The organism is Tsukamurella asaccharolytica (assembly GCF_007858435.1).
GTDB lineage: Bacteria > Actinomycetota > Actinomycetes > Mycobacteriales > Mycobacteriaceae > Tsukamurella > Tsukamurella asaccharolytica.
On the sequence record NZ_VIGW01000018.1, the window covers coordinates 1 to 42,607 of the forward strand.

Sequence of the window (42,607 nt, forward strand, 5' to 3'; positions counted from 1 at the left end):
CAGGTCACCCACGTGTTACTCACCCGTTCGCCACTCGTGTACCCCGAAGGGCCTTACCGTTCGACTTGCATGTGTTAAGCACGCCGCCAGCGTTCGTCCTGAGCCAGGATCAAACTCTCCATAAAAAACACTAGAAACACAAGGTTTCAGCATAATCAGGAAATCCTGAACAAAAAACGAAACCACTGACAAAATCAATGATTCCAGAAATACATCTCGCAAAGAAATAAACGAGAAAAGCCACAACCCAAACAACCAAAAAACATTGATTGCCTATGCGTGCCAAAATTTGGCACTGACAATTTCATCGACACACTGTTGAGTTCTCAAAGAACACGCCAAACGCGGCCGTCCATACGATCGAGATTCTGTATGAACCGCACCTTCGCAGGCACTACATGCTACTCTAGCGAAGCCGGCCAGTCAAACTCGCGGCCTCACTCGCTCGGAGCAACCGTTCTAGCTTAGCAGATCGGATTTCCGTGTGCAACTCGCTCTCGCGGGTTGCGATACGGGGCACCTCGACCCGCTCAACCTCATGGAGAGATCCTCTCGAACGCGCAGAGCGCTCGAAAGTGATGATCTTCCCTGGGGCTGGCTGCTCGGAGCAACCGTTCTAGCCTAGCAACTCGGAAATCGGTTCGCAACTCGCTCTCGCGGGCGACGATCCGGCATCCGGGCCGCTCGCCACAGCGGGAAACCACACGATCCGCACGGGGCGTGATCGAGGAGAAGGTCTCTCGTCCATGGCGGTCAGCGCGATGATTCTTGCGAATCGTCCCGGTTTGCGAAGGTCCGGCGGCACGTCGAGATCCAGATTCATTGGACTGCTGTGGGCCTTGCCGGGCGGCACCTGGGCGCTGCTGACTCGATATAAGTTACACACGTCGAACTCAGAACACAAATCGGCAGGTAGTCCTGCAGAACCGGTCGCCGGCCGGCGGCGGCAACCGGGCGCGTTCGTCAGGACACTCGCTCGATCCGCCCGCCGAGTGCCGTCACGTTGCCCACGAAGTTCGGGTACCCGCGGTCGATGTGGAAGACGTCGTGCACCTCGGTCATGCCGTCAGCGCAGAGTCCCGCCAGCACCAGGCCCACGCCGGCGCGGATATCGGTCGACCAGACCGGAGCGCTCGAGAGCCGCTCCACTCCCCTGATCACTGCGTGGTGACCGTCGGTCCGCGCGTCGGCGCCGAGGCGCACCATCTCCTCGACGAAGCGGAAGCGCGCTTCGAAGACGTTCTCCGTGATCATCGACGTGCCGTCCGCGACGCACGCCATGCCGATCGCCATCGGCTGCAGGTCGGTGGGGAATCCCGGGAACGGCAGCGTCGCCACGTTCACCGCGTGCGGCCGCTCGGGGGAGGCGATGCGGAACCCGTCCGCACGCTCGGTCACCGTCGCCCCCGCGTCCTGGAGCTTCTGCAGCACGACCCCCAGGGTCTCCGGTGCCACGCCGTTGACCGTGATGTCGCCGCGCGTCATGACCGCGGCGAAGCCCCACGTGGCCGCGACGATGCGGTCTCCGATGACCCGGTGCTCCGTGGGGTGCAGCTTCTCCACCCCTCGCACCATCAGGGTGTCAGTGCCGATCCCCTCGATATCGGCACCCATCTGCACGAGCATCGCGCAGAGGTCGACGATCTCCGGCTCCCGCGCGACATTGCTGATCACGGTGAGGCCCGAGGCCAGGACCGCGGCCATGAGGATGTTCTCCGTGGCACCCACCGAGGGGAACTCGAGCGTGATCTCCGCACCTTGCAGCGAATCTGCCTGCGCGACAACGCAACCGTGCTCGATCGAGCTCGTCGCGCCGAGCGCGCGGAGCCCGGACTGGTGCATGTCGAGCGGCCGCGAACCGATCGCGTCGCCGCCGGGCAGCGCCACGACGGCGCGGTGCTCGCGCGCCATCAGCGGACCCAGAACGCACACCGATGCGCGGAACTGCTTGACCGCGTCGAAGTCCGCGCGATGATTGAGCACCGCCGGCGTGGTGATGCGCGCCGTGTCGCCCTCGAGCTCCACCTCCGCGCCGAGTCCCCGCAGCACATCCGCCATCAGCGGGACGTCCAGGATCTCAGGGCAGTTGGTCAGCACCGACGTGCCCTCGGCGAGCAACGTGGCCGCCATCAACTTGAGGACACTGTTCTTCGCGCCGCCCACAGTGACCTCGCCGGTCAGTCGGGCTCCGCCGTGCACCAGAAACTTCTCTCCCACGCCACTCAGCCTATGGCACGGGGCCCGGGCCTGTGACAGCCTGTGACCATGGCTGTCCACCTCACCCGCATCTACACCCGCACCGGCGACGACGGCACCACCGGGCTGGGCGACTTCTGCCGGGTCACGAAGTCGGACGCGAGGCTCCGGGCCTACGCGGACTGCGACGAGGCCAACGCGGCCCTCGGGCTGGCGATCACGGTCGGAGAACCCGGCCCCGACCTGCGGGCCGTCCTCCTGCGGATCCAGAACGAGCTCTTCGACGTGGGCGCCGACCTGTCGAACCCCGTCGTCGCGGATCCGGAGCACCCGCCCCTGCGCGTGACGCAGGACTACATCGAGCGACTCGAGGCGTGGTGCGACCAGTACAACGAGGACCTGCCGAAGCTCGATTCCTTCGTCCTGCCCGGCGGCACGCCCCTGGCGGCGTACCTGCACCTCGCGCGCACCGTCGTCCGGCGGGCCGAGCGGGCCGCGTGGGAGGCCGTGCGTGACCACGGGGAGTCGGTCTCGGCCCTCCCGGCGAGATATCTCAACCGGCTCTCCGACCTGCTGTTCATCCTGTCTCGGGTCGCGAACCCCGAGGGCGACGTGCTGTGGAAGCCCGGCGGCGATCGTTGATCGGGGCTACGGGCGCTCGCGACGCGGGCTGGGGCGCGACTCGAGCCAGGACTGGAAGGCCGTAAGGCCGTCCCGGGCGAACGCCAGCTCGGTGTCCCCGCCCGGGGTTGCGGCGTGCACGATCACCATGTCGGGGTCGATCACGTCGAGCTCGGTGCCCTGCGGCGCGCGGCGGCCGACGATCTCGGTCCCGTTGCGCGGCAGCGTCCAGCTGGGGCCGAGCCGCACGCTGGAGAGCCGGTAGTACCTGAGTTCGTGGTCGTCGTAGCGGAGCGTGCCGTGGCGCCAGCCCTGCTCCCCCTGCGCCGGCAGGTACCGCAGGATGATCGGCACCCCCGCGACGCGAAGGCTGTAGAGCCGCAGCACGATGACCGCGCCGACGACGAGCAGCAACAGGACCGCGACCACCGCGACGAAGACCACTCCGCCCATCACGCGCTCCTCACTGCTCCGTGCCCGGATAGCAGGAAAGCCGGTGGCCCGTCTTGGCCGGGCCACCGGCTTTCACGCTGCTCCTTCGATGTTACTTGCCCGCGAGGAACTCGATCGCGCGCAGTTGTCCCTGCGCGGTCGCCTGCTCGTCGGACCCGTCCGCCGCCGCCTCCAGGGCGCGCCGGACCTCGGCCTCCTCCAGCGTGGAGGCCCACTCAGCCCCGTCCGCCAGCACCGTGACCCGCTCGCCGGTCACCGAGAGGAAGCCGCCGCGGATCGCCGCGGCCAGTCGCTCGCCGCCCACCGTGTCGATGGCGACGGCGCCGCCGGTGGTGAGCTGGCCGAACAGCGGCTCGTGATGAGCCAGGACACCCAGCTCACCCTCCGTGGTCTGAGCGATGACGAACGTCGCCTCGCCCGACCACAGCCGCTCCTCGACGGAGACGACCTCTACCTGAAACGCCGTGTCAGCCACTGGAAACTACTTTCCGGCGATCTTCTTCGCGGCGGCCTCGACGTCGTCGAGACCACCACAGCTGTTGAACGCCTGCTCGGGCAGGTGATCGAACTCACCCTTGCACACGCGGTCGAAGGCCTCGATGGTGTCCGCCAGCGGGACGACCGAGCCCTTCTCGCCCGTGAACTTCTCGGCGACGATGAAGTTCTGGCCGAGGAACTTCTGGATACGGCGAGCGCGCTGCACCGTGACCTTGTCCTCCTCGGAGAGCTCGTCCATGCCGAGGATGGCGATGATGTCCTGCAGCTCCTTGTACTTCTGCAGGATGCGCTTGACCTCGTTGGCGACGCGGAAGTGGTTGTCGCCCACGATCGACGCCTCGAGGATGCGCGAGGTCGAGGTCAGCGGGTCCACGGCGGGGTAGATACCCAGCTGCGAGATCGGACGCGAGAGCTCGGTGGTCGCATCGAGGTGCGCGAAGGTGGTGGCCGGCGCCGGGTCGGTGTAGTCGTCGGCGGGCACGTAGATGGCCTGCAGCGACGTGATCGACCGGCCCTTGGTCGACGTGATGCGCTCCTGGAGCTCACCCATCTCGTCCGCCAGGGTGGGCTGGTAACCCACGGCAGAGGGCATACGTCCCAGCAGGGTCGAGACCTCGGAGCCCGCCTGCGTGAAGCGGAAGATGTTGTCGATGAACAGCAGCACGTCCTGGTGCTGCACATCGCGGAAGTACTCGGCCATGGTCAGGGCCGAGAGGGCGACGCGCATACGCGTCCCCGGCGGCTCGTCCATCTGGCCGAACACCAACGCGGTGTCCTGGAGCACGCCCATCTCCTCCATCTCGAGGTGGAGGTCGGTGCCCTCACGGGTACGCTCGCCGACACCCGCGAACACCGAGGTGCCCGAGAACTCGCGCGCGATACGGGTGATCATCTCCTGGATCAGAACGGTCTTGCCGACGCCGGCGCCACCGAACAGGCCGATCTTGCCGCCCTTGACGTACGGGGTGAGGAGGTCGATGACCTTGATGCCCGTCTCCAGGATCTCGGTCTTACCCTCGAGCTGGTCGAAGGCCGGGGGCTTGCGGTGGATGCCCCACTGCTCGCCGTCGCGGCCGAGGCCGGGGGTGTCCAGGCAGTCGCCGAGCGCGTTGAACACGTGGCCCTTGACAACGTCGCCGACGGGCACGCGGATCGGGAAGCCCGAGTCGGTGACGTCGGTGCCGCGGACCAGGCCGTCGGTGGGCTGCATCGAGATGGCGCGCACCAGGTTGTCACCGAGGTGCTGCGCGACCTCGAGGGTCAGCGTCTTGGCCACGGACGGGAGGGTGATCTCCGCGTGCAGGGCGTTGAACAGGTCGGGAATGGCGCCGCGCGGGAACTCGATGTCGACGACCGGGCCGATGACCCGCGTCACGCGACCGGTGGCCGCAGCGGTGCCCGCCGACGCGGGCTGGGTTGCTGTAGTCATGTGTCTGCTTTCCGGTTTCTAGTTCGCGAGGGCGCCGGCGCCACCGACGATTTCGCTGATTTCCTGGGTGATCTGCGCCTGGCGGAGCTGGTTGGCCTCGCGGGAGAGCGAGACGGCCAGATCGTTGGCGTTATCGGTGGCCGCCTTCATGGCCGTACGACGCGCTGCGTTCTCCGACGCCGCCGAGTCGAGCAGTGCCGCGAAGACGCGGGTCGCGATGTACTTCGGCAGCAGCGACGACAGCAGGCTGTCCGCGCTGGGCTCGAAGGTGAAGTTCCGAGCCGCGTCGCCGTCGTCGTCCGACGTGCCGTCGCTCACCTCGACCACGAGCGGGGCCATGCGGCGCACCTCGGGGGCCTGCGAGAGCATCGACACGAAGCGGGTGTAGACGATGTGCAGCTCGTCGACGCCGTGCGTCTCCACGCCGTCGATCGTCACGTACTCCTCGGAGCCGGTCTCGAAGAGCTTCACCAGCGTCTCGGTCGCCGCGGCGGCGTCCGAGTGGTGCGGCTGCTGCGAGAAGCCGGTCCACGCGCCCGCCACGTCCTGGCCGCGGAACCGGAAGTAATCCAGCCCCTTCTGGCCCATGACGTAGAGGACGGGCTCCTTGCCCTCGTCCTTGAGCAGCTGGATCAGCTCGCGCGTCTCCCGCAGCACGTTCGAGTTGTAGCCGCCGCACATGCCGCGGTCGGAGGAGACCACGAGGACCGCGGCGCGCTTCGGGTTCGCCCGCTCGGTGAGGAGCGGGTGATCGAGCGAGCCCGACTTGCTGGCCAGCTCCGAGAGCACCGAGGTCATCTCCTCGGAGTAGGGCTTGGCGGCCGCGACGCGGGCCTGCGCCTTGGTGATCCGCGAGGTCGCGATCAGTTCCTGCGCCTTGGTGATCTTCTTGGTCGAGTTGACCGAACGGATCCGCGAGCGCAGCTCTCGGATACTAGCCATTGCGCTTGACCTTGATCGTCTCCTGCTCGACGTCCTCGGGCGGGAGGGCGTCGGACTCCGCCTCGTTCACCACGCGCGAGCCGTCGGAGGCGAGGAAGCTCTCCTTGAAGCGGTTCGTCTCGGCGACGAGGATCTCCGCCTGGTCCTTCTCGAGGACCTTGCCGCCCGCGATGGACTCGTAGACGCCGGCCGCCGCGTGGTGCAGGTGGCTCAGCAGCTCACCGTCGAAACGGCGCACGTCCTCGACGGGGACCGAGTCGTAGTGGCCCTCGCCGCAGAGGTAGATCGACACGATCTCGTCCTCGACCGACGACGGGCTGTACTGGTCCTGCTTGAGCAGCTCGACCCAGCGGGCGCCGCGCGCCAGCTGTGCCTTCGAGGCGTCGTCGAGGTCCGAGGCGAAGGCCGAGAAGGCCTCCAGCTCGCGGAACTGCGCGAGCTCCAGACGCAGCGAGCCCGAGACCTTCTTCAGGCCCTTGGTCTGCGCGGCGCCACCGACGCGGGACACCGAGGTACCGACGTTGATCGCGGGGCGGACGCCCTTGTTGAACAGGTCGGACTCGAGGAAGACCTGGCCGTCGGTGATCGAGATGACGTTGGTCGGGATGAAGGCCGAGACGTCGTTGGCCTTGGTCTCGATGATCGGCAGCGCGGTCATCGAGCCGCCGCCGAGGGCATCGGACAGCTTGGCCGAGCGCTCCAGCAGGCGGGAGTGGAGGTAGAAGACATCGCCGGGGTACGCCTCGCGGCCCGGCGGGCGGCGCAGCAGCAGCGAGATCGCGCGGTAGGCCTCGGCCTGCTTCGACAGGTCGTCGAAGACGATGAGGACGTGCTTGCCCTGGTACATCCAGTGCTGGCCGATGGCCGAGCCGGTGTAGGGGGCGAGCCACTTGAAGCCGGCCGAGTCGGACGCGGGGGCCGCGACGATGGTCGTGTACTCCATGGCGCCGGCCTCGTCGAGCGCGGCCTTCACACCCGCGATCGTCGAGCCCTTCTGGCCGATGGCGACGTAGATGCAGCGGACCTGCTTGGTCGGATCGCCCGACTCCCAGTTCGCCTTCTGGTTGAGGATGGTGTCGACGCAGACCGCGGTCTTGCCGGTCTTGCGGTCGCCGATCACCAGCTGGCGCTGGCCGCGGCCGATGGCGGTCATGGCGTCGATGGCCTTGATGCCGGTGGCCAGCGACTCCTCGACGGGCTGGCGCTCGAGCACGGACGCGGCCTGCAGCTCGAGGACGCGCTGCTCCTCGGCCTCGATGTCGCCCAGGCCGTCGATCGGCTGGCCGAGCGGGTTGATCACGCGGCCCAGGAACTTGTCGCCCACGGGCACGGACAGCACGTCGCCGGTGCGGCGGACCTGCTGGCCCTCCTCGAGCTCCTCGTAGTTACCGAGGATGACGGCGCCGATCTCGTCCTCGTCGAGGTTCAGCGCCACGCCGAGCACCCCGCCGGGGAACTCGAGCAGCTCATTCGCCATCGCGCCGGGAAGCCCGGTCACGTGGGCGATGCCGTCGGCGGTATCGGAGACGGTGCCGATCTCCTCGCGGGAGGCGTCGGCCTCGAACGTCGAGACGTACTGCTCGATCGCGCCCTTGACGTCGTCGGTTGAGATCGTCAACTCAGCCATGAGTACTCGTTTCCCTCTTTTGTGTTCTGGGTGGAAGTTTGGGTGTTAGCGGGGCAGCTGTTCGGCGGCCTTGTCGAGGCGCGACGCGATGTCGGCCTCGATGACCTCGTTGCCCACCGTGATGCGCACGCCGCCCAGGAGCTCGGCGACGACCTCGGTCTGGACCGCGATCTTGCGCTGGTAGATGCGGGCCAGCAGATCCGCGGTGCGGGTCCGCTGGGCGTCGGTCAGGGCGACCGCCGACTCGACCACGGCGACGGACTCGCCGCGACGGGCCGCGGCGAGCTCCGCGATGGATGCGACGGCGGAGTCCACGCGGCCGACGCGCACGAGGCGCACCGTCTGGCGCAGCAGCGCCGCGGTGAACTCGTTCACCTTGCCGCCGAAGACCTTGTCCAGCAGCGCGATGCGGGTCGCGGCCGGCGCCCGGGTATCGGACAGCGCCGCGGTGAGCTTCGGCTCGCCCTCGAGGATGCGGCCGGCGCGGAACAGCTCGTCCTCGGTCTCGTCCAGCGCTCCGGCGCGCTCGGCGCCGAGCAGCACGGCCACGCGGGCCTGCCGCTCGACAGCGGTCACGAAGTCGGCGGGAGCCGACCACTTGGCCGCCGCGGCGTCCTGCAGGAAGGCGGTGGCCTCGGCGCTGATCTTGCCGCCGAAGAGGTTGTCGACGAGGGTGCGCTTGGCCTCGGGGGCCTCGCCCGCCTCGGCGAGGTGCTTGCGCAGCACCGGCTGCTCACCCAGCACGTTCACGACCTCGCCCAAGTCGTCGGCGACCCGGGCCAGCGCGGCCTGGTCGAGACCCGCGGTGCGCTGGTCGAAGCCGGCCGCCAGCTGGCGCACGGCGTCGCGGCTCGCGGCGCGCAAAGAACGGGTGCCGATGCGATCGGCCTCCGTGACGCGCGCCTCGTCGGCGCCCTGGGTCATGGACTCCAACTCGTCGAGCGCGCGGTCCACCGACGTGGACTGGTTGGCCGGGTCGCTGAGGTGGTCGCGGACGAGGCGCCCGGCCACGTCGACGGCCTCGGCGCCGAGCCCGGCGCGGTAGCCCCGGACCAGGTTGCTGCGGTTGAGCGCGACCTGTCCCTCGCCGTGCTCGCCGATCCGGGCGACCTCACGGGCGGTCTGGGCGCGCAGGTCTTCGCGGATCGCGTCCGCGTCGCCGCGGGCCTCGTCGCGGATCTGGCTGCCCTCGCGGGCGGCGTCGGAGCGTGCGCGCTCCCCCGCCTGGCCCGCCTGCGACAGCTTCTCCTGCGCGATGCGCGACTCTTCGAGCTGCGCCCGGACGGTGTCCTGGCGCTCCTTCATGAGTCGCTTCACCGGCGGAACGACGAACTTCCACAGGACGAAGAGGATGACCGCGAAGCCGATCAGGTTGCCGATAAAGACACCCATTTAGTTCTTCACCACCTTGTCGCTCGAGAGAGCATCCAACTTCGTCTTGAGGGCCGGGTCCTGCGTGACGTCGAAGCCGAGCACGCGGCTCGCCAACGACGCCGAGAGCGGAGCGAGATCGGCGCGCGCCGCCGCGGCCGCGGAATCGCCCGCGGTGCGCAGCTGGTCGGTCTTCTCCCGCGTGATCGCGTCCGCCTCGGCCGTAGCCCGCTGCTTCTGTTCCTCCATCGAGGCGCGGCCACTGGCGCGCGCCTCGTCGCGGATGCTGCCGGCCTCGCTGCGGGCGGAGTCGATCCCGGCGCGGTACTCGGACTCGGCGTCCTCGAAACCCTTGGCCGCGGCGCGACCGTCGCTGGCAGTCTGGTGGATCATCTTTTCGCGATCGTCCAGGACCTTCTGGACGGAAGGTGCCACGTAGAACCAGATCACCGCGAGCACGATCAAGAAGATGATCAGGCACGAGATGAAGGTTCCCGCGGTGGGGAGGAGGAAGTTTCCCTCAGCGAGCTGCATGACGTCAGTTCCCGTTTCTTACGAGCGAGTTAGGAGATCGGGGTCGCGAACACGAACAGGGCCATGAAGGCCAGGTTGATGAAGTACGCGGCCTCGACCAGACCAACGGTGATGAAGAACGGGGTCATCAGGCGGCCCTGGGCCTCCGGCTGCCGCGCGATGCCGGCGACGAGCTGGGAACCGGCGAGACCGTTACCGATACCGGCGCCGATGGCGCCGCCACCCATGATCAGGCCGCCGCCGATGAGGGCACCCTGCGCGATGTTCGGATCCATTTATCTTTTCCCTTTCGGTTTCTGGTAGTCGGCCTACCAGGGTCTTCTCGACCGGGGCCCGTGTGGGCCGCGATCAGGTCAGTGGTGTTCCTTCTCCATGGCAGTGGAGAAGTACAGGATGGTCAGGAGCGAGAAGATGAACGCCTGGATGAGGCCGACGAAGAGCTCGAAGGACTTCCACAGGGAGTTCGGGAACCAGAGGATGTAGGCCGGCAGCAGCGCGATGACGGCGATCATCACCGTGCCCGCGAAGACGTTGCCGAACAGTCGCAGCGCGAGCGACAGCGGCTTGGAGACGAGCTCCTCGATCACGTTGATCGGAGCGAGGCCGATCGCGTGGCCCCGCACGACCTTCGCCGGGTAGCCGAGGATGCCGTGGGTACGGAAGCCCGCCGCGTGGTAGCCGAGGTACACGACGAGCACGAGCGCGTAGACGAAGCTGACGTCGGCGGCCGGCGGCAGGAAGATCTCCGACGGCGTGCCGCTCGCACCGGTGTACTGCTGCGGCAGCACCGCGAGCCAGTTGGCGAACAGGATCAGCGTGAACAGCGTGATCCCGAGCGGCAGCAGGAAGGGGGCGATCCGCATTCCGATCGCGGACTCGATCTGTCCCCGGAGCTGGATGGTGATGGCCTCCCAGAACAGCTGAACCCCGCTCGGCACGCCGGTCGAGGTGACCTTCGCCTTGAGGATGAACGCCAGGATGAGGACGATCGAGGCCGCGATGGCCGTGGCCAGGATCGTGTCCCAGTGAAAGGTCAATCCGAACAGCTCGAACGGCTTGTAGTGGGCGACCTTGATCGCACCCTCGGCGTACAGGTTGGTGTTCATGGCTGCTGGCGAAGCCCTTTCAGAACGGGGATGACGGTGTTCAGGACAAGGACGATCTGACCGACGGCGAGGCCGAAGATCACGCCCAGCCCATCGGGCCGGAAGAAGTAGGCGATGACGATCGCGATGACGGAGACGACACCGAGGCGGACCATCGAGTTGACGGCGACCGGCGTCTTGCGGGGCTCGTTCTCCGCGGTGACCGTGGCCACCTTGAGGACCGCCAGCTTGGCGTTGAGGACGGACAGCAGGCCGCCGAGCAGGAACCACGCGGCGAACCACGGATGCCCGAGCGCCATGCCGACGCCGGCGGCGATCACGGACAGGCCGATCACGATCACGATCGGGTTCACGAAGGTCACCACCGAGCGGCCGACAGGACCATCGACGGTGGGGGCGGGCGTCGTCATGTCCCCTCCTTCGGGGTCAGGGTCGGTCCTACGAAGGTCTCGCGGCGACCGGGGGCGGCGTCTGCCGAATCCGTAGCGTGGCTCACATCACGGATTCTTTGTGATTGGCTGAGACTCTACCAAGAACGAGGGGCACTCCCCACATCGGGTCCGTGCGACGAATCAGCCGATCAACTACACACGATAGTACAACAGAACGCCCGTACCGCGTTACCGGGAGCCCGTCTTGCTCGCCGCCTCTGACCTCGCGGTTTCCGAGAAGCGCTCCCGCAGACGCGGCACGATCCGCGGCACGACAGTGAACACGAGGGCGCACAGCAGACCCGCTCCGAAGAGGGGCGCGATCAGCGCCGGCGGCAGCATCGTCGACGCCGCGGCGCTCAGGCCCAACACACCCACCCACAGGTAGATGACCACCACGACACGGCGCTGACTGTGCCCGATCTGCAACAGCCGGTGATGCAGATGCATCTTGTCGGCGGTGAAGGGATGCACCCCCGCGCGGGTACGACGGATCACCGCCAGCAACAGGTCGAGCATCGGCACGAACATCACCGCGACCGCGAGCAGGAGGGGCAACAGCAGCGCGAAGATGTCGGTCGTCCCGTACGCGTTCTGGGAGATCCGCCCGGACGCCGACGTCGACGCCGCGGCGAGGGTGAGGCCGAGCAGCATCGAGCCCGAGTCCCCCATGAAGATCCGGGCCGGCTGGAAGTTGTGGGGCAGGAAACCCACGCACGCGCCGAAGAGCGCCGCCGTGATGAGGGCCGGGGGGTACGACGGTGCGTCGCCGCCCGAGTCGAACATCAGGCCCACGGAGAAGATGAGGATGGCCAGCGCCGCGAGCGCGGCCACGCCGGCCAGCAGCCCGTCGAGCCCGTCGATGAAGTTCATGGCGTTGACCGTCGCGACGGCCACCACCACCGTCAGCAGTCCGGCCTGCAACTGGTCGAGCACCACCGTCGTATTGACGCCGGGGACGTAGACGACGTTCCAGGCGACGCCCATCACCACCAGGAGGGCCGCCGCGAAGATCTGGCCGACCAGCTTCGTGAGGGCGTCGACGCCCCAGCGGTCGTCGATGATGCCGACCACCACGATCACGGCGCCGGCGACCAGAACCGCGACGGCATCCTTCGAATAGGCGAAGCCGCGCGTGAGCGCGGGCAGCTGGGCGGCCAGAAAGATCCCGGCGACCATCCCGATGTAGATCCCGACCCCGCCGAGGCGCGGGGTGGGCACCACGTGGACATCGCGCGCGCGGGGCACTGCGACTGCACCGAATCGAGTCGCGAGCACACGCACCGCCGACGTGGCGAAGAATGTGACAACTGCAGCAGTCAGTCCCACTACCAGCAATTCCCGCATCGGGACGCCGGCACCGCCCGACCCGACGACCACCCCGCTCAGGGTCTCGATGTGCACGCGTGCGAATCTACTCGCACCCCCCGGCCGGGCTCGTCCGGCATGCCGCGCCTTTGCGATAGCCTGTCGCCACACCCCGCCTGACCTGAGCGGATGGACACCCACCATCCGAATGCCTAAATGTTACTGACGAGTCGCTCACCGGCGTCCGCGAAGCACGCCAATGGCCCACATCACTCGTCGGGTCGGTATAGTGTCCTCGGTCATACACCCGAGAACGCACCATGTGGGTCACAGTGTGGCCACCGTCGAGAGGAGACGTTCACGGTGACGCATTCCGTTGTACAGGGCGCGGCGCGTACCAAGCGGCCTTCGTACTGGTCGATCATCAGCAAGAACTTCTCCAGCACCGTCGTGGATTCCATTCGCACGATCGGCCGCAGCGTGCGCATGCTGGTCATGGCGCTGGTCGCCCTCGTGACCGACACGTTCCGCGGCCGGCTCCAGTGGAAGGAAACACTGAACCAGGTCTGGTACATGATCGGCGTCACCAGCTTCCCCGGAGTGCTGATCGCCATCCCCTTCGGCATCGTCATCTCGATCCAGGTGGGCAACATCATCGCCCAGCTCGGCGCCGATTCACTGCAGGGCGCCGCCGGCGGCCTCGCCGTCATCACGCAGGGCGCGCCGATCGCCACGGGCCTGCTCCTCGCCGGCGCCGGCGCCTCCGCGATCGCCGCCGACCTCGGCGCGCGCACGATCCGCGAGGAGACGGACGCGATGCGCGTCATGGGCATCAACCCGCTCAACCGCCTCGTGGTCCCCCGCCTGCTGGCCGCCTGGATCGTGGCACCGCTGCTCAACATCCTCGTGATCGCGATCGGCACGCTCGCGGGCTACCTGGTCGCCGTCGGCAGCCAGGGAGTGACCCCCGGCGCCTACTGGCTCTCCTTCGGGTCGTTCGCACACCCCGTCGACGTGTACATCTCGCTCATCAAGTCCATCATCTTCGGCACCGTGATCGCGATCATCGGCTGCCAGCGAGGACTGGAGGCCCGCGGCGGCTCGCGCGGCGTCGCCGACGCGGTGAACGCCACCGTCGTCCTCTCGTTCGTCGTCATCTTCGCCCTGAACCTGCTCATCACGCAGGTCACGACGATGTTCTTCCCGATGCAGGTGGGCTGATACATGGCAACCGTTTACCGCCCCCGGGGCACACGCTGGTTCTTCAAGCTGTTCGGGGGTTCCGGATCAGCCTGGAGCCTCTTCGACACCGTCGGCCACGTCGTCTCCTTCGTCGCCGAGGTGATCCGTACCGTTCCGCACGCGATCAAGCACTACCGGTCGCAGATCATGTACATCCTCACCGACATCACCTGGGGCCGAGGCGCTCTCGTCGTCGGCGGCGGTACCGCGCCGGTGCTCGCGGTGCTCGGCATCACGGTCGGCGGCATCGTCGCCGTCCAGGGCTTCGCGATCCTCAACATGCTCGGCATGGGCCCGCTCACCGCGGTGGTCGCCTCGTTCGCGAACACCCGTGAGTTCGCCCCGATGCTCGCGGGCGTCGGCTTCGCAGCCCAGGCCGGCTGTCGCATGACCGCCGAGATCGGCGCCATGCGCATCAACGAGGAGATCGACGCGCTCGAGTCCCTCGGCCTGCGTTCGGTGTCCTTCGTCGTGACGACCCGCGTTCTCGCGGGACTGATCGCGGTGGTCCCCGTCTACCTCATCACCCTGATCCTGTCGTGGCTCTCCTGCGCCTGGGTGGTGAAATCGGTGTACGGCATGCCATCCGGGACGTACGACCACTACTTCAGTCAATTCGTGAGCGGGTCGGACATCGTCTTCTCCGTGATCAAGGTGGCCGTGTTCCTGACCGCGGTCATCATCATCCACTGCTACCAGGGCTTCTTCGCCTCCGGCGGCCCGGAGGGCGTGGGCACGGCCTCCGGTCGCGCCATTCGCGCCAGTCTCGTGGCCGTCGTCGTCCTCAACCTCGTCATGACCGTCGCGCTGTGGGGCTTCACCTCCCCGGTCTACTTCAAGGGGTAACCAATGGGAGTCGTTTCCGTACCAGGAATGTCGATCGAGCGGCCGGTGCTGCGGCGCCGCGGGCTCATCGTGGTCGCCGTCATCCTCGCGATCGTCCTCGTCGGGTGGCTGATCAAGGCCCTGTGGCCGAAGGACGAGTTCTCGTTCACGCTCCGCTCGCCCGCCGTCGCGGCCGGCATCGTCGACGGTGCGCCGGTCCGGATTCAGGGCATCAAGGTCGGTGAGGTCACCCGCATCGCCGCCCTCGGCAACGGCCAGCAGGGCGTCACGGTGACGATGAAGTCGGCCGACGGCAAGTCGCTGACGAACAACCTGGAGGCCGCGTACTCCGCGGGCAACCTGTTCGGCGTCTCCGAGGTCATCCTGACCCCGCACGACGGTGGCGGCGCGCTACAGGACGGCGCCCAGATCGCTCCGACCAAGCCGATCACCGACAACACGGTCTCGAACATGATCATGACGATCGGTGACGTGAACAGCGACGCCCTGCGCCCGCACATGAGCCAGATCCTGCTGAACTTCGACGCCTCGTCGAAGGCCATGCTCCCCATCTTCACCGCCCTCGGCAGTGTCGCGCAGGCCGTCCAGGACACGCAGAAGCTCTCCACTGCGCAGACCTTCCCCCAGATCACGCGGGCGATCGTGAACGCCGACGGCGCCGCCTCTGCCCTCATTCCGGCCGTGCAGACGCTGTACAACTACCAGCCGGTGCACGACAAGGGATGGGTGAACCGCGGCAAGGCCACGCTGGACGCCCTGACCAACGAGCAGGACAGCCTCACCGCGGCGCTGCAGAAGATCCTCGATCAGAAGGCCCTCAACGGCCTGCAGACGGCGACCCCGATGCTGGTGTCCCTGATGCAGCCTCTGCTCAACGCCTTCCCCAACGGCAGCGCGACGGGCGTCGGCATCCAGATCGGCCAGCTGATCGACAACGTCCGCAAGGCGATGCCGAACACCCCGAACGGGCCCGTGCTGAACCTGCGGTTGTCGGTCGACTACCCTGCCATCGGCGCGATGCTGCCCCCGGCACCGACGTTCACCTACATCCCGCCGACGCCGGGTGCCACGCCGGCGGACGGGAAGCCGGCCACGCCGTCGCAGGGCGCACCCGCGTCCGCGAAGCCGAGCACCCCGACGTCCACGAAGCCTGGGAGCTGAGCCAACGATGAAGTCAATGAAGGCGACGTCGATCAAGATCGCGGTGTTCGCCGCGGTGATGATCCTGCTGCTCGTCCTGGTGCTCCAGGCGCTGACCCGGCCGCCGCAGGGCGACGTGGACACCTTCCATGCGGAGTTCAAGGACGTCTCCGGGCTCAAGGTCGGCGACGATGTGCGCATGCTCGGCGTGCAGGTGGGCAAGGTCAAGGACATCGCGGTCAAGCAGTCCTCGGACCACCGGGTCTCCAACGCGGCCGTGACCTTCACGGTGCAGCGGGACCGTACGTTCCGCACCGACGACACGCTGGCCATCCGCTACCAGAACCTCACCGGCTCGCGATTCCTCGAGGTGCGGCCCACGCCGAAGAGCACGGCGGCCGAGGTCAAGCCCGGCAGCACGATCGACGAGAAGTTCACGCAGTCCTCGTTCGACATCACGACGGTCTTCGTAGGCCTCAAGCCCGTGCTGTCGACGCTCAACGCCGACGACATCAACCACCTGTCGCAGTCGGTGCTCGCCGTGATCCAGGGCAACGGCGATGGCCTCGGCCCGCTGCTCGGCTCGCTCGACAAGCTGATGGCCGTGAGCAACGATCGCCAACGCGTCCTCACCCAGCTCATCACCAACCTGGGCTCGGTCTCCCAGTCCATCGGCGGCGCCTCCCCCGGCCTGACCAAGGTGCTCCAGCAGCTCGAGGTCTTCTCCCGCACCCTGGCGAGCAACGTCGACTCGATGCGTGAGTGGTCGGACAAGACCTCGGGCGTGGTCAGCCGCACGAACGCGCTCCTCGCGGCGCTGGGCCTGACGCCCAACGAGAACCCCCCGCTCGACGCGATCGTCAGCAACGCCATGCCCATCGCGGAGCAGCTGGTCAACGCCCTCGCGACCCTTCCCGGCATCGTCCAGCTCCTGAACGAGGGCACGAAGCCGCAGGCCGGTGCCGGGGTCTCGACGACCTGCAGCAAGGGCCAGGCCACGCTCCCCGGCATGATGAACCTCTTCGTCGCAGGTCAGAAGGTGACGGTATGCAACGCAAAATGAACCTCTTCAACCGTCCGCTGCCCACGGCCGCGCAGGACCGCCGCTACCAGCTGAACTGGGGCATCGTCGGGGCGCTCCTGGCGGTCATCGTGCTCGGGATCTGCGGCTACCTCTTCGTCTTCCAGCCCGGCACCAAGGAGTACTCGGCCGACTTCAAGGAGGCGCAGGCCGTGCGATCGGGCGTCGACGTCCGCGTCGCCGGCATCAGCGTGGGCTCCGTCTCCGGCGTCGAACTGCTCGACGATCGCGTGCGCGTGAAGTTCCGCGTCGATGACAACGTCTTCATCGGCGACGCCACCACGGCCTCGATGAAGATGCTCACCACGGTCGGCGGCTACTACATGGCACTGACCCCGATGGGCACCACGAGCCTGGGCGACAAGCCGATCCCGCCGGAGCGCGTCTCGATGCCGTACAGCCTCCTGGAGACCTTCCAGCAGGCGACGCCGAAGGTCGAGAAGATCAAGGCGACGCCGATCCGCGAGTCCATGTCGCAGCTGAACCAGGCGCTCGTGGACCAGCCGGAGTCGATCCGCAACACCGTCGGCACCTTCAACAGGATGTTCGACAACATCCTGCGCCAGCAGGACCAGGCGGGCGACTTCGTGAAGGTGATGAGCGAGTACTCCACCGCCGTCAACCAGAACGGCGAGCTGCTCCTCTCGCTGATGCGGAACATGAGCACGTTCTTCTCGGCGGCGGAGGTGAACCTGGCCGGATTCAAGAGCTACCTGAGCAACACGACGCAGATCGTGCAGCGCCTCGCTCCCCTGCTCAACGTCTACCTCAACAACGTGGACCCGCTCGCCAGCCGCTTCGACGCGCTGGTGGCCAAGGCCCGCGAGGTCGTGCAGCAGGCCGAGCCCGCGATCGCCAACGCCAAGGAGATGCTGGCCGGCCTGCAGAAGACGATCGCGCCCGACGGCACGATCCAGCTCAACGAGTCCGAGAAGACCTTCCTCGCGACCAACGTCTGCATTCCGAGCCCGGGGGTGACCTGCTGATGCGTAAGTTCCTCGCTTCCCGCGGCGCGATGTCCGCATTCGTGGTCCTCGTCGCCGTCGCACTGGTGCTGGGCAGTGTGGCCTTCCGGGGCCTCACGGAGCAGAAGACCTCGTACTGCGCCGAGCTCGACACCTCAGTGGGCCTGTTCACCGGCAGCAAGGTGGCGCAGTTCGGCTACCCGATCGGCGAGATCACCAAGATCACGCCGAACGGCAAGACCACCCGCGTCGACTTCGACCTGCCCTCCGACCGCAAGCTGCCGACCAACGTCGGTGTCGTCGCGATCGCGGACTCGCTGGTGGCGCAGCGTCGCCTCGAGCTCCTCGAGACCTACAAGGGCGGGCCGACGTGGCAGCCCGGCAAGTGCATCACCAACACCAAGACGCCGCTCTCGATCACCGAGTCTCTGCAGGCCGTCTCGCAGGTCGTCGACGACCTGACCGTCGGCGGCGGCGACGCCGAGTTCCGCAAGGCGATGGCGTCGATCCCGGCGCTGAATAAGGCCACGCAGGGCACGGGCCCGGAGATCTCCGCGCTCACCAACAAGCTCGGCGAGCTGATGCGCAACCCCGGCCCCGGCATGGGCGACGTGGCGGCGATCCTCGACGCCTTCGCCCCCGCCTCCGACGGCCTCGTCCAGAACTGGGACGAGATGCGCGCCTTCCTCACGCAGTACGCCTTCCGCATCAAGAACGTCGGCGAGCCGCTGATGGACACCGGTATCGGCGCCTTCCCCCAGCTCGTCCCGCTCGTGAAGACGCTGGCGACGATCTTCGACAAGTACGGCGCCTTCATCGCGCCCCTGCTGGAGGTCACCGTGCCCACCACGACGCTGCTGGCGGCCACGACCAAGCAGTTCGGTGACCTGCTCAACATCCTGCCGCCGCTGATCCGGGCCTTCCAGGTCAGCGTCGACCAGAGGACCCTCGCCACGAAGATCACGTACCGGCCGCCGTCGGCGCTGGTGCCGTCGAAGAACCCGGCCCAGACCTGCAACAACCTGAACCGGTTCGCGCCGGGCCAGTGCAAGGTCGCCGATGCGGGCCACGTCAATGTGGAGCTGATCTCCACGGTCCTGCGCGCGACGGGAGCGGCGTACTGATGCGTAATCCACTGAACAGGCGGGCCCTCGCGATGGGGGTGGCCACCGTCGCCACCGGCGCCGTGCTGGCCGGCTGCGGCTCGGTGCCCTTCAACCCGTCCGCGATCCCCGCCCCCGGGCAGGCCGGTGGCGGCGACGGCTACGTCGTGCACCTCGACTTCACGAACGTGCTCAACCTCCCCGACCGCGCGCGCGTCGTCTTCGACGGAGTGATCTCCGGACGCCTGCAGAAGGTGACCCTCGAGGACGGCAAGGCCGTCGTCGACGTCAAGATCAACGACGGCGTCAAGGTGCCCAACACCATCACCGCGACGCTGCAGCAGGACACGATCCTCGGCGACACCTACGTGGCCCTCAAGTCCACGCCGGGCAAGCCGGGCACTCCGCTCAAGGCGGGCGACACCGTGCCCACCACGCAGACCAAGCCGCCGACGCAGATCGAGGACATCCTCGCCGACCTGGCGAACTTCCTCGGCAGCGGCAGCCTGATGCAGCTGCAGGACACCTTCAGCCGGATCAACAGCAACCTGCCCGAGGACCCGCAGAAGCTCTCCGGGCTGGTCAAGACCGTCTCGCAGACGGTGGTCGACCTCGGCCAGCAGAGCGACAACGTGAGTCAGGCGATCACCTCGGTCGGCAGCCTCGTCACGACGGTCAACGACAACGACCGGATCCTGGTCGCGCTGCTCAGGCCGACCGACGACTGGTTCGGGGACACCCTCGAGCTGACCACCGGCGCGATCAAGTTGCTCAGCCGCCTCTCCGACGCCCTGGCGCCCCTCTCGTTCACCGCGCCTCTGCTCGACGCCTCGACCGCGACCGTCGCGGGCGTGATCAAGCCGCTGATGTTCCCCGGCTGGCCGAACATGAACGGCCGGCAGGCGAACCTGGCGAACCTCGAGGACCTGCTGAAGAACAAGATTCTGCCGTTCCTCGCCAGCGGGGCCAAGGTCAACGTCAAGGAGCTGGGCACCAACGGGAGCGTGCCCACTTCCGATGCCGCCCGCCAGGCGGTCAACAACCTTCGGATGGTGGGAGCAGTTCCGTGAAAAAGAGCACCTTCTTCAGCCTCCTCACCTTCGCGCTGGTCATGGTGCTGGGCACGGCGTACATCGCGTTCTCGGTGCTGCACTGGCGGCCGCTGGCGGACTACCGCTCGGTGACCATGAAGCTCGACAACGCGAACCAGCTGCTCCCCGACTCGTCGGTCCTGCTGCGCGGTGTCAAGGTCGGCAACGTGGAGACCATCGACCGCGAGAACGGCAAGGTCGTCGTCAAGCTCCGCTACGACGGGAAGTACAAGATCCCGTCCCAGACGGGCCTGCGCATCGAGCAACTCTCCGCGGTCGGCGAGCCGTACATCGAGTTCCAGCCGGACTCCCTCGAGGGTCCGTACCTGGCCGACGGCTCGACGATCGACACCGCGAAGATCAAGGAGCCGCTGTCGCTCCCCGAGACCTTCAAGCTGATCTCCGGACTCACCAGCAACATCAACTCGACGGACCTCGGCGGCATCACCGAGACCCTGGCGGACGCGACCAACAACACGCAGGGTTCGCTGCCGAACATCTCGCAGGCCGGCGACCTGCTGGCCCGCACCCTCACCGCGCGGATGCCGAACATCCGCCGGATGATGGAGAACACCCAGATCTACCAGGCCGATATGAACTGGCTCCCCGGCGCGATCTCCGAGTTCGGCCCGGCCACCAGGACCTTCGTGGTCAAGGACGTCGAGTTGCTCAAGGCCCTGGACGTCCTCATGAAGGGCATCAACGGGCCCGAGATGCTGACGAAGTCGGTCAACCCGTTCCTGATGAAGATCGCACCGAACACCAGCAAGCTGCTGTCGAACCTCGGTCCGATCACCGAGCCGCTGGTGCCCGTGGTGCAGGCGCTGACGGACGTGCTGCCGCAGATCGACATGGCCGCGCTACTCTCGCAGGCGTTGAACACGGTCGGCTCCGACGGTGCCGCGAACCTCACGGTGGTCATCCCGCCGAAGAAGTAGCGCCCCGCCGAACCGACGAACCCCGACACGATTGGCTACGCGACAAGTGACTGATTCCACCCCGGACGACAAGAACCTCGCTGACGAGGCCGCGGCGCCCGAGGAGACCGTGCAGGACACCACTGACGAGGCCGCTGAGGGAGCGGCCGCAGCTCCGACGACGAAGGTCTCGACCGCGAAGAAGGCGGACTTCGTCGGGTCCGCCGTGAAGAAGCGCCCCGCTCCCCCGGTCGACGAGGAGGAGTACGACGTCGAGGAGGCGGCCCCGGTCCGTCGGCCCAAGGCCTCCGCCCGCGCGGCGGCGGCCCGGCCCCAGGCAGCGCTGACGGCCGGTGCGACCGTCACCACCGTGGTCATCACCGTGGTGATCCTGGCGCTGCTCGCGGCGGCGATCGCCTTCGGCGTCCTGTGGGGCCTGCAGAAGTCGGAGAACAGCGACATCAAGGCGGCGGCCGCCGAGCGGGCGCAGGCGGAGAAGGCGGCCGCGGAGTACGCCGCGGGCGCCTCGACCTTCGACTACCGCGATCTCGGTCCGTGGCGCATCGCGATCGTCAAGGGCGTCTCGCCCGAGCTGAAGACGAGGATGGACGCCACCGCTGGCGCGATGAACCAGCTGCTGCAGCCGCTGCAGTGGGTGTCCAAGGGCACGGTGATGGACGCCGTGGTCAACTCGCAGTCCGGCCCGATCTACAAGGTCAGCGCCTACGTCAAGGTCGAGGCCACCAACGTGCAGGCCGCCAGCGGCCGCGAGGTGGTCACCGTCTACAACGTGACGCTGGACAGGGACAAGGACTGGCAGATCACCGACGTGGGCGGCTCGCTCGCCGGTCCTTCGGCTCAGGCCTCGCAGCCGCAGCCCGCCGCGCCGGCCGACGGCGCGCCGGCCGACGGCGCGCAGGCCCCCGCGCCTACCCCGGCGCCCGGTAACTGACGCCGTAGCACGACCGACGAGGCTCCCGGATCCACGCGGATCCGGGAGCCTCGTCGTTCCGGCGGGTGATGGGCTCTGGGTACGGAGCTCAGCCCAGCGACTCGGGGGTGACCCCGAGGACCTCGGCGATCCGGGCGGTGCTCACGGCCCCCTCGCGCAGCACGCGCGGCTGCGGCCCGGACAGGTCGACGATGCTCGACGCCACGGCGTGCTCGGACGGCCCGCCGTCGAGGTAGACGTCGACCGCGTCGCCCAGTTGATCGCGCGCCTCCAGCATCGTGGCGGCGGGCGGACGGCCGGAGACGTTCGCGCTGGAGACCGCCATCGGACCGACCTCGCGCAGCAGCTCGATCGCGACGGGGTGCAGCGGCATCCGCAGCATCACGGTGCCGCGGGTGTCCCCGAGGTCCCACGCCAGGCTGGGCGCCTGCTCGACGACGAGGGAGACCGCGCCGGGCCAGAAGGCGCGGGTCAGCTCGCGGGCGGCGTCGCTGACGCGGCTGACGAGCCCGTCGATGGTGTTCCAGGAGCCCACGAGCACGCCGACGGGCATGTCGGGGCCGCGGTTCTTCGCGGCGAGCAGGGACGCGACGGCGCGGCCGTCGAAGGCGTCGCAGCCGATGCCGTAGAGCGTGTCGGTCGGCATCACCACGAGGTGGCCGCCCTTGAGGGCGGACCGGGCGGCGCTGAGGCCCGCGGCGCGGGATTCCGGGTCGGTGCAGTCGAAGGCGCGGCTGGCGATGCTCACGCGTCCATCCTGCCAGTCACGTACCGCGGCCTCCCCGCGAGGTCCCGGTGCTGGGTGACGGCGCCGAAACCGGCGGCGCGCAGCAGCGCGACGGCGCCCCCGCCGTTGGCGTCGTCGTGCTCCACGCCGACCGTTCCCCCGCCGGCGAGCAGCCGTGCGGCGAGCGGCGCGAGGTCACGGATCAGGTCAAGGCCGTCGGCGCCCGAGAACAGGGCGGCGGCGGGGTCTGCGGCGGCCTCCCGGTCGAGTGCGGCGCCCTCGGGCACGTACGGCGGGTTGGTGACCACCAGGTCGACGGCGCCGAGCAGCCCGGTCAGGCGGGCCGGCAGGTCCGGGTCGCGGACGTCGCCGGCCAGCACCGTCGCGGTACCGGAGGCCGTCGCCGCGGCGGCGTTGCGCCGCAGGTAGCCGAGGGCGGCGTGGTCGCGTTCGACGAGCACGACGCGCGCCTCGGGCACCGTCGCCGCGAGGTACAGGCCCAGCGCCCCGGAACCGGCGCAGAGGTCGACGATCGCAGCACCCCGGCCCACCTGGCCGGCGGCCCAGTCGGCGAGCAGCTCGGTCTCGGGCCGCGGCACGAAGACGCCGGGCCCCACGGCCAGCGTGAGCGGCCCGAAGTGGGCGCGGCCCAGGATGTGCTGGAGCGGCTCCCGGGCGGCTCTGCGGGAGATGAGGGCCTCGTACGCGGCTTCGTGCTCCGGCGTCGCGTCGTCGGCGAGCGGGAGGCGGCCGCGGTCGATGCCGAGGGCCTCTGCGAGCAGGACCTCGGCGTCGAACCGCGCCGACGGTACGCCCGCCTCCGCCAGCCGGGCCGCCGCGGCGGCGGCCAGCATCGTGGGCCGGGTCACCGCCGGTTACTCGGCCTCGAGGCGCGCCTGGCGATCGGCCGCCTGGAGCGCATCGAGTACGGCGTCGAGGTCGCCGTCGAGCACCTGGTCGAGGTTGTGCGACTTGAAACCGATGCGGTGGTCCGCGATGCGGTTCTCCGGGAAGTTGTACGTGCGGATCCGCTCGGACCGGTCGACGGTGCGGATCTGCGCGGCCCGGGAGTCCGACGCGGCGGCCTCGGCCTCCTCCTCCTTGAGGGCCTGCAGCCGCGCGGCGAGCACCTGCATGGCGCGCGCCTTGTTCTGCAGCTGCGAGCGCTCGTTCTGGCAGGTCACGACGATGTTCGTCGGCAGGTGGGTGATCCGTACCGCGGAGTCGGTGGTGTTGACGCCCTGGCCGCCCTTGCCGGAGGAGCGGTAGACGTCGATGCGCAGGTCGGACTCGTCGATCTGCACCTCCTCGACCTCGTCGGGCTCGGGATAGACGAGCACGCCGGCGGCGGAGGTGTGGATGCGGCCCTGGCTCTCGGTGGCGGGGACGCGCTGCACGCGGTGCACGCCGCCCTCGAACTTCATCCGCGCCCACACCCCGTCGATCGCCCCGTCGGCACCGGGTCCGCGGGACTTGATCGCGAACGTGGCGTCCTTGAAGCCGCCCAGGTCGGAGTAGGTGGCACCGAGGGTCTCGACCTTCCAGCCGCGACGCTCGGCGTAGCGCAGGTACATGCGCGCCAGGTCGCCGGCGAAGAGGGCCGACTCCTCGCCGCCCTCGCCCGACTTGACCTCGAGCACCACGTCGTCGGAGTCGTGCGGGTCGCGCGGCGCGAGCAGGTCGGTGAGCTGCTGCTCGAGCGCCTCGATCTGCTCGGTCAGCGCGGTCACCTCGTCGGCGAAGGAGGCGTCGTCGGCCGCGAGCTCCTGCGCTGCGGCGCGGTCCTCGCGGGCGGCCTCCAGCTTGCGGTGCGCCGTCATGATCGGCGCCAGCTCGGCGAAGCGCTTGCCCACCTTGCGCGCCGCGCCCGCGTCGTTGTGCAGCGCCGGATCGGACATCTGCTGCTCGAGACCGGCGTACTCGGCGAGGATGTCGTCGATCGCGGAGGGGGACGAGGCGCTCATGGCGGCGGGCCTTTCTCGGACGGGGCGGCGAAACGGTGCGGGTGGTCACTACCCGCGAAACGCGCCGACGCCCGGCCTGCGGGGCAGGACGGGCGTCGGCGGGAGCGCTACTCGGAGGCCGAGGCCTTGCCCGGGCGCTTGCCGTAGCGCTTCTCGAAGCGGGCCACGCGGCCGCCCGTGTCCAGGATCTTCTGCTTGCCCGTGTAGAACGGGTGGCACTGCGAGCAGACCTCGACGTTGATCCGGCCGTCGGCCTTGGTGCTGTGCGTCTCGAACGTGTTACCGCAACCGCAGACAACGGTGGTGGCCACGTAATCGGGGTGGATCCCCTGCTTCATGATTGCCGTCCTTCTCGTTCGTGGTCGCCGGGTCGCCTCTGGCGTGCGCCAGAACCGTGAACCGGAACCCATACCGACGTTCCAGTATGCCAGAACGCACGGGTCTTCGAGAAATTCCCGGCCGCCGCGAACCCCGCGCGCGGAGGCGGATCACGATGTGGCCGACGTTTGGCGGATGACTGGCGCGCGGTAAGCCGATCCGGGTTAGCTACGTGCAGTCACCAGACCGGCGCCGGGAGCGACGCGAGCGGACCCAGGTCGTGAGGAATCCGGGAGTGAAGTCGTGAACGAGTCAGGCAATGGACCGGCGGTGGAGCCCGCCGGGACCGTGATCGGCGGGTACGTCGTGGAACGCCTGCTGGGCGCGGGCGGCATGGGCGCGGTCTACGCGGCCCGGCACCCGCGGCTGCCGCGCGTGGACGCCCTCAAGGTGCTGCCCACCGCCTTCTCGCACGACCCGACGTACCGGGCGCGGTTCGAGCGCGAGGCCGACATGGCCGCGCGACTCGACCACCCGAGCATCGTCCCGGTGTACGACCGCGGCAACGACGACGGCCGGCTGTGGATGTCGATGAAGCTGGTCCCGGGCCAGGACGCCGCGGGCCTGCTCGCGAGCAACCCCAACGGCCTGCCGGTGAACCGGGTGCTGGCCATCGTCGACGCGGTGGCCGCGGCGCTGGACTACGCGCACTCGCAGGGTCTGCTGCACCGCGACGTCAAGCCCGGCAACATCTTGATCGACGGCACCGGACCGGCGCCGCGCGTCATGCTCGGCGACTTCGGCATCGCGCGCCGGCAGCAGGAGCACAGCGACCTGACGTCCGTCGGCATGGCGGTCGGCACCCTCGACTACGCCTCGCCGGAGCAGCTCAGCGGCGATCCCGTCGACGGCCGCAGCGACCAGTACAGCCTCGCCGGCACGACAGTGCAGCTGCTCACGGGCGCGAAGCCCTTCGGCGCGAGCAGCGGCACCGCGGTGATCCGCGACCACCTGATGGCGCCGCCGCCGGCGCCGTCGCGGCAGCGCCCCGATCTGCCGACCGCGATCGACGGGGTGATCGCGCGGGCGATGGCGAAGTCGCCGCAGCAGCGGTACGCGACGTGCCACGACTTCGCGCAGGCCCTGCGCGCGGCCGCGGCGGGCGCTGCACACGGTCCGGCACCGTCGAACCCGACGACGCGCGTGGCGACGCCGCCGCCCGGCGCCGGCTACCGCCCGCCGACTCCCCCGCCGTTCCAGGGTGCGCCCTCGCAGCCCTTCGCGCGGCCGTCGGGTCCGATCCCGAATCCCCCGATCTCGAATGCCCTGACCTCGGATCCACAGGCCGCGGGGCCGCAGGGCGCGTGGCAGGGCGCGCCGCTGGGCGTGGCCGGGCGGGCCCCACAGCAGGGTGGCACGAAGAAGGGCGTGGTCATCGGCGCGATCGCCGCGGTCGCGGTGGTGGCGGTGGCCGCGATCTCGGTCCTGGTGCTCAGCATGGGGTCCGACGACGCCGTCACCGCCTCGTCGACCAGCACGAGCAGCGCGCCGGTCACGACGACCACGGCGCCGGTGAACAACACGTCGACGGTGCGGGAGGGCTACATCGACCCGTGCCTGCTGCCGCCGTCCGCGATCACGGCCCTCGGCATCACCCCGCTCGCCGACGATCCGGGGCAGCGCACCGGCGAGGCCGGCGCGAAGTACGCGTGCAAGGGTGCGGACTCCCAGGCGAGCAACGCCGACGTGAAGTTCGCGACGTTCGTGACGTCGACGAGGTGGGAGACCGGCGCACCGATCACCCTGCCGGGCTCCACCAACTCCAAGTGGCGCTCCTTCGATCTGCCCGCGGTCAACGCCACGTCGCCCGGCTTCTGCATCACCGCGTACAAGTCCCTGACCAACGGCTACCTGTACATCGGCCTGCAGAAGGTCGGCAACCGCGACTGCAACCGGGGCGCGGTGATCGCCGCGGCGATCACCCCGTACCTGCCGCAGTAGTGGCCCGAGGCACCGTCGGCATGGCCGAACGCGCAGCGGCGCCCCGCTCCGGGTGGAGTGGGGCGCCGCGCTCGTCACGGATCAGTCGTTGTCGCCGAAGCCGCTGTTCTTCTGCACCGTCATGAGGAACTCGATGTTGTTCTGCGTCTTCTTCAGCTGGCTGATCAGCAGGTCGATGGCCTGCTGGCTGTCCAGCGCGGCCAGCAGCCGGCGCAGCTTGTTCACGACGGCCGCCTCGTCGGGCGCCATGATGAGCTCGTCCTTGCGGGTGTTCGACGCAGCGACGTCGACGGCCGGGAAGACGCGCCGCTCCGAGATCTTGCGGTCGAGCTTGAGCTCGGCATTGCCGGTGCCCTTGAACTCCTCGAAGATCACGGTGTCGCCGGTGGAGCCGGTCTCGACCAGCGCCGTGGCGATGATCGTCAGCGAGCCGCCGTTCTCGATGTTGCGCGCCGCGCCCAGGAACCGCTTCGGCGGGTACAGGGCCGTCGAATCGATACCGCCCGAGAGAATGCGGCCCGACGCCGGGCTCGAGTTGTTGTAGGCGCGGCCCAGGCGGGTGATCGAGTCGAGCAGGACCACCACGTCCTTACCGCCCTCGACGAGCCGCTTGGCCCGCTCGATGGCCAGCTCGGCGACCGAGGTGTGATCGCCCGGCGGGCGATCGAAGGTGGAGCTGATCACCTCGCCGCGCACGCTGCGCTGCATGTCGGTGACCTCCTCCGGGCGCTCGTCCACCAGCACGACCATGAGGTAGCACTCGGGGTTGTTGGTGGCGATCGCGTTGGCGATGTCCTGCAGCACCGTGGTCTTGCCGGCCTTCGGCGGGGCGGAGATCAGCGCGCGCTGGCCCTTGCCGATGGGCATGATCAGGTCGATCACGCGGGTGGTGAGGATGTTCTGCGCGGTCTCGAGGCGCAGGCGCTGATTGGGGTACAGCGGCGTGAGCTTGTTGAACTCGGGCCGGTTCTTCGCCGACTCGACGTCCTGGCCGTTGACCGAGTCCAGGCGCACCAGCGGGTTGAACTTCTGCCGGTTGTTCTGGTTGCCGCGGCCACCGCCGCCACCGCCCTGGTTGCCGCCGTCGTTGTTCTCGCCGTCGCGGGGCATCTTCACGGCGCCGGTGATCGCGTCACCGCGGCGCAGGCCGTTGCGGCGGATCATGTTCATCGAGACGTAGACGTCGTTCGGTCCGGCGATGTAGCCCGACGTGCGGACGAAGGCGTAGTTGTCGAGCACGTCGAGGATGCCCGCGACGGGCTGCAGGACGTCGTCCTCGCTGACCTGCGGCTCACCGTCGTTCTGGCCCCGGTCGCGGCCGCGGCGACGCTCGCGGAAGCGGCGCCCGCGACGCCCGGTGCCGTCACCGTCGTCGTCCGGGCCGTTGTTCTGGTTCCGGTTGCCCTGGTTGTTGCCCTGGCCGCCCTGGTTGTTCTGATTGCGCTGGCGGTTCTCGCCCTGCTGGCGGTCGCCCTGCTGGCGGTTCTCGCCGTCCTGGTTCTGGTTGCGGCGCTGATTGCGCTCGCGGCGCTGCCCCTGCTGCTGGCCCTGGTCGCGCTCGGTCTTCGGCGCATCGCCCTGGGGCGCATCGTTGGTGGGTGCGTCCGCTGGAGCGGCCGCGTCGCCGGTGTCCGACGGTGCCTGGTCGGCCTTCGCCGCCCGCTCGCCCCGGGGGGCCCGAGCCGCGCGGCCCTCGGTTGTGCTGGGCGCCTCGCCCTCGTTCGTCGCCGCCTCGGCCTCGGCTTTGGGTGCCTCGCTCTGCGGAGCGTCCGCCTTCGGGGCGTCCGTCTTCGGGGCGTCCGCCTTCGGGGCGTCGGCCTTCGGGGCGTCCGCCTTGGGAGCGACGGCCTTCGAAGCGCCGGCCTTGGGGGCCTTCGGCGCGGCCTTGGCGGCGCCGCCGTGCTCGTTGATCGCCGCGATGAGATCGCCCTTGCGGAGGCCCGAGATGCCCTTGATCCCCAGCTCGCTCGCGATTCCCCGCAGCTCGGCCAGCACCATGCCGTTGAGGCCCGAGCGCCGGCGCTCGTCGGCCCGCGTGGTGCTGACCGTGGCGGTGGCCGTCTCCGGGCTGGTGGTCCCGTCCGTTTCGGTCACGGAGTTCCTTTCAATTCCCTACTCGCGCAGCGCGAGAGCAGGGCCTACCGTGTTCGCCGGGCTGTCCTGCGTTGGTACACAGGGGCTTTCGCGGGCGACACACGAATGACGAAGGTGCTTATGTGCGCTTCGGCTGCCGGGCCCCGCGTTTCCGGCGGGGGCACAGATGTCTCGGCCTGATGTGGAGACCGGCGCGCCACCACGTCCGATGCTGGTTGCGGAAGGGCGTGGAAATGGCTCAGTGCCGAAGTAGCGCCCGCGCATGCGTCGGACACTTGTGTCATGATAGCGCGGGCTCGCGCCCCCGGCAATCACCGCCCCCAACATTCGCGGCGCGGCTCTCCGAACCGCGCACACGGATCGCCCCTTGAGCGCACCGCGCCCGGCGGCTCAGCCGCGAACCACCCCGTCGGCGATCGGCAGTTCCCGCACGGTGAAGCCGGCCTCGATCGCGGCGTCCGCGAGCCGGGTGGGCAGCACCTGCGGGGTCAGCGCCAGCACCGTGGGCCCGGCACCGGAGATGGCGGCGGCCACGCCGGCCGCACGCAACCGCTCGACCAGCGCGGACGACTCCTTCATCGACGCCGCTCGGTACCGCTGATGCAGCCGGTCCTCGGTGGCGTCGAGCAGCAGGTCCGGGTGCACCGTCAGCGCGAGCACCATGAGCGCGGCGCGCGAGGCGTTGAACGCGGCGTCGGCGTGCGGCACCAATCGGGGCAGCATGCCGCGCGTGACCGAGGTCGAGGACTGCACGTCGGGCACGAAGGCGTAGGCCCGGATGTCGGGGTGCACGTCCACGCGGCGCGCCCCGTAGTGCAGCGGCGCCGACGGTGCCGCGCTCGCGGCCGCGTGATCGCGGTAGCCGGCCACGTCGGGGACGGGCACCGCGGGCACGGTCCAGGAGACGACCGCGCCGCCGAGCACGCTCGCCGAGGCGTTGTCGGGATGCCCCTCGAACTCGGAGGCCAACTGCACCATCTCGTCGGTGGTCAGCCCGCGCGGCGCGTCGGCGTCGGCAGCCAGCGCCGCGGCGGCAGCGATCCCGGCGACGGCAGCGGCGGCCGAGGAGCCGAGCCCGCGCGAATGCGGGATGCGGTTGACGCAGGTCAGGCGCAGCCCGGGAGCGGCGACCCCCAGGTGGGCGAGCGTGCGGCGCAGCGCGACGACCACGAGGTGCCGGTCGTCGGTGGGCACCTCGTCGGCGCCCTCCCCCGTGACGGAGATCGTCAGGTCACCGTCGACCTCGGGGTCGACGATCTCGACCGTGACGTCGTCGAAGAGCGCCAGCGCAAGGCCGAGGGTGTCGAAGCCGGGGCCGAGGTTGGCGCTCGACGCCGGGACGGTCACGGTGGCCGAGAGGCCGACGGGGAGGACGAGCGGGGCGTTCACGGCGGGAGACACGGCCGCGGCTACTCCGTCAGCCCCATGGCGGAGGCCACGGCGACGGGGTCGATACCGACGCGCGCAATCTCGGGGAGGCTGCTCAGCGCGGTATCGGGGTCCTTGAGCCCGTTACCGGTCACGGTGCACACCACGGTCGAGCCCTTCTCGATCCAGCCGTCCGCGGTGGCCGCGAGCAGGCCCGCCACGGACGCGGCCGACGCGGGCTCGACGAAGACGCCCTCGGTCTTGGCGACGAGGCGGTACGCCTCGAGCAGCTTCTCGTCGGTGGCGGCACGGAACTCGCCGTTCGACTCGTCCTTGGCGGCGACGGCCTGGTTCCAGGACGCGGGGCTGCCGATCCGGATGGCCGTGGCGATGGTCTCGGGGTCCTTGACCGGTGCCCCGTTCACCAGCGGCGCGGCGCCGGCGGCCTGCACGCCGAGCATGCGCGGGCGCGACGAGGCGATGCCGTCGGCGAAGTACTCGCTGTACCCGCGCCAGTAGGCGGTGATGTTGCCGGCGTTGCCGACGGGCAGCGCGTGCACGTCGGGCGCCTTCCCCAGCGCGTCGACGATCTCGAAAGCCGCGGTCTTCTGCCCCTCGATGCGCACCGGGTTCACGGAGTTGACCAGGGCGATGGTGTCGAACGTCGCGGTGGTCTTGCGGGCCAGCTCGAGGCAGTCGTCGAAGTTGCCGTCGACCTCGATGATCTTCGCGCCGTACATGACCGCCTGGGCGAGCTTGCCCATGGCGATCTTCCCGGCGGGGACCAGCACGGCGCACTCGATGCCGGCGATGGCCGCGTACGCGGCGGCGGAGGCGGAGGTGTTGCCGGTGGACGCGCACAGCACGCCCTTCTTGCCGGTGGCCTTGGCCTCGGTGACGGCCATCGTCATGCCGCGGTCCTTGAAGGAACCGGTGGGATTGAGGCCCTCGACCTTGAGGTGCACGTCGCAGCCGGTGAGCTCGGAGAGCGCCCGCGCGGGCAGCAGCGGAGTCGCGCCCTCGCGGAGGGTGACGGGCGCCCAGCCCGGCTCCCACGTCTCGCACACGGGCAGACGGTGACGATAGGCCTCGATCAGCCCGGGCCAGGGCGTGTGCACGGCGTCAGTCATTGGTTCCCTCCAGACGGAGCACGGAGGACACGGCGGTCACCACGTCCAGTTTCTTCAGCGCATCGACGGTGGCCGAGAGTGCCGCGTCGGGCGCCTTGTGGGTGAGGATCACGAGCCGGGCACCCTTGTCCGGGGTGTCGGCCTGCTGGCGGACGGTGCTGATGGAGACGCTCCGCTCCGAGAACTCCTTGGCGACCGCACTGAGCACGCCCGGCCGGTCGGCGACCTCCATCGCCACGTAGTAGCGGGTGAGCACCTCCCCGATCGGCGCGACGGGCAGCTTGGCGTACGCCGAATCGCGCGGGCCGCGGCCGGAGACCACCTTGTTGCGGGCCGCGGCAACGAGGTCGCCCAGCACGGCCGAGGCGGTGGGGGCGCCGCCCGCGCCCGCGCCGTAGAACATGAGCCGGCCGGCGTTCTCCGCCTCGACGAAGACGGCGTTATAGGCGCCGTCCACGCTGGCGAGCGGATGCTTGAGGGGCACCAGCGCCGGATAGACGCGCGCCGAAACCCGCTGTGCGCCCTTCTTGTCCGTGAGCTTCTCGCAGATCGCGAGCAGCTTGATGGTGCAGTCGAAGGCCTTGGCGGCCTCGATGTCGGCCGCGGTGACGCCCGTGATGCCCTCGCGGTGCACGTCGTCGGCCTTGACGCGGGTGTGGAAGGCGATCGAGGCGAGGATCGCGGCCTTCGAGGCGGCGTCGTAGCCCTCGACGTCGGCGGTCGGGTCGGCCTCGGCGTAGCCGAGGCGGCCCGCCTCGGCGAGCACGGTCTCGTAGGCCTCGCCCTTCTCCGCCATGTTGGAGAGGATGAAATTGGTGGTGCCGTTGACGATGCCCGCCACCAACTCCACGCTGTCGCCGGCGAGGGACTGCTGCAGGGGGCGGATCACGGGGATCGCGCCCGCCACGGCCGCCTCGAAGTACAGGTCGGCGCGGGCCTTGTTCGCGGCGTCGGCGAGCTGACCGGTGTACTCGGCGAGCAGCGCCTTGTTCGCGGTGACCACCGACTTGCCGGCCTTGAAGGCGCTGAGCATCAGCGAGCGGGTGGGCTCGATGCCGCCCATGACCTCGACCACGATGTCGACGTCGTCGCGACCGACGAGCGCCTCCGCGTCGTCGGTGAGCAGGCTCTTCTTCAGGCCGAGCGCCTTGAGGCCGCGCTCCTTCCCGGTGTCGCGCACGGCGATCCCGCGGATGACGAGGTTCGCGCCGACGCGGGCCGCGAGATCATCGGCGTTCTCCACGAGAATGCGCGCCACCTCGGTGCCCACGGTGCCCATGCCGAGGAGGGCGACGCCCAGTTCCTTCTGCTGTGCGGATTCGGTCATCAGAGCACCTCCAGGCTCACCAGGTCGTCCACGGTCTCGCGGCGCAGTATCAGCCGCGCCGCGCCGTCCTTGACCGCCACCACCGCGGGTCGCGGCTGCATGTTGTACCGGCTGGACATCGAATAGCAGTAGGCCCCCGTGGCAGCGACGGCCAGGAGGTCGCCCTCCGCCAGGCCGCCGGGCGTGTAGGTGTCACGGACCACGATGTCGCCGGTCTCGCAGTGCTTGCCGACGATCCGGGAGAGCACGGCTTCGCCCTGCGGGTCGCGGCCCGCGACCACGGCGGTGTACTCCGCCCCGTACAGAGCGGTGCGGATGTTGTCGCTCATGCCGCCGTCCACGGACACGTAGCGCCGGAAGCCCTGTGCGGCGGCACCGTCGGAGGCGGACGCGGCGTCGACGGCGACGTCCTTGATCGTGCCGACCTCGTACAGGGTGATGCCGGGCGGGCCGGCGATGGCGCGGCCGGGCTCGACAGCGAGGTGCGGTGCCGCCAATCCCAGTGCGGCGGATTCGGTCTCGACGATGGATCGCAGCTTCGCCGCGAGGTCCGCCACGGGCGGCGGGTCGTCGTTCGACGTGTAGGAGATGCCCAGGCCGCCACCGAGATCGATCGTGCTCAGCTGCGCGGTCTTCTCCGCGCCGAAGCGGGCGACCACGTCGCGCAGCAGCTCCAGCACGCGGCGGGCGGCGATCTCGAAACCGTCGACGTCGAAGATCTGCGAACCGATGTGGCTGTGCAGGCCCACCAGCCGCAGGTTGTCGGCGGCGAAGACCGCGGTGACGGCCCGCATCGCCGGCGAATCGGCGCCGTTCCCCGCGAGAGAGAAGCCGAACTTCTGGTCCTCGTGCGCGGTGGAGATGAACTCGTGGGTATGCGCCTCGACGCCGGGCGTGAGGCGGATCAACACGTCCTGCACCACGTTCCGCTCCCCCGCGACGCGGTCCACGCGGGCGATCTCGGAGAGCGAGTCCACCACGACGTGGCCGATGCCGGACTCGACGGCATAGTCCAGCTCGGCGACCGACTTGTTGTTGCCGTGCAGCGCGATCCGTTCCGCGGGGAAGCCGGCGCGCAGCGCGACGGCGAGCTCGCCGCCGCTGCACACGTCGAGGTTGAGTCCCTCGTCGCGCACCCAGCGGGCGATCTCCATGGAGAGGAAGGCCTTCGAGGCGTAGTGCACGGCCGCGTCCTCGCCGAAGGCCTCGCGCATGCCGCGGCACCGGGCGCGGAAGTCGGCCTCGTCGATCACGAACAGCGGCGTCCCGAATTCCGCCGCGAGCGCGGTCACGGGCACCCCGGCGACCGAGACGACACCATCGGCCTCCCGGCGGGCGTGCGCGGGCCAGACGGCCCGATCCAGTTCACTCACGATGGGTCGCCTCTCACATCCGGTCGGGTGCCGAGACACCCACGAGCGCGAGGCCGTTCGCGAGCACCTGGCGGGTGGCGGCGCACAGCGCCACGCGGGCGCGGTGCAGGTCGGTCGGTTCCTCGTCGCCCAGGGGCAGTACCCGGCACTCGCCGTAGAAGCGGTGGTACACGCCCGCCAGCTCCTCGAGGTAGCGCGCGATGCGGTGCGGCTCGCGGAGCGCCGCCGCGCCGGCGGCCACCGCGGGGAACTCGCCGAGCGTGCGCACCAGGTCGCCCTCGCGGGCGTGGTCGAGCAGGCCGAGGTGCTCCGTCGACGGCGCGATGCCGAGCTCGGCGGCCGAGCGAGCGATGGCCGAGAGCCGCGCGTGCGCGTACTGCACGTAGTAGACGGGGTTCTCGTTGCTGGCCTGCGCGAGGAGGTCCAGGTCCAGGTCGATGGAGGTGTCCACCGAGCTGCGCACCAGCGAGTAGCGTGCGGCGTCGACGCCGACGGCCTCGACCAGGTCATCGAGGGTGATCACGGTACCGGCGCGCTTGCTCATCCGGACGGGGGTGCCGTCCTTGACCAGGTTGACCAGCTGGCCGATGAGCACCTCGATCCGCGCCGGGTCGTAGCCGAGCGCGCCGGCGGCGGCCTTGAGCCGGCCGATGTAGCCGTGATGGTCGGCGCCGAGCATGTAGATCGCGAGCGTGAACCCGCGGTCGAACTTGTGCTTGATGTAGGCGATGTCGCCCGCGATGTAGGCGGCGTTGCCGTCGGACTTGATGACGACGCGGTCCTTGTCGTCGCCGTAGTCGGTGGCCCTGAGCCACCAGGCGCCGTCGTTCTCGTACAGGTTGCCGTTGTCCTTGAGCTGCTGGACACTGCTCTCGACGAGGCCCGAGCTGAACATCTCGTCCTCGTGCGTGAACACGGCGAAGTCGGTGCCGAACTCGTGCAGGGTGCGCTTGATGTGGGCGAACATGAGCTCGACGCCGTCGGCGCGGAAGGCCTCGATCCGCTCGTCCTCGGGGAGCTCCAGGATGCCCGGGCGGTCCTTGACGACGGTGGCCGCGATCTCGCCGATGTAGTCGCCGGCGTAGCCGTCCTCGGGCGTCGGCTCGTTCCGTGCCGCCGCGTCGAGCGAGCGGGCGAACCGGTCGATCTGCGCGCCGTGATCGTTGAAGTAGTACTCGCGGGTGACCTCGGCGCCCTGCGCTTCGAGCACCCGGCCCAGGCTGTCGCCGACCGCGGCCCACCGGGCTCCACCCAGGTGCACGGGGCCGGTGGGGTTGGCGGAGACGAACTCGAGGTTGATGAGCGCACCGTCGAGCGCCGTCCCGTGCCCGAACGCGCCCGCCTGTTCGAGGATGCTCGCGACGATCTGGTTCTGCGCGTCCGCGGCGAGGCGGATGTTGAGGAAACCGGGGCCCGCGACGGTGGCCTCATCGACGCCGTCGGCGCCGCCGAGCGCCTCGGCGAGCCAGGTGGCGAGGTCGCGCGGGTTGACGCCGGCCTTCTTGGCCACCTGCATCGCGACGTTCGTCGAGTAGTCGCCGTGCTCGGGGTTGCGGGGCCGCTCGACGATGACGCGGTCGGGCAGCACGGAGGCGTCGAGGCCGCGCTCGCTCAGCACGGTCTTCGCGGTGGCGTGCAGGAGGTCCGAGAGGTCAGCGGGAGTCACCGGTCCATCCTAGGGTGCGCCTGACCGCCCGGTTTCCGCCGGGCCTGCCCTATGCGCTAACCTTGCTAGGCCCTGCGCCCCCGTAGCTCAGGGGATAGAGCGTTCGCCTCCGGAGCGAAAGGCCGCAGGTTCGAATCCTGCCGGGGGCACTTCCTGCGCGATCACGGCGACGCCCTCGACCCTCGCGGCGTCTACCCCACCATCGCGATCCGATCGCGAGCCTGCGCCCGTGGCACGATGGCACCATGGCGGAGTCGACGCGCGGAGCAGGAGCGCCCCCGTACCTCCTCCGCCGGATCCAAGTGCAGGACCGTCTGTGGCGGTTCGCGATCGCGGCGCTGACCGTCGGCTTCGGGCTGTTCGGATCAGTGACGATCGTCCTTCCCGACGGTGCCGGCGACAGCGAGTGGCGACGGGTCGTGATCGCTGTCATCTGCCTCAGCGCGATCCCCGCAGCCGTCCTCGTCGCCCGGACCCCGCTCGGTGGCGCGACGTGGCCGAGCGGAACCCGGCGCCGCGGGAGCATCGCCTTCGTCGCCTACGCGGACCTCGGCCTGGCCGGCGTCGTGTTGTGCATGCAGAATCCGCAGACCGGACTCATCGGCACCGGCCTGTTCTCCGTCATCGGCGCCTACGTCGCGCACTTCGTCAGCGGACGGGTCGCGGCACTGCACATCCTCTTCTCGACGGCCGTCATCCTGGTGCTCGGGGCGCGCCTGCTCGCCGTGGGGCGCGACCCGATCACCGTGGCTCTCGAAGTGGTGGTCGCGATCGTCGTCGCGAACGCCGTGGTGGCGCTGCTGCGCGAGTACGTCGTCGAGGTGCGCCACCTGCTCAGCACGCAGTTGCTCGAGTCGTCCCTCGACCCCCTGACGAACGTGCTCAACCGCCGCGGATACATTTTCGCGAGCGAGCGTCTCCTGCACCGTCCGACCGGGGATCTGCTGATCGCGGCGATCGACGTCGACGAGTTCAAAAGCATCAACGATCGCTTCGGCCACGCGGTCGGAGACGATGTCCTTCGCAACGTCGCGCGCCGCCTCGACGCGGGTACCAGTCGGGGCGCGGTGGTGAGTCGGCTCGGCGGCGACGAGTTCGCCGTCATCAGTGCGGCGTGGGACCGGGACGCGACATTCCTCACCGAGGCCGTCCACCGCGACCCCGTGCGCCTGCCGGACGGCAGCGCGGCGTCCTTGAGCATCGGCCTGGTGCGGGTGTCGGTGGCCGACACCCTGCCCAAGCACGGGAGCACCAGGGAGCTCATCGACGATCTGAACGACCGCGCCGACCACGCCCTGCAGAGCAGCAAGACCGAGGGGCGGAACCGGACCACCGTGCACGGTGACGGCGAAGCCCCCTGAACCGCGCCGCCCGGCCCCGGCTCTGTCAGCGGCGGCGACGCTGACGCTGCTGCCGTCAGCCCCTGCGGCGGCCGATCCGGGAGAAGACCTTCGGCACCGTGCGGCGGAGGACCTCGACGAGCACGATCGCGACCGCGCCGAAGGCGAATCCGATGCCCACCGTGGTCGGGTTGCTGATGTCGAGGAAGAACTTCTCCTGCGCCAGCGGGATGGAGAACAGCACCACGTAGAACGCGACCGAGCCGCCGACCAGCAGGATCTTCCACCAGGTGTACGGCCGCGCCAAGATGGCGAGCACCCACAGCGAGCCCACGAGCAGCGTGATCAGCGCCGCGGTCGACGCCTGGATCTGCTCGGCGCTGAGGCTCGCCGCCTTGCCGCCCAGCGCCGCACCGGAGCCGCCGGGGTTCACGACGAGGTAGCACAGGAAGGTGGCCAGGCCGATCGCCACACCCGACGGTGCCGCCAGCCGCAGCACGCGCCCGACGAAGCCGGTCTTGGCCCGCTCGTTGTTGGGCGCCAGTGACATCACGAACGCCGGGACGCCGATGGTGAACCAAGCGGCGATCGTCACATGGATGGGCTGGAACGGGTACGAGATCGGCGCGAACCCGAAGAGCTTGGCGCCCAGGCCGGCGATGCCCACGAGCCACGCCAGCAGCACCGCGTAGACGGTCTTGGTGAGGAAGAGGTTCGCGACGCGCTCGATGTTGCCGATCACCCGCCGCCCCTCCCCCACCACGTAGGGCAGGGTGGCGAACTTGTTGTCCAGCAGCACGATCTGCGCCACCGAGCGCGCGGCGGAACTGCCGGACCCCATCGCCACGCCGATGTCGGAATCCTTGAGCGCCAGGACGTCGTTCACCCCGTCGCCGGTCATGGCGACGGTGTCGCCGCGCGACTGCAGCGCCTTGACCATCGCCCGCTTCTGGTCGGGACGCACGCGGCCGAAGGTCACATTGCCGGCGACGACCTCGCCCAGTTCGTCGTTGTCCGCCGGCAGCTTCCGCGCGTCGACCGAGGAATCGGGCGAACCCAGGCCCAGCGAGTGGGCCACGGCGCCCACGGAGACGGCGTTGTCGCCGGAGATCACCTTCACGGCGACGCCCTGCGAGTCGAAGTAGTCGAGAGTGTCACGGGCGTCGACGCGCACCCGCTGCTCCAGCGCGATCAGCGCGCGCGGCACCAGGTTCCCGGGCGCCTCCAGCCCGTCGATCTCCGTGTCCACCGGCACATCGGTGGAGGCGACCAGCAGCACCCGCAGCCCCGTCGAGCCCAACTCGGTCGCGCGCCGCGCACCGTCGGACTCGGGGTCCAAGAGGACATCGGCGGCGCCCAGGATCCAGTTGCCCTGCGGCGCGGCACCGTCCTCGAGCGAGACGCCCGACCACTTCTTGGCGGAGTTGAACGGCGCCACCGCGGACGCGCGCCAGGACGGCGCCTCGGGATAGGCCTCGGCGATCGCCTGCACGCTCGCGTTGGGTCGCGGGTCGAGCGCGGCGACCGCGGCGAGCGCGGTCTCGACCTCGGCGCGATCCCCTTCGAGTACGTCGAGTTCCGACAGGCGCATGCCGTTCTCGGTGAGAGTGCCGGTCTTGTCGGCGCACACCACGTTCACCCGGGCGAGGCCCTCGATCGCGGGCAACTCCTGTACGAGACACTTGCGCTGCCCCAGGCGCACGACGCCGACCGCGAAGGCGATCGAGGTCATGAGCACGAGGCCCTCGGGAACCATCGGGACCAGTGCCGCGACCATGCCCAGGATCGCCTGGTTGGGTTCCTGTTTCGAGATCACCAGCTGGTTGACGACGGTGAGCACACCGGCCGGCACCAGCAGCCAGGTGATCACCTGGAGGATCTTGTTGATGCCGGAGCGCAGCTCGGAGTTGACGAGGGTGAACTTGCTGGCCTCGTCGGCGAGCTTCGCGGCGTAGGCGTCGGCCCCGACCTTCGTCGCGCGGTACGCGCCCGACCCGGAGACCACGAAGCTGCCGGAAAGGATCTCGTCGCCGAGCTGCTTGTCCACGGGATCGGCCTCGCCGGTGAGCAGCGACTCGTCGACCTCGAGGGCCTCGAACTCGATCGTCTCGCCGTCGACCACGATCTGGTCGCCGGGGCCTATCTCGATGATGTCGTCGAGCACGACGTCCGACTGGCCGACCTCGACGGCCGTACCGTCGCGCCGCACCACCGGGCGGGCCTGCCCGACGATGGCCAGGGAGTCCAGCGTCTTCTTGGCACGCAGTTCCTGGATGATGCCGATGGCCGAGTTGAAGACGATCAGCAGGGCGAACAGCCCGTTGATGAGCGAGCCGGTGAACAGCACCAACAGGAAGAGGACGCCGAGTATTGCGTTGATGCGCGTGAAGATGTTGGCGCGGATGATGTCCCAGGTGCTCCTACCCGACCGGTTGGGCAACGTGTTGACCCGGCCGTCGCGCACCCGCTCCGCGACCTGCGCCGCGGTGAGGCCGGACGCGGGAAGGCCGGAGGTCGTGTCGGGAGCAGCAGTCATGACCGCGAGTCTAATGACGCGCACCGTCATCGCGGACGCGGCTCTCCGCCCGCGCCGGCGTCGTATTCTTCCCGCATGACCGCCTTCACCGTCACCCGATCCACCGAGATCGCCGCGCCCGGCGAGACCGTCTACGGCCTCATCGCCGACTTCCACGAGTGGCGCCTGTGGTCCCCGTGGGAGGGCCTCGACCCCCGGCTGCACCGGGAGTACACCGGGCCGTCGAGCGGGCCGGGCGCGAGCTACGCATGGAAGGGCAACCGCAAGGCCGGGGCGGGCCGGATGACGATCTCGGCCGTGGAGCCCGGCCGCTCGGTGGACGTCGACCTCGAGTTCATCAAGCCGATGGCGTCGCACAACCGGGTGCGTTTCGACATCGTTCCGGCAGGCGCCGGCGTGCAGGTCACCTGGACCATGACCGGCGAGACGAGCGGGCTGTTCTCCCTGATCGGCAAGTTCGTGCCGATGGACACGCTCGTCGGGAAGGACTTCGCGAAGGGCCTCGCTGCGCTCAAGGACCGCTCGGAGAACAGGGGCGGCAGCGCCGCGTAGGCCGCCCGGCCGGGGCGGCGCCACCCGCCGTGTCCGCACGGCATGCTGAGCGGGCACGATCGGAACTGAGAATCCGGCGAATCGCACCCGCACGCGCCCCGGCGGCGGCGAAGATGCACGCACATCGCTCGCACCGCAGCTAGGAGTCGCCATGCCCGCTCGCCCCGCCGTCGACCTCGGATCCTGGATCGCGCGCCGCGCCGCAGTGAGCGGGGACCGGCCCGCCATCACCTACGGCGACGCGACGTGGACCTACCGGGAGTTCGCCGACCGGGTGGACCGGCTCGCGGCGGAGCTGGTGGCCGGCGGCGTGCGGTCGGGCGATCGCGTCGGCTACGTGGGCTTCAACCACCCCGACTTCCTCACCACCATGTTCGCCGCCTCCCGCGCCGGGGCAGTCTTCGTACCGCTGAACTTCCGCCTGACCTCCGCGGAGCTGGAGTACATCCTCACCGACGCGGGCGTGCACACGCTGATCGCGGACGCCGACCGGGCCGCCGTCGTGGAGCCGGTGCGCGCCTCGTCGGGCCTGATCCGGGCGATCGCGCTGGAGGCGGTGGACGGCTGGGAGCAGCTCGACGCCCTCCTCGCGGTCCGCGCGCCGATCGGCGAGCCGCAGTCCCCGGCCGAGGACGATGTGGCGCTCATCATGTACACCTCGGGCACGACGGGGCGCCCCAAGGGCGCGATGCTCACGCACGGGAACATGTTCTGGAACAACGTGAACGCACTGCTCAGCCTCGACACCGTCTCCACCGACGTCAGCCTCGTCGCGGCGCCCATGTTCCACATCGGCGGCCTCAACGTGACCACGCTGATCACGCTGCAGAAGGGCGGCCGGCTCGTGATCCTGCCCGCCTTCGATCCCACCGCCGCGCTGCAGCTCATCGAGAAACACCGCGTGACCACCATGTTCGGCGTGCCGGCGATGTTCCTCTTCATGAGCCAGGTGCCCGCCTTCGAGACCGCCGACCTCTCCAGCGTCCGCCAGTTCACGTGCGGCGGGGCGCCGGTCCCGGAGCCGCTCATCGCGCTCTACAACGGCCGCGGCATCCCGTTCTGCCAGGGCTACGGCCTCACCGAGACCGCGCCGCTCGCACTCGTCCTGGACATCTACGACACCGCCCGCAAGATCGGCGCCGCCGGCCACCACATCCTTCCGCTGTCCGAGGTCGCGCTCCTCGGGGCCGACGGTGCGCCGGTCCCCGCCGGGGAGCGCGGCGAGGTCTGCGTGCGGGGCCCGCAGGTCACGCCCGGGTACTGGCAGAACCCCGACGCAACCGGCGCCACCATCGACGCCGACGGCTGGTTCCACACCGGCGACATCGGCGAACAGGATGAGGACGGCTACGTCACCGTCGTGGACCGGGTCAAGGACATGGTGATCTCCGGCGGCGAGAACGTCTACCCCGCCGAGGTCGAGTCCGTGCTGTACCGCCACCCGTCGATCGCGGAGGTCGCGATCATCGGCACGCCGCACGAGAAGTGGGGCGAGGCCGTGACCGCGGTCGTCGCGCTCAAGCCCGAGGCCTCGCTGACGCTGGAGGAGGTCCGCGACTTCGCGAAGGACTCCCTCGCGCCGTACAAGCTGCCGCTGGCGCTGCACCTCGTCGACGCCCTCCCCCGCAACCCCGCCGGCAAGGTCCTCAAGTACCAGCTGCGCGAACAGGTCTAGCCGAGCGCGACCTCGGAGACGCCCTCGCGGCCGCGGAGGGCGTCGAACCGGCCCGGGACGCAGCTGAAGACGATCACCTGCGCGGTACGACCTGCCTCGACCAACGCGTCCGCCATCGCGCCGAGGCGCGCGGGATCGCTGTGGCCGAGGGCGTCGTCGAAGATGACGGGGGCGCCGTCGGCACCGTCGACCAGGCGGGCGCAGGCGAGGCGGCTGAGAACGCCCAGCTGCTCCTGCGCACCCCCGGAGAGGGAGTCGAAGGGCACAGTGACCCCGTCGACGGTGCGCGAGACGATGGTCAGATCCTCGCCGACCGTGATGGTGAGCGGATCGCCGAAGACGGTGCGGCCCAGCTCCTCCAGCGCACGCTGGTACGGCGCCTGCACCCGCGCGCGACGCGCGTCGCGGTGCGCTGTCAGGGTGTCGTGCAGGAGCGCCGCGGCGCGGGCCCGCTCCTCCACCGAGGCGAGCGCGCGCTCGGCGTGGACGTGCTCGGCCTCGGCCGCGTCGAGCCGGTCACGGCGGCCGTCGGCCTGGAAGAGCTGCAGCTGCCCCTCGAGCCTGTGCAATTCCTCGCGGGCCGACGTCTCCGCGGCACGCGCCTGCTGGTCCTGCGCGCGGGCGGCGGCGAGACGGGCCGCGAAGCCGGCGACGTCGGCCTCCCTGGCTGCGGCCTCGTGCTC

At 69.5% G+C, this 42,607-nt stretch carries 38 protein-coding genes, 1 tRNA gene and 1 rRNA gene; 15 read left to right on the top strand and 25 right to left on the bottom strand.

Annotated elements, in window-relative coordinates; genetic code table 11:
- Together FK529_RS18550 and murA are read right to left on the bottom strand one after the other, a co-directional pair.
- Nucleotides 1–125 (bottom strand): 16S ribosomal RNA (locus FK529_RS18550); the annotation flags it as partial.
- Nucleotides 126–963: 838 nt separating this feature from the next.
- The gene (gene murA, locus FK529_RS18555; protein ID WP_146564020.1) at nucleotides 964–2,217 is read right to left on the bottom strand and encodes a UDP-N-acetylglucosamine 1-carboxyvinyltransferase; all 1,254 of its coding nucleotides are present in this window, start codon (nucleotides 2,215–2,217) and stop codon (nucleotides 964–966) included.
- 48 nt (nucleotides 2,218–2,265) lie between these two features.
- Here murA and FK529_RS18560 point away from each other — a divergent pair, with 48 nt between their 5' ends.
- The gene (locus tag FK529_RS18560) at nucleotides 2,266–2,838 is read left to right on the top strand and encodes a cob(I)yrinic acid a,c-diamide adenosyltransferase (RefSeq protein WP_146564022.1); all 573 of its coding nucleotides are present in this window, start codon (nucleotides 2,266–2,268) and stop codon (nucleotides 2,836–2,838) included.
- Between the two features lie 6 nt (nucleotides 2,839–2,844).
- Here the strand turns inward: FK529_RS18560 and FK529_RS18565 are convergent, their stop codons facing one another.
- The 11 genes from FK529_RS18565 to FK529_RS18615 all read right to left on the bottom strand — a co-directional run bounded on the left by FK529_RS18565 (nucleotide 2,845) and on the right by FK529_RS18615 (nucleotide 12,555).
- Nucleotides 2,845–3,270, bottom strand: a complete 426-nt coding sequence (locus tag FK529_RS18565; protein ID WP_146564024.1) for a DUF2550 domain-containing protein — start codon at nucleotides 3,268–3,270, stop codon at nucleotides 2,845–2,847.
- A gap of 91 nt (nucleotides 3,271–3,361) precedes the next feature.
- Nucleotides 3,362–3,745, bottom strand: a complete 384-nt coding sequence (locus FK529_RS18570) for a F0F1 ATP synthase subunit epsilon (protein ID WP_146564026.1) — start codon at nucleotides 3,743–3,745, stop codon at nucleotides 3,362–3,364.
- Nucleotides 3,746–3,751: 6 nt separating this feature from the next.
- Nucleotides 3,752–5,197 carry a F0F1 ATP synthase subunit beta gene (gene atpD, locus FK529_RS18575; protein WP_146564028.1) on the bottom strand — a complete coding sequence of 482 codons (1,446 nt, stop codon included), beginning with the start codon at nucleotides 5,195–5,197 and terminating at the stop codon, nucleotides 3,752–3,754.
- 18 nt (nucleotides 5,198–5,215) lie between these two features.
- Nucleotides 5,216–6,139 carry a F0F1 ATP synthase subunit gamma gene (locus tag FK529_RS18580; RefSeq protein ID WP_146564030.1) on the bottom strand — a complete coding sequence of 308 codons (924 nt, stop codon included), beginning with the start codon at nucleotides 6,137–6,139 and terminating at the stop codon, nucleotides 5,216–5,218.
- Nucleotides 6,132–7,766, bottom strand: a complete 1,635-nt coding sequence (atpA, locus tag FK529_RS18585; protein WP_146564032.1) for a F0F1 ATP synthase subunit alpha — start codon at nucleotides 7,764–7,766, stop codon at nucleotides 6,132–6,134. Before atpA ends, FK529_RS18580 begins: the two co-directional genes overlap by 8 nt.
- A 45-nt stretch (nucleotides 7,767–7,811) precedes the next feature.
- The gene (locus FK529_RS18590; protein WP_146564034.1) at nucleotides 7,812–9,158 is read right to left on the bottom strand and encodes a F0F1 ATP synthase subunit B/delta; all 1,347 of its coding nucleotides are present in this window, start codon (nucleotides 9,156–9,158) and stop codon (nucleotides 7,812–7,814) included.
- Nucleotides 9,159–9,671 (bottom strand): F0F1 ATP synthase subunit B, encoded by a 513-nt coding sequence (locus FK529_RS18595; protein WP_146564035.1) that lies wholly within the window; start codon nucleotides 9,669–9,671, stop codon nucleotides 9,159–9,161. It lies immediately after the preceding gene.
- A 29-nt stretch (nucleotides 9,672–9,700) separates the two neighbouring features.
- Entirely contained in the window at nucleotides 9,701–9,946 is a 246-nt protein-coding gene (locus FK529_RS18600) for a F0F1 ATP synthase subunit C (RefSeq protein ID WP_013125919.1), read from the bottom strand.
- 78 nt (nucleotides 9,947–10,024) lie between these two features.
- Nucleotides 10,025–10,777 carry a FoF1 ATP synthase subunit A gene (locus FK529_RS18605; protein ID WP_146564037.1) on the bottom strand — a complete coding sequence of 251 codons (753 nt, stop codon included), beginning with the start codon at nucleotides 10,775–10,777 and terminating at the stop codon, nucleotides 10,025–10,027.
- Nucleotides 10,774–11,187, bottom strand: a complete 414-nt coding sequence (locus FK529_RS18610) for an ATP synthase subunit I (RefSeq protein WP_146564039.1) — start codon at nucleotides 11,185–11,187, stop codon at nucleotides 10,774–10,776. The genes FK529_RS18605 and FK529_RS18610 overlap by 4 nt, the downstream gene beginning before the upstream one ends.
- Nucleotides 11,188–11,397: 210 nt before the next feature.
- Nucleotides 11,398–12,555: a glycosyltransferase family 4 protein gene (locus FK529_RS18615; RefSeq protein ID WP_146564087.1), complete on the bottom strand. Its 1,158-nt coding sequence runs from the start codon at nucleotides 12,553–12,555 to the stop codon at nucleotides 11,398–11,400.
- Nucleotides 12,556–12,879: 324 nt separating this feature from the next.
- On the opposite strand from FK529_RS18615, the gene FK529_RS18620 reads away from it, so the two are divergent.
- The 9 genes from FK529_RS18620 to FK529_RS18660 are packed head-to-tail and all read left to right on the top strand — an operon-like array spanning nucleotide 12,880 to nucleotide 21,853.
- On the top strand, nucleotides 12,880–13,737 hold the full coding sequence (locus FK529_RS18620; protein ID WP_146564041.1) for an MlaE family ABC transporter permease: 858 nt from the start codon (nucleotides 12,880–12,882) through the stop codon (nucleotides 13,735–13,737).
- 3 nt (nucleotides 13,738–13,740) lie between these two features.
- A complete protein-coding gene (locus tag FK529_RS18625) occupies nucleotides 13,741–14,604 on the top strand; it encodes an ABC transporter permease (RefSeq protein ID WP_146564043.1) in 864 nt (287 codons plus the stop codon).
- Between the two features lie 3 nt (nucleotides 14,605–14,607).
- Nucleotides 14,608–15,765: an MlaD family protein gene (locus tag FK529_RS18630; protein ID WP_146564045.1), complete on the top strand. Its 1,158-nt coding sequence runs from the start codon at nucleotides 14,608–14,610 to the stop codon at nucleotides 15,763–15,765.
- 16 nt (nucleotides 15,766–15,781) lie between these two features.
- The gene (locus FK529_RS18635; protein WP_158635156.1) at nucleotides 15,782–16,807 is read left to right on the top strand and encodes an MCE family protein; all 1,026 of its coding nucleotides are present in this window, start codon (nucleotides 15,782–15,784) and stop codon (nucleotides 16,805–16,807) included.
- Nucleotides 16,792–17,811 carry an MlaD family protein gene (locus FK529_RS18640; RefSeq protein ID WP_146564050.1) on the top strand — a complete coding sequence of 340 codons (1,020 nt, stop codon included), beginning with the start codon at nucleotides 16,792–16,794 and terminating at the stop codon, nucleotides 17,809–17,811. Before FK529_RS18635 ends, FK529_RS18640 begins: the two co-directional genes overlap by 16 nt.
- Nucleotides 17,811–18,914: an MlaD family protein gene (locus FK529_RS18645; RefSeq protein ID WP_146564052.1), complete on the top strand. Its 1,104-nt coding sequence runs from the start codon at nucleotides 17,811–17,813 to the stop codon at nucleotides 18,912–18,914. Before FK529_RS18640 ends, FK529_RS18645 begins: the two co-directional genes overlap by 1 nt.
- Complete coding sequence (locus FK529_RS18650; RefSeq protein WP_146564054.1) at nucleotides 18,914–19,963, top strand: MlaD family protein; 1,050 nt, start codon at nucleotides 18,914–18,916, stop codon at nucleotides 19,961–19,963. Before FK529_RS18645 ends, FK529_RS18650 begins: the two co-directional genes overlap by 1 nt.
- Nucleotides 19,960–20,922 (top strand): MlaD family protein, encoded by a 963-nt coding sequence (locus FK529_RS18655; protein ID WP_146564056.1) that lies wholly within the window; start codon nucleotides 19,960–19,962, stop codon nucleotides 20,920–20,922. The genes FK529_RS18650 and FK529_RS18655 overlap by 4 nt, the downstream gene beginning before the upstream one ends.
- 46 nt (nucleotides 20,923–20,968) lie before the next feature.
- Nucleotides 20,969–21,853, top strand: coding sequence for a hypothetical protein (locus tag FK529_RS18660; protein WP_146564058.1), 885 nt, complete (start codon nucleotides 20,969–20,971; stop codon nucleotides 21,851–21,853).
- Nucleotides 21,854–21,941: 88 nt separating this feature from the next.
- Here the strand turns inward: FK529_RS18660 and FK529_RS18665 are convergent, their stop codons facing one another.
- From FK529_RS18665 to rpmE, 4 genes are all read right to left on the bottom strand, one after another.
- Nucleotides 21,942–22,601: an L-threonylcarbamoyladenylate synthase gene (locus tag FK529_RS18665; RefSeq protein ID WP_231703175.1), complete on the bottom strand. Its 660-nt coding sequence runs from the start codon at nucleotides 22,599–22,601 to the stop codon at nucleotides 21,942–21,944.
- Nucleotides 22,598–23,449, bottom strand: coding sequence for a peptide chain release factor N(5)-glutamine methyltransferase (prmC, locus tag FK529_RS18670; protein WP_438947215.1), 852 nt, complete (start codon nucleotides 23,447–23,449; stop codon nucleotides 22,598–22,600). The genes FK529_RS18665 and prmC overlap by 4 nt, the downstream gene beginning before the upstream one ends.
- Before the next feature lie 6 nt (nucleotides 23,450–23,455).
- The gene (gene prfA / locus FK529_RS18675) at nucleotides 23,456–24,544 is read right to left on the bottom strand and encodes a peptide chain release factor 1 (protein ID WP_146564060.1); all 1,089 of its coding nucleotides are present in this window, start codon (nucleotides 24,542–24,544) and stop codon (nucleotides 23,456–23,458) included.
- A 107-nt stretch (nucleotides 24,545–24,651) separates the two neighbouring features.
- Nucleotides 24,652–24,882 carry a 50S ribosomal protein L31 gene (rpmE, locus tag FK529_RS18680; protein ID WP_146564062.1) on the bottom strand — a complete coding sequence of 77 codons (231 nt, stop codon included), beginning with the start codon at nucleotides 24,880–24,882 and terminating at the stop codon, nucleotides 24,652–24,654.
- 283 nt (nucleotides 24,883–25,165) lie between these two features.
- On the opposite strand from rpmE, the gene FK529_RS18685 reads away from it, so the two are divergent.
- Nucleotides 25,166–26,863 (top strand): serine/threonine-protein kinase, encoded by a 1,698-nt coding sequence (locus FK529_RS18685; protein WP_146564064.1) that lies wholly within the window; start codon nucleotides 25,166–25,168, stop codon nucleotides 26,861–26,863.
- An 81-nt stretch (nucleotides 26,864–26,944) separates the two neighbouring features.
- Here the strand turns inward: FK529_RS18685 and rho are convergent, their stop codons facing one another.
- The 6 genes from rho to argS all read right to left on the bottom strand — a co-directional run bounded on the left by rho (nucleotide 26,945) and on the right by argS (nucleotide 35,821).
- Entirely contained in the window at nucleotides 26,945–28,957 is a 2,013-nt protein-coding gene (gene rho / locus FK529_RS18690; RefSeq protein ID WP_146564066.1) for a transcription termination factor Rho, read from the bottom strand.
- A 390-nt stretch (nucleotides 28,958–29,347) separates the two neighbouring features.
- Nucleotides 29,348–30,358: a homoserine kinase gene (gene thrB, locus FK529_RS18695; protein WP_146564068.1), complete on the bottom strand. Its 1,011-nt coding sequence runs from the start codon at nucleotides 30,356–30,358 to the stop codon at nucleotides 29,348–29,350.
- Between the two features lie 8 nt (nucleotides 30,359–30,366).
- Complete coding sequence (gene thrC, locus FK529_RS18700) at nucleotides 30,367–31,455, bottom strand: threonine synthase (protein WP_146564070.1); 1,089 nt, start codon at nucleotides 31,453–31,455, stop codon at nucleotides 30,367–30,369.
- Entirely contained in the window at nucleotides 31,448–32,782 is a 1,335-nt protein-coding gene (locus FK529_RS18705; RefSeq protein WP_146564072.1) for a homoserine dehydrogenase, read from the bottom strand. Before FK529_RS18705 ends, thrC begins: the two co-directional genes overlap by 8 nt.
- Nucleotides 32,782–34,194 (bottom strand): diaminopimelate decarboxylase, encoded by a 1,413-nt coding sequence (gene lysA / locus FK529_RS18710; protein ID WP_146564074.1) that lies wholly within the window; start codon nucleotides 34,192–34,194, stop codon nucleotides 32,782–32,784. The genes FK529_RS18705 and lysA overlap by 1 nt, the downstream gene beginning before the upstream one ends.
- Nucleotides 34,169–35,821: an arginine--tRNA ligase gene (gene argS / locus FK529_RS18715; protein ID WP_146564076.1), complete on the bottom strand. Its 1,653-nt coding sequence runs from the start codon at nucleotides 35,819–35,821 to the stop codon at nucleotides 34,169–34,171. Before argS ends, lysA begins: the two co-directional genes overlap by 26 nt.
- 76 nt (nucleotides 35,822–35,897) lie before the next feature.
- On the opposite strand from argS, the gene FK529_RS18720 reads away from it, so the two are divergent.
- Nucleotides 35,898–35,970 (top strand) — tRNA-Arg (locus tag FK529_RS18720).
- Nucleotides 35,971–36,066: 96 nt separating this feature from the next.
- A complete protein-coding gene (locus FK529_RS18725; RefSeq protein ID WP_146564078.1) occupies nucleotides 36,067–37,182 on the top strand; it encodes a GGDEF domain-containing protein in 1,116 nt (371 codons plus the stop codon).
- A 55-nt stretch (nucleotides 37,183–37,237) separates the two neighbouring features.
- Here the strand turns inward: FK529_RS18725 and FK529_RS18730 are convergent, their stop codons facing one another.
- On the bottom strand, nucleotides 37,238–39,697 hold the full coding sequence (locus FK529_RS18730; RefSeq protein ID WP_146564080.1) for an HAD-IC family P-type ATPase: 2,460 nt from the start codon (nucleotides 39,695–39,697) through the stop codon (nucleotides 37,238–37,240).
- Between the two features lie 75 nt (nucleotides 39,698–39,772).
- On the opposite strand from FK529_RS18730, the gene FK529_RS18735 reads away from it, so the two are divergent.
- Nucleotides 39,773–40,249 carry an SRPBCC family protein gene (locus FK529_RS18735; protein ID WP_146564083.1) on the top strand — a complete coding sequence of 159 codons (477 nt, stop codon included), beginning with the start codon at nucleotides 39,773–39,775 and terminating at the stop codon, nucleotides 40,247–40,249.
- Between the two features lie 151 nt (nucleotides 40,250–40,400).
- Nucleotides 40,401–41,924 (top strand): acyl-CoA synthetase, encoded by a 1,524-nt coding sequence (locus tag FK529_RS18740; protein WP_146564085.1) that lies wholly within the window; start codon nucleotides 40,401–40,403, stop codon nucleotides 41,922–41,924.
- Here the strand turns inward: FK529_RS18740 and FK529_RS20100 are convergent.
- Nucleotides 41,921–42,607 (bottom strand): ATP-binding protein (locus FK529_RS20100; RefSeq protein ID WP_369122206.1); only part of this gene is annotated, 687 nt, incomplete at its 5' end. The two genes, FK529_RS18740 and FK529_RS20100, sit on opposite strands and share 4 nt — an antisense overlap.

Bases quoted from the DNA above. Each gene is read 5' to 3' on its own strand.
- FK529_RS18560 (WP_146564022.1), top strand. From the start codon at position 2,266: ATGGCTGTCCACCTCACCCGCATCTACACCCGCACCGGCGACGACGGC.
- FK529_RS18565 (WP_146564024.1), bottom strand. From the start codon at position 3,270: ATGGGCGGAGTGGTCTTCGTCGCGGTGGTCGCGGTCCTGTTGCTGCTC.
- atpD (WP_146564028.1), bottom strand. From the start codon at position 5,197: ATGACTACAGCAACCCAGCCCGCGTCGGCGGGCACCGCTGCGGCCACC.
- FK529_RS18580 (WP_146564030.1), bottom strand. From the start codon at position 6,139: ATGGCTAGTATCCGAGAGCTGCGCTCGCGGATCCGTTCGGTCAACTCG.
- atpA (WP_146564032.1), bottom strand. From the start codon at position 7,766: ATGGCTGAGTTGACGATCTCAACCGACGACGTCAAGGGCGCGATCGAG.
- FK529_RS18590 (WP_146564034.1), bottom strand. From the start codon at position 9,158: ATGGGTGTCTTTATCGGCAACCTGATCGGCTTCGCGGTCATCCTCTTC.
- FK529_RS18595 (WP_146564035.1), bottom strand. From the start codon at position 9,671: ATGCAGCTCGCTGAGGGAAACTTCCTCCTCCCCACCGCGGGAACCTTC.
- FK529_RS18600 (WP_013125919.1), bottom strand. From the start codon at position 9,946: ATGGATCCGAACATCGCGCAGGGTGCCCTCATCGGCGGCGGCCTGATC.
- FK529_RS18605 (WP_146564037.1), bottom strand. From the start codon at position 10,777: ATGAACACCAACCTGTACGCCGAGGGTGCGATCAAGGTCGCCCACTAC.
- FK529_RS18610 (WP_146564039.1), bottom strand. From the start codon at position 11,187: ATGACGACGCCCGCCCCCACCGTCGATGGTCCTGTCGGCCGCTCGGTG.
- FK529_RS18615 (WP_146564087.1), bottom strand. From the start codon at position 12,555: ATGCGGGAATTGCTGGTAGTGGGACTGACTGCTGCAGTTGTCACATTC.
- FK529_RS18625 (WP_146564043.1), top strand. From the start codon at position 13,741: ATGGCAACCGTTTACCGCCCCCGGGGCACACGCTGGTTCTTCAAGCTG.
- FK529_RS18630 (WP_146564045.1), top strand. From the start codon at position 14,608: ATGGGAGTCGTTTCCGTACCAGGAATGTCGATCGAGCGGCCGGTGCTG.
- FK529_RS18635 (WP_158635156.1), top strand. From the start codon at position 15,782: ATGAAGGCGACGTCGATCAAGATCGCGGTGTTCGCCGCGGTGATGATC.
- FK529_RS18640 (WP_146564050.1), top strand. From the start codon at position 16,792: ATGCAACGCAAAATGAACCTCTTCAACCGTCCGCTGCCCACGGCCGCG.
- FK529_RS18645 (WP_146564052.1), top strand. From the start codon at position 17,811: ATGCGTAAGTTCCTCGCTTCCCGCGGCGCGATGTCCGCATTCGTGGTC.
- FK529_RS18650 (WP_146564054.1), top strand. From the start codon at position 18,914: ATGCGTAATCCACTGAACAGGCGGGCCCTCGCGATGGGGGTGGCCACC.
- prfA (WP_146564060.1), bottom strand. From the start codon at position 24,544: ATGAGCGCCTCGTCCCCCTCCGCGATCGACGACATCCTCGCCGAGTAC.
- rpmE (WP_146564062.1), bottom strand. From the start codon at position 24,882: ATGAAGCAGGGGATCCACCCCGATTACGTGGCCACCACCGTTGTCTGC.
- thrC (WP_146564070.1), bottom strand. From the start codon at position 31,455: ATGACTGACGCCGTGCACACGCCCTGGCCCGGGCTGATCGAGGCCTAT.
- FK529_RS18705 (WP_146564072.1), bottom strand. From the start codon at position 32,782: ATGACCGAATCCGCACAGCAGAAGGAACTGGGCGTCGCCCTCCTCGGC.
- FK529_RS18725 (WP_146564078.1), top strand. From the start codon at position 36,067: ATGGCGGAGTCGACGCGCGGAGCAGGAGCGCCCCCGTACCTCCTCCGC.
- FK529_RS18730 (WP_146564080.1), bottom strand. From the start codon at position 39,697: ATGACTGCTGCTCCCGACACGACCTCCGGCCTTCCCGCGTCCGGCCTC.
- FK529_RS18735 (WP_146564083.1), top strand. From the start codon at position 39,773: ATGACCGCCTTCACCGTCACCCGATCCACCGAGATCGCCGCGCCCGGC.
- FK529_RS18740 (WP_146564085.1), top strand. From the start codon at position 40,401: ATGCCCGCTCGCCCCGCCGTCGACCTCGGATCCTGGATCGCGCGCCGC.